Here is a 54,743-nt window from a genome sequence, read left to right on the forward strand (position 1 = left end):
GCCCCACCGCCTACGAAGCCACCCGATACCAACCAGTCGATCAGGTAGCGTGACAACACCTCATCGACCCTGTCCGTCAAAACGGGGCAACCCCATCAGGACACCGGACCGCACAACCTGCGTGACATTCTGCTGGGTCTTGACGAGCGCAACAGCCCTACCAACAAGGAGCCGAGCAACATCGATGTAAGAATCATCAAGGACGCCAACGGAAACGTTACCGGCTATGTCGTGGATGTCCCTGGTACCAAGGACTGGAATGCGCCGTGGGATCCCAAGAGCGCCAACGACTCAGGTGTCAACGTCGACGCGATGGCAGGCAACAACACGGTTCTGCAGCAGGGGATCGAGCAGGCATTGCGTGATGCCGGTGCGCAGGGATCCGGTGTGCCGGTGATGCTGGTCGGCCACAGCCAGGGCGGTATCGTCGCCGCCCAGTCGACCAACGGCCTCGTCGCGAGCGGTTACAACGTGACACACGTGGTCACCGCCGGCTCACCGGTCGGCCGCATCGGCATCCCCGGCAACGTGCAGATGCTGTCGCTGGAGAACAAGGGCGACATCGTTCCGCACCTCGACGCCAGCGACAACCCGAACACCGCGAACCGCACGACGGTCACCTTCGAGAACCAGACCGGCACCGTCGGCGAGAACCACAGCATCGGCGGCTACCGGGAGAACCCGGCCAACCGCAGAACCAGCGCGTCGACCGCAACTACGTCGCGGTCGCGGGACAACTCGACCAGAGTTCGGATCCTTCGGTCCGAAGGTTCCTCGACAGCACGGACGCCTTCACCCAGGGCGGCCCAGCGTCGCAAATGAGGACCTATCAGGTGACGCGCGAGGGAGTGAAGTGAGCACCGCACTGCGTTCGATCCTGCTGGGCAGCCTGCTCGCCATGGTGGGCTTGCTGGCCGGATGCAATGTCACCGACCAGTACTACGAGGGCGTGGACAGCTTCGGCAAGCAGACGGTCGCCGACTGGAAGGAGATGCCGGAGGTTGTCGAAGCGACGTACGAGTACCGCCATGGGCTGGATCAGGGACAGGTCATGTACCTCGACGTCACGATCCGCGGGGGTGTCGACAAGGACAAGGTGATCGGCGAGTTGCAGGAGGTCGCCCGACGGAACTTCTGGCAGAAGACCTCGTCGAGCGACGTCAAGGTGAACTTCGCGGTCCACTCCGAGGGCAGCGGGCTCGGCGGCGGCTCGGTGACGCCTGGTCCGGTGATCTACCAGGGCGGACTCGGCCAGGGTTCCGGATCTCCCGAAGAGAAGTACGGCCCGAGAGCGACGACGAGGTGAGTGGGTGATGACTCCCGACGAATGGCTGACCGACTTCGAGGCCAAGACCGCGGAACTGCAGCGCAACGCGGTCGCCTTCCGACGCAACCTGGAGATGGCGGGGCAGACGGTCACCTCCGAGGACAAGACGCTGACCGTGACGGTGGCGCCGAACGGTGCACTGCTAGACCTCAAGATCGCACAGAACCCGGAGCTCGCCGCGAAGCTCATGGAATTGGTGCGGCAGGCGAGGGAAGGCGCCGCGGCCAACGTGCTCGGCGAGTTCCGGAACGCGGTCGGCGGACAAGCAGGACAGCTCGACACCGATGTGTCGGTGCCAGCGGTCGCTACTGCCGAACCGCGGAAGCCTATGCCGAGGCCGGTCGAGGACGATGACTTCAGTGATAACTCGATCTACCGGCGACCGTAGTGGGTGCGTAGCGCCCTACCAGAGGCCAACCGGGTTGACGCCGAACTGTCACGGGAAGCGGGAGGGAGTGGAGTGAGCGCGGCAAGGCGTGTGGCCGGTGTGCTGGGTCTGGTTGTGCTGCTGGTCGGCCTCCTGTCCGGGTGCAATCTCTTCGTGCAGTACTACGAGGACGTGGACGAGCTCTGCAAGAAGATCGTGGCGGACTGGAAAGCGCAGGCAGAGGTAGTCGACGCGAGTTACGTCTACGTGCATGGCATCGACTCGGGGCAGCAGATCGATTTCGATGTCATCGTCCGTGCGGAGTCGGACACGGCCGAGGTCCTGGTAAGGCTGGAGGACATCGCGAACCGCGACTACTGGCTGAGCACGGCGTACGACCGGGAGGACCGCATGTCGTTTCAGTATGTCGTCTACTCCTCGGACAACCCGCCGGCAAAGGATGAAACGAGCCTGGCGAAGTCGATCGGCCACGGCGATATCGGCGTCTCGCCGAAAGTCGGCTTGGAGAAGTACGGGCCGAGACCGACGGCGAAGTAAGTGGACGATGACCCGGACGAATGGCCGACCGACTTCGAGGCCAGGACCGCGCACCTGCGGCGCAAAGGACCGCCTTTCGAAACACGCTTGGCGGACAGCCAGGGCACGTGGACGCACGACGCCTTGGTGTCCACGCTCAGGTACGCCTGAGCCCAGGACATCGACGGTATCTGCTGGGAGGTTGAGGTATCCCAGCGCATGTGAGCGATGCGATAATTAATGCGGAACCTGTCAATCCACTTGAGACAGTTCAGGCTGCTTGTTGTAGCTCGGCGATTCCTGTCTGCGGGGATGGTTTGTTGATCCAGGCGGCTTTGGGCAGGCGCGGAGGGGTTGGCCTGCGGTGGAACCGGCCAGGGTGCGCGGCGTAAGCCGAGTCCAAGGTCTGGGCGCGGTGGGCCCGGATCTCGGTGGCGGTGCCGTCGTGCACCGATGCCGGGGTGTGCAGGCCGATTCCCGCTTGGCGGTGCTCGGTGTTGTAGTAGCGGAAGAACTGGGCGCAGAACCGTCGGGCGTCGGCGATCGAGCCGAAGGTTCCGGGGAAGGCCGGACAGTACTTCAGCGTCTTGAACTGCGCCTCAGAGTACGGGTTGTCGTTGGACACCCGTGGTCGGGAATGCGATCGGGTGATGGATAGGCCGGCCAGCAGAGTGGCGACGTTCTCGGAGGTCGTCGACGTTCCGCGATCGGCGTGCACGGTGTGCGGCAGGATCCCGCCGTTGGCGGCGAAGGCATCCTGGATGAACGACTCGGCCAACTCGGCGGTCTCGGTGACCGCGACCATGTGGTGCACGGCTTTGCAGGAGTAGATGTCCAGCATCACGAACAGGTCGTAATACACGCCCCGGTCGGGGCCCTTGAGCTTGGTCACGTCCCAGCTCCACACCTGGCTGGGACCGTCGGCGATCAGTTCGGGCTTGACCTTGGCGGGATGGCGGGCCTGCGCGCGTCGCTCACGAACCTCGCCTTCCCGGCGCAGCAGCCGGTACATCGTGGAGATCGAGCACAGGTAGCGGCCTTCGTCCAGCAGGGTGGCCCACACCTGGGCGGGAGACTTGTCCACGAACCGTGGCGACCGCAGCACCGCCAGCACCTCGACACACTCGGCCACGGACAGGCCGGCCGGGTGCGGCCTGGGCAGACGACGCGGCCCGGCCGGCGGCGGCGCGGGAGCACGGCGCCGGTACAACGTCGCCCGGGACTTCCCGACCAGCTCGCATCCTGGTTTGGTGCCCACCAGCGGTTCGAGTTGGACGAACGCGGCATCGATGACCTCGTCGACCTGGGGTCGCTGTCCGCGCTCTCGGAGATCGTCTCCAAGAGCCCGTGCAGTTTTCCCATGATCTCCACCACCGCCTGCGACTTGGCCAGCTCGCGGGCGAGGCGCTCGTTGTCGGCGCGGAGTTTGTCGTTCTCCTTCTCCGCCGAGGACCTGCCCCTGGGGCCTGAGGGCTTGGCGGCCAAGGCGTTGAGGCCTCCAACGTCGCGGGCGCGGGTCCAGTCGATCAGGCGGGAGTGATACAGCCCTTCCCGCCGCAACAGTGCGCCCTTCGCGCCGGGCTCGGTCAACCGCTCGTATTCCTCCACCATCGCCAGCTTGTAGTCCGGGGTGAAGGTCCGTCGTTTCGGTTGCCCGGCCCGAGGTCCCCGCTTCTTCTTGCCCACGTCCCCATCACGACCATGCCGTCATGGAGGTCGGCAGCACTCAACGTCACGTCTGAAAAGATCCGTTCTTGCCCTGCAGATTCCACAGAGGACTCTACTGGCCTCGTGTCTCAGAGCAGTCTGACAGGGAGGGGTCGGGTGCGTTTGTGGAACCAGCGTGAGCGTGCTTGGTGTCGGCGTCGCCAGTTCACCCAATGGGTTGCGTGCTCGGGTGGTCGAGGTGTGGTGGTGTCGGCGATCAGACGTTTGATCTCGGGGACGGTGAGCGCGATCAGGCCGGGCTCGGCGGGTGGAGGCTGGTCCGGATGTCGGGTTCTGTCGCAGGTTGCGTGATCAACTAACACCTCGCCGGAGTGCCTCGCCGTTACTTGGTGAGTAGGATTCGCTTGCGTAACAAGGGAAAGCTGGCTGTTCACCATGTCTGTGCTGTTGATGGTGCTCGCCGTTGTCGCGGAAATCGGTGGGTGCTTGGCTGTGTGGCAAGGAGCCCAGGGTGCACCGCGGTCTGCTGTGGATAGCTGAGAAGTGCTCGTACTTGGCTCGTACGGGTCCGGTGCGACGTACCGGTCCAACCCGAACTTCGGTCGGATCCTTGTCACGTGTGGCGGCGGTGTTCGTCGCGGCTCGCTGGCACAGGAAGTGGGTCATCGATGAGTTCCAGCCTGACGGTTGGGCTACATCGGCGTGGCCATCAGGTTGGTGGGCGTCACTGTGATCTTTTAGCTGCACGCAGCTGACACACAGTGTGTGATCGATCACCGCTGGTCAAACCGGGTAGGCCGCCAGGCTGACGCCTCTACCGGTTTGTCGAACGGCGACGTAGGGTCCCGCCGCTGGGGGTCGCCGCCCGAACCCGGAGGCAAGAATGCGTAGCCGACGAAGTCAACGCATCCGGCGGTTGTCCCTGCTCACCGCCGCCATCCTGGTGGGGAGCGGGCTCGCCGGAGTCGCCAGCGCTCACCCCGACCACGGAGGAGGCCGAGAGGACTTCCCCGGTGAAGGGGTCGCTGACGGCGCACACCAGCAGCACGGTGGGAACCAAGGGCATCTGCCCGCAGTGAGCAAGAACATCCAGCTGGTTGGCAAGGCCGCGGTCACGAATCCGTCCGGCGCGGGCAACACGGGTCGCGTCGCTGACGTCACGGCGTTCGGGAACTACGCCTACCTGACCGCGTTCCGCGAGCCGACCTGTGAGCGGACCGGCGTGCACGTGATGGACCTGACCAACCCGGCCAAGCCCTTCGAGGTCACGAGCGCGTTCATTCCTACGAGCGATGGCTCCTACGCGGGCGAGGGCATCCAGGTCGAGCACATCGAGAACGCGTACTTCCACGGAGATCTGCTGGCGCACCAGAACGAGACCTGCCCCGGCGCGACACCGCCCGCGCCGAACGTCGGCGGCATCTCGCTGTGGGACGTCTCCGACCCGCGGCACCCCAAGCCGGTTTCGTTGCACACCGGTGACTTCACCGCGCCGGACGGCAGTGCCGAGGCGTCACCGAATCAGACACACAGCATGCGGATGTGGACGAACAACTTCGACAAGAAGACCTATGTCGCCCTCATCGACGATGAGGAGCTCACCGACGTCGACATCATGGACATCACCGACCCGTACCACCCGGTGATGGTCAACGACGAGCTCGACCTTGTTGCGCTGTTCGGGGTGGATCAGGCCACGCCCACCAACCTGACGTCGATCTTCAGCCACGACATGATGATCACGAAGATCGGCCAGCGGTACGTGATGAACGTGAACTACTGGGACGGCGGCTACGTCCTGCTCGACGTCACCGATCCCCGGCCGGGGAAGGTGTCGTTGATTGCCGAGAGCGATTACGCGGCACTGGATGAGGAACGGCTCGCTCGTGGCCAGCAGATCTCGCCCGAAGGCAACGCGCACCAGTCCGAGTTGTCGCCCAACCGGAAGTTCATGCTCGGCACCGACGAGGACTTCAACCCGTACCGGGTGACCGCGAAGATCGACTCCGGGCCGTACGCCGGCACCGAGTACGTGGCGACACAGGCCGACAGCGTCACGCAGATCGACGAGAACACCACGATCAGCGGGCCGGTCATCCCGGTCGGCGACGCGTGCGATCCGGCGACGATTCCCGCGGGCACCGGCACTGCCCTGGTCGAGCGCGGCACCTGCGCGTTCCAGGTCAAACTCGACAACATCGTGGCCAAGGGCTACACGGCAGGCATCGTGTTCCAGAACGTCAGGGCCGATTGCCTCGACCAGGTGACGATGCTCGCCACCGGAACGATCCCGTTCGTGTTCGTCAACCGCGTGACCGGGTTGAAGCTGCTCGGCGTTCCGGGTGTCACCGACGCCGACGCGTGCACGATGGCCACCCCGGCTGCGGTCTCTCCGGCGTCGACCACGATCAAGGCCGTCTTCGACGGCTGGGGCTACGTGCGGCTGTTCCGCACGAGCATCCCCAACCAGCTCGGCAAGACCGGCTCGATCACCCAGGTCGACACCTACTCGATCCCGGAGGCGCAGGACCCGGCCTACGCGCGTGGATTCGGTGACCTGTCGGTCCACGAGGTGGCGATGGACCCGGACAACAACAACATCGCCTACATCTCTTACTACGCGGGCGGTTTCCGGGTCGTGGACTACGGGACGGATGGCATCCACGAGGTCGGCGCCTTCATCGACCAGGGAGGCAACAACTTCTGGGGCGTCGAGGTGTGGAGGGACCGTCGCAACCACAAGTACGTGCTTGCGAGCGATCGGGACTTCGGTCTCTACGTGTTCCGCTACAACGGCTGATCTAGATGCAGTGGCAGAGCGGGAATCCATCGGGTTCCCGCTCTGTGCTGTCACCCATTCGGGGCTTCGTCGAGCGCCCTGATCACGTATTTCTCGCTGTGCTGGTGCCCTCTTCGAAGTATCAACCCGAAGGGGGCTCACCATGGCCAAACCGGTCAGACGCAACTTCGCCCACCTCACGCCCGCAGAACGGCAGGCTTACATCGACGCGGTTCTCCAGGCTGACCTGCTTACCTTTCCAGGTGGAGTGTCCTACTGGGACAAGCAGGACGAGATCCACCAGTCCACGCACAACCACGGCGGCAACTCGTTCCTGCCGTGGCACCGCGAACTGGTCAACCGCTACGAAGCACTGCTGCAGCAGGCGAATCCCGACGTGGCACTGCACTACTGGGACTGGACCGAGGACCCGCGCGCCGCGTCCGACGGGCAGGGCGGCACCGTGGACCTGTCGAGCAGCACTCTTCTCGGCACGATGAACGGAATGGTCGACGGTCCGCTAGCCGCACTGCACAACGGAGGGGCGCTTGCGGGCAGCCGGGAGCAGACCCGCAATCCCGCTGACCCACCGCAGTCGGTCGAACGCGGAGCGAGAGCGGGCGCACCCGGCATCGCTGCGGACGCAACGATAATCACCAGCGCCGACGGGCTTCCGCAGGCGCAGCAGTGGCAAGCCTTCCGCAATGAGCTGGAGGGCTGGCACGGCAGTGCGCACGGCTACATCGGTGGGGACATCGGGCAGCGGCACGCCGCGTTCGAGGACCCGTTCGTGTTCCTGTTGCACAGCAACGTCGATCGCCTCTTCGCCATGTGGCAGACCCAGCCCGGCAACGACTGGCGCCTTGACCCGGATCAGGTTTACGGCGACCAGTCCGGAACGACCGGGACCGGCAGCATCCTCGCCACCATGCAGCCGTGGAACGGCACGGTCGAGTTCGGTGCGCCGATCGATCCGTGGACCGGAATGTCGGCGTCGATCGAGCACAAGAACTGCCGCGACACCGCTGTGGTGCGCCCACCCTGCTACGACACACTGCCGCTGGCCATCGATCAGGTCTCGCCCGCACCGGGGGACCCGGTGCGGTTCCTCGACGTCGTGGAGCATCTGCCCACCGCGCGTGCCCTGCGACTGCGGGTGCGGGGGTGCGTCCAGGTGACGGCGACGGCGTCGGTCACCGGTCCGTTCACCATCCTGGGCACACCAGTGATCTCACCCGAGCCGGCCGGATTCGAGATTCATGACCTGCTCGTCTGGGTGCTCTACACGCCGGGTGACGCTGGCACGTCCGACAACGGCACCCTCACCGTCACCATCGCCGAGACCGGCGACGCGTTCACCGTACCTGTCACCGCGACCGTTGTGCCGAACCCGACCGTCGCCACCTCACTCGTCCTGGACCGGTCCGGCAGCATGGACCTCGACTCCGGCCTGCCGATGAAGACCCGCATGCAGGTGCTACACGCCTCCGCGCCTCTCCTCGTCTCCTTGCTCGACGACACCGACGGCGTGGGCGTCGTCCGCTTCGACACCGATGCGGCCGAAGCGGCACCGGTGAAGGACGCGGGCCCGATGATCGGCGGCGGCGGACGCCTCGCCGCATCGAACGCCATCAACAACACCACCACCAATCCGGCAGGCCTCACCGCCATCGGCGACGGCTTGGAGAGCGGAGCAGCCCAGCTCGCACTCGTGACCGCCGACTACGACCACACCGCCACGATCGTGTTCACCGACGGGCACGAAACCGCGGGCAAGACGATCGCGGCCGCCGCCTCGTCCGTGCACAGCCGCGTCTTCGCCATCGGCCTCGGCACCGCGGACCAGCTCAACCCCGGTGCCCTGTCCGACATCGCCAACGGCACTGGCGGTTACTTGTTGCTCACTGGCAACCCCGGAATCGACGACCAGCTCCTGCTGCAGAAGTACTTCGCCCAGGTCCTGGCCGGCGCTACGAACTCCGCGATCGTCGTCGATCCGGACGGTTTCGTGCCCGTGGGCGGCAAGGTCGTCGTCCCGTTCCGTCTCACCGCGGCCGACATCCGCGCCGACGTGCTGCTGCTCGGCGAGATGGCGCGTGCTCTGCATGTGGAGCTGATCGCCCCGGACGGCACCACTCTGACCGGCGGAGCCGGCGCCGTGGAGATCGCCGAAGACACCTATCGCGTGCTGCGCGTTGTGCCTGCGGACGTGCTCTCGCCAGGAGCAGGTGCGGGGGAGTGGAAAGCAGTGCTGTCGGTGGACGGCAAAGACCTCGACAGGTGCATCACGGACCTACGAAAGCGGTTCGCCCGATCCAACCGTGAACGCGGCGGACGGCTGTTCGAGCAGGTGGTCACCGCGATCAAGGTGCACGGTGTGCCGTTCACCCTGTCCGTCCAGGCCCGCAGTGCGTTGCGGCTCGACGTTGCGGTGACCCAGAGTTCACGTCTGCCTGGCTCGGTCGCTCACGTGCGCGCGGGGCTGACTGACAGCGGCATACCGCTCTCCTCGGCCAAAGTGGTCGCCACCGTCACCGCGCCGAACGGCGCGCATACGACCCTCGGGCTGTCCGAAGTGGAGCCAGGGATCTTCGCTGTCGATGTGCCCACCACGCTGGCTGGCGTGTACCGCGTGCTCGTGCGGGCGGTGGGAGCGGACCTGCGCGGCGCGGCGTTCACGCGCGAGGAACTGCGGACCGTCGCGGTGTGGGCGCGTGGTGACGAAGCACCCCCGCTCGTGATCGACCCCAAACCTGACACGCACCTCGATCCGTGCGAGCTTCTGCTGTGCCTGTTGCAGAACGACGGCGTACGGCGGCTGCTGGAACGCAACAAGATCGATCCCGATCGGGTCGCCGAGTGCGTCAAAGGTGCTTGCCGCTGAACGAAGGCGTCTCCCCGTCCGGTCAGCTGAAGGACGGGGAGACGCGGCTTCGATCTGGCCTACGGGGTAACCTACGGAGTTCGGGCGTACTATGACGGATAGTTGCTCGGCGGAGTTACTGTGATGGACGGTTTCGCCGCCGACCGCCCTGAGGTTTCACATGACCGCCGTCCGCCCAGCCGTCACGTCGCTCTCTGACCTGCTGAGCGAGGCGGCTCGTCGGCGGACGTCGCCGTCATCAGTCATCCGGACGCGGGAAAGTCCACGCTCACCGAGGCGATTGCATTGCATGCCAAAGCGATCTCGTCGGCGGGGGCAGTGCACGGCAAGCCCGGGCGGCGGGGTGCGGTGTCCGACTGGATGGAGATGGAACGCTCTCGGGGATCTCGATCACTTCGGCGGTGCTCCAGTTCTCCTACCGGGACACGGTGATCAACCTGGTGGACACGCCAGGACACGCGGACTTCTCCGAGGACACTTACCGCGTCCTGTCCGCTGTGGACTCCGTGGTGATGTTGCTGGACGCGGCCAAAGGCCTGGAACCGCAGACACTCAAGCTCTTCGACGTGTGCAGGCATCGGAACCTGCCGGTGATCACCTTCATCAACAAGTGGGATCGTGCTGGGCGTGACGCCTTGGCTCTGTGCGACGAGCTCGTGCACCGGATCGGTCTGCAACCCATGCCGTTGACCTGGCCGGTCGGCCCGGCGGGAGACTTCCGCGGCGAGCTGGACTGTCAGACCGGGCGTTTCGTCCGTTATCACCGGACGACAGGCGGAGCGGCCGCGGCCGCTGAAGAGCATCTTGATCAGACGGTTGCGGAGGTCGAGGAAGGGCAAGCCTGGTCGCGCGCACGCGACGAGGCCGATCTCCTGGCGGCGTCAGGCGGGAGGTTCGAACGTGCGAGGTTCCTCGCCGCGGAGGCGACTCCGGTGCTGTTCGGGGCGGCGGTGCTGAACCTGGGAGTGCGGAACCTGCTCGATGTCCTGACCGAGATCGCGCCAAGCCCGTTGCCCAGGACGGTCGTGCAGGGCGGCGAACGGTCGTTGGACGCTCCGTTCTCCGCGTTCGTCTTCAAGGTTCAGAGCGGGATGAACCCGGCGCACCGCGACCAGCTCGCATACGCCCGCGTGTGTTCCGGCGTGTTCGAACGCGGGATGGTGGTCACCAACGCCACTACGCAGAAACCGTTCGCCACCAAGTATGTTCAGCAGCTGTTCGGTCGCCAGCGGACCACTGTGGACACTGCTTTTCCCGGTGACGTGATCGGGCTGGTCAACGCCTCCTCCTTGCGGGCCGGCGACACGATCTGCGACGGCAGTCCGGCTGTGCGGTTTCCCGGCCTCGTCAGTTTGCTCCGGGTCACTTCGCGGCGGCGGCGCTCGTCGATCGCAGCCGCGCCAAGCAGTGCCAGCGTGCTGTGCGGCAGTTGCAGGCGGAGGGCGTGGTGCAGGTATTGCACTCCGGGCGGCGTGGTCCGGTGCTCGCCGCGGTCGGCCTGCTTCAGTTCGACGTCGCGGTGGCGCGGCTGGCTGCGGACAGCGGTTCGGAGGTACGGCTGGAACACCTCCCGTACACGGTGGTGCGGAGGCTTGCCGATCCTGCTCAGCGTTCGTTGCTCGACCGAACCTCCGAGTGCGAAGTGCTCATGCGGGCAGACGGGACCCAACTCGTGGTGTTCGTCCGTCAGTCCGCGCTGGAGCTGCTGCTGCGCCGGTACCCGGAGTTGACGTTGGAGAAGCTGGTCGCAGGGATCGACTGACCAGTGGTGCGTGATTCGTGTCTCAGCGAACGGGAGGATCTCCCATAGTAGGTTTTCCGTTCGTGGAGGCCAGGTGAACAAGCTGACGGTGTGTCGTGGGTGCTGTTGCGGTACGGCGAAGAAGCATCCGGACGTAAACCACGAGGGTCAGCTCGACCGGTTGCGCGAGGCTGTCGGTGTCGAACGCCTCCGTGTGGCCGACTGCCTCGACTCGTGTGATCACTCCAACGTCGTGGTGGTGCAGCCGACGCCGACCGCTCGGCAGGCAGGAGCCCGGCCGGTGTGGCTGGGTGGTGTGCTGTCCGACGAGACCGTCGAGCACGTCGTCGCCTGGGTGCAGGCCGGAGGCCCTGGTCGCGCCACGATGCCCGATGCGCTCGCCGGCAACGTGCTGGACCGGTCCTCAGAGGACGCCGCGTCAGCCTGAGCGCGTCTACTAAGAGTGATAGTAGGCTGCGGTCATGTGGGTCGATGATCATCCGGGCATGTCGCGGTCTCGCCCGTTGCGACGCCATCTCCGTGCGCACTCGTTGCTCGCGGTCGTACCGATCGGCTGCTGGTCGGTGAGCCTCGTGCTCGATCTCGCGTCGATGACACGCGCAGCGACGTCGTTGATCGGGATCGGCCTGCTCGGAGCCGGTGCGGCAGGCGTTGCGGGATTGGTCGACGGTATCGCGGTGCCTTCGCGGACCAGGTCTTTCCGGTTGGTGATGATGCACTTCGGGCTGATGGCGACCGTCGTGATCCTCTACCTCGCCGGATACGTCCTGCGTGTGGCCGAACCCGCAGACCGATCGGTGAGCCTGCCCCTCGTGATTCTGTCGGCGGTGTCCGCCGTCGTGACGGCCATCGCGGTGGTCATCGGAGTTGTGCTGGCACACCGCCGGATCTGACCAGGCCCGCACCTGCTGGTCGGCAGATGCGGGCCTTGGTTCCGGCTGTCAGGCCTGACCGTTCGCGCTGCGGAAGCCACGCAGGCGCAGGCTGTTGCTGACCACGAACACCGACGAGAACGCCATCGCCGCGCCCGCGATCATCGGGTTGAGCAGGCCGAGCGCTGCCAGCGGCAGCGCCGCGACGTTGTAGGCGAACGCCCAGAACAGGTTGCCCTTGATCGTGCTGAGCGTGCGCCTCGACAGCCGGATCGCGTCCACGGCGGCACGCAGGTCACCGCGCACCAGGGTGAGGTCGCTGGCCTCGATCGCGACATCCGTGCCGGTGCCCATGGCCAGACCTAGGTCAGCCTGGGCCAGCGCGGCGGCGTCGTTCACGCCGTCGCCGACCATCGCCACGATGCGGCCCTCGTCCTGCAGGCGCTTCACGACGTCGACCTTGTCCGCGGGCAGCACCTCGGCGATCACCTCGTCGATGCCCACCTCCGCCGCCACGGCCTTGGCGGCAGCCTCGTTGTCGCCGGTCAGCAGCACCGGGCGCAGCCCGAGCTTGCGCAGCCCTTCGATCGCCTCCTTGGATGTGGGCTTCACGGTGTCGGCGACGACCAGCACGCCGCGCGCCTTGCCGTCCCAGGCCACCAGTACGGCCGTGCGGCCCTTCTGCTCGGCTTCCTTCTTCGCCGTGGCCAGCTTCTCGTCCAGGTGCACGGTCCACTCATTGAGCAGGCGCTCCCGGCCGACCAGCACAGCGCGTCCGTCGATCACGCCCTGCACGCCCAGGCCCTCCAGGTTCTGGAAGTCCTCGATGGCGGGCAGTTCGCTACCGGCACCGGCGACGATCGCCCTCGCGATCGGGTGCTCGGAGGCGTGCTCCAGCGCCGCGGCCAGCCGCAGCACCTCGTCCCGCTCCTCGCCGTCCGCCGGGTGAACGTCGGTGAGGCTCATCTGGCCGGTCGTGACGGTGCCGGTCTTGTCCAGCACCACCGTGTCGACGCGGCGGGTGGATTCCAGCACCTCCGGCCCCTTGATCAGGATGCCGAGCTGGGCGCCACGGCCGGTGCCGACGAGCAATGCGGTCGGCGTGGCCAGACCGAGCGCGCACGGGCAGGCGATGATCAGCACCGCCACGGCCGCGGTGAACGCGGCGCTCGCACCCGTGCCCGCGCCGAGCCAGAACGCGAGCGTGCCCACGGCGAGTGCGATGACGATCGGCACGAAGATCGCCGACACGCGGTCCGCCAGGCGTTGAACCTCGGCCTTGCCGTTCTGGGCGTCCTCGACCAACCGGGCCATCTGCGCGAGCTGCGTGTCGGAGCCGACACGGGTGGCGCGCACGACGAGCCGGCCGCCCGCGTTGACGGTCGCGCCGACGACGGTGTCGCCCATGCCGACCTCTACCGGCACGGATTCGCCGGTGAGCATGCTCGCGTCGACCGCGGAGCTGCCCTCCTCGACGACGCCGTCGGTGGCGATCTTCTCGCCGGGCCGCACCACGAACAGGTCGTCGACGCGCAGGTCGTCGGTGGGGATGCGGACTTCACGGCCGTCGCGCAGCACCGCGACGTCCTTCGCGCCGAGTTCGAGCAACGCGCGGAGCGCGGCGCCCGCCTGGCGCTTGGAGCGGGCCTCGAAGTAGCGCCCGGCGAGGATGAACGTCGTCACGCCCGCCGCGACTTCGAGGTAGATGTTGCCGGCGCCGGACATCCGCTCGACGGTGAACGAGAAGCCGTGCGTCATGCCCGGCAGACCAGCGGTGCCGAGGAACAGCGCATACAGCGACCACAGGAACGCCGCACCGACGCCGATCGAGATCAGCGTGTCCATGGTGGCGGCGCCGTGGCGCAGGTTCGTCCACGCGGCCTTGTGGAAGGGCCACGCGCCCCACGCGACCACCGGGCCGGCCAGTGCGAGTGAGAGCCACTGCCAGTAGGTGAACTGCAGTGCGGGGATCATTGCCAGCGCGATGACCGGCACTGACAGCACCACGGAGGTGATGAGACGCTGCCGCAAGGACTGCGTCGGATCGACCTCCACGGCGGTGCCTTCAGTGGTGGGCGGAGCGGGCAGTTCAGCGGTGTAGCCGGTGTCTTCGACGACCTTCACCAGGTCAGCGGGGGACAGCTCGCCGGGGAAGTCGATGCGTGCCTTTTCGGTCGCGTAGTTGACCGAGGCGCTCACGCCTTCGAGTTTGTTGAGCTTGCGCTCGATGCGTGCGGCGCAGGAGGCACAGGTCATGCCACCGATCGACAGTTCGATCTGGCTGGTGCGCGCATCAGCCGCCGTGTCCGGCATGGCCGTCCTCCTCCTTGGTCGTGGGGGCGGGGGTGACGACGGGAGCGGTTGACGCGCCTGCGCCAAGGGTGAACTCGGCGGTGCGGACCTTGCCGTCGTGCTGGAAGTCGAAGAACAGCCGGTATCGGCCGTCGGTCGGTACCTCCACCGAGAACTTCACCTCAGGACCGCTGCCTGGCCCGTCCTGCGGATGCACATGCAGGTAGGCGAGGTCGGCGGCGCGCAGGGCGACGAGGTGCCCGTTCGCGCCGAGGTAGGGCTGCAGGTCGGTGACCGGCTTGCCGTCCTTGGTGACGGTCGCCGTCACGGTGGACTCGGCGCCTGCCTTGAGGTCTCCGTTGAGCGTGACCGTGTAACCGTCCACGGTGAACGTGCGGGTGTCCGTTGTGTACTGCTGCGGTTCGTACGCGCCTGGGACCTGGACGTCCACTCCGAGCGTGGACTTGGTGCCGCCCTGCGGCTTGAAGTCGGCGAACACGCGGTAGCTGCCCGCGGCGGGCAGGGTGAGCGGCGTGCTCCACGTGCCGTCGGCGGCCATCGTGGGGTGCAGGTGCTGGTAACCGGAGCCGTCCCGGCGCACCAGCACGAGATGCAGCTTCTTCTCGTGCTCCACGTCGAACGCGGTGACCGGCTTGCCGTCCGGTCCGCTGATGTGGAACTGGAGGGTCGGCGTGCTGGAGGCGAGCTGGAGCGTGTAACCGTTCTCGGACACCGAGAGTCCCGGCGGTAATGCGTGTGCTGGTTGCTGTTCCTGGGCGGTGTTCTCGCTGTGGTTCATGCCGTCGGCGCCGTTCGGCGTGGATGTCCCGCCGAACGGGCCGGCGGCGGCGCCGGCACCCCAGGCCCCGCCGAACACGACCACCAGTGCGAGTGCGTAGGCGGCGACCTTGTAGCCGGTCTTCATGATGTTTCCCCTCAGCTGGCGACGAGCTCGTAGCCCGCCTCGGTGACGGCCGCGCGGACCGCGTCCTCGGCGACCGGCGCGTCGCTGGTGACGGTGACCTTGCCGGTGGGCAGGTCGACGTCGACCTTCTGAACACCGTCGATCTGGCTGACCTCTTCGGTGACGGAGCTGACGCAGTGTCCGCAGGTCATGCCCTTGACGGTGTAGGTGGACTCAGCCATGTCGGTCTCTTTCCGTACGTGTCGGGATGGTCAGGAGCGGACCAGGCGGGCGATGGCGTTGCTGGCTTCGGCGATCTTCTCGTCCGCCGCCGTGCCGCCGTCGCTGATGGCCTGGCTCACACAGTGCTTGAGGTGCTCGTCGAGCAGCCCGAGCGAGACGGCCTGCAACGCCCTGGTCGCGGCGGAGATCTGGGTGAGGACGTCGATGCAGTAGTCGTCGTTCTCGATCATCCGCGCCAGTCCGCGGACCTGGCCTTCGATGCGCTTCAGGCGGCGCAGGTGGGCGTCCTTGTTGTCGGTGTAGCCGTGCACGTCTCGCTCCTGTCGATCGGTCCACCGCGCGGCCGGCCGGTACTGGCCGGGGGAACGGTGAGCGCTTGTGATGAACATACCCCAGGGGGGTAGGGGTTTGCCAAGAAGTTGGTGTGACCTGCTGCACGTTCAGCTTCAGCTACTATTCAGAATAGTAGGAAGCGGTAGGTCCGATGGGAGCGACATGGCCACTTCAGATATTTCCGGTCTGCTCGGGCGCCGGAGCTTCCTCCGGCTCGGAGTCGGTGTCGCCGCGACAGTCGGACTGACGGCCTGCTCGTCCGGTTCCGGGCCGGTTGCCGGGGCGCGTATCGGACCCGGTTCGCCAAAGGTGGCGGACGCGGAACGAGCGCGGCGCATCGCGGGTGCCCGCACCACCTCCACGACTCTCACCGCGGTGACGAGCGAGGTGGACCTGGGCGGCGTGCGGGTACAAACGTGGTCCTACGGACAGCTGCCGGGAAGGGAGATCCGGGTCCGGCGCGGTGACGTGCTGAAGGTCGAGCTGAAGAACCAGCTCCCGGAGCCGACGAGCGTCCACTGGCACGGGATCGCGCTGCGCAACGACATGGACGGAGTGCCTGGCCTCACCCAGGAGGACATCCGCCCTGGAGCCTCGTTCACGTACGAGTTCGCGGTGCCCGACGCCGGCACCTACTTCTTCCACCCGCACTCCGGCGTCCAGCTCGACCGGGGTCTCTACGCGCCGCTCATCGTCGAGGACCCCGCTGACGGGGCTGAATACGACACCGAGCTGGTGGTTGTGCTCGATGACTTGGTCGATGGCACGGAACGCACCCCGGACGAGGTTCTCGAGGAACTGAAGAAGAACGGCATGGGTGGTATGTCCGGCATGGACCACGGCAGCATGCCGGGGATGTCCATGCCCAAGTCGGAGCTGCTCGGCGGTGATGCGGGCGACGTGACCTACCCGCACGTGCTCGCGAACGGGCGGACGTTCCGTGACCCGCAGACGATCGAGGTGAAGGCCGGGCAGCGAGTGCGGCTGCGACTGATCAACGCGGCGTCCGACACTGCCTTCAGGGTCGGGCTTCCCGGTGCCCGCCTGCGGGTCACCCACACCGACGGTTTCCCGGTCGAGCCCAAGGAGGCAGACGTCGTGCTCCTCGCGATGGGGGAGAGGCTCGACGCCGTGGTGACGATGCCGGAGGGCGCCGCGCCGCTGCTGGCGCTGGCGGAGGGCCGCGACATGTACGCGCAGGTGGTGCTCCGCAACCCGGTCACGCAGATGGCACCTGCCGGGGAGGTCGCCGTCAAGCAGCTGGCCGCGTTGCCCGTGCTGATGGCAACCGAGCTGCGGGCCGCCGAACAGGTCGCCCTGCCGGTGAAGCAACCGGACGTCGTGCATGACCTCGTGCTCGAAGGCCCCGGCCAGAAGTACGACTGGACCATCAACGGCAAGGCCTACAACCCGGACGACGGGCTTCCGATCAAGGAAGGTCAGTACGTCCGGTTGAAGTTCAGCAACAAGTCGCAGATGTTCCACCCCATGCACCTGCACGGTCACACGTTCCAGGTCCGGGGCGATGGCGGCGCCGGTGCGCGCAAGGACACCGTGCTCGTGCTTCCCGGCCGGGCGGTGGAGGTGGACTTCACCGCGGACAACCCCGGCCAGTGGCTGACCCACTGCCACAACGTCTACCACGGCGAGGCAGGCATGATGAGCGTCGTGTCCTATGTGGAGTAACGGATCACAGGTCCAGCAAAGGACATGACACCAGGGTAGTGGCGGCGAGCAGACCGAATCCCAGCACGGCAGGCATGGCAGCCGCCACCACACCCGTGGCCAGCAGGCCACTGACCCGCAACACCGACCTGCGACGCGTTACCCGTTCCAGCTGATGCAACCGTGGTTCGACATCGTCGTCGGCGATTGCCAGAGCGCCCCTGGGCGAACCGTCTGTTCCCATCCGCAGGAGAGCCGACCGCACCACGTGCGACCCGTACTGTGCGGACGCCACCGAGTCGGCGGCCATCTCGACCAGGACGCGGATCGCGGCCGGAGCCTGGCGCATCAGCGGGAGGAACGGGAAGGCCCAGGCCGCCGCCTCGGCCAGCCCGGTCAGCACGTGGTGGCGGCCACGCAGGTGCGCGTGTTCGTGCGCCAGCACGGCGTCGACCTCGATGGGGGACAAGCACTTCGAGAGGCCTGTGGTCACCACCACGAAAGGAGGTCTGCCGGCGACGCTGTACGCGAGCGGCTTGTCGTGGTCGAGCCACAACAAAGGGACAGGCCCAGGCTCTCGCCGAGCGGCCAGTCGCAGCAGATCCAGTTGTCTCTTGTGGACGCTCATGGCGTTGGAGCGACACTGGATCGCACCGATGCCGAGCCGGACGACGAGGGTGAGCAGCGTCATCAGTCCCAGCGTGCCGAACAGGTCGTCCAGCTGCGGCACGCCACCGTGGGTCAGTGCGGACCAGCATCCGTGGAACCGGTCGAGCAACCATTGCGTGGGGCCGTGACCCGGTACGAAAAGGAGCGCTACACCGCCGAACGCGGTGAGGAGCACACCGACGCTGGTGAGAAACCAGCATGTCATCACGATCGCGGGCGGAATCCGGCTGGTGGTCAAGCGATGCAGGAAACGAGGTGCGACGACGCCCGCGAGCACGGCGCCCGCCAGCAGCGCCAAGGCGAGGATCATCGATCCGCCGGAGAATCGCCGAGCGCTCTGCGCAACACCGCGGAATCTTGCGGGGATACCGACCGTGCGAATTTCAACAGGACCGACTCGCGGTCGGTCGCCGAGTCAAGCAGTTCCCGCAGTGCGTGGGCGACGGCGTCCTCGCGGCTGGTCTTCGCCAGGTACCGGTAGGCCCGGCCATCCAGCTGGCGGGTGACCCATCCCTTGCGATGCAGGTTGTCCAGCACTGTCATGACCGTTGTGTAAGCGAGCTTGCGGCCGGTGTCGAGCGCGTCCAGAACGTCGCGAACCCGCAGCGGCCCGGTGCCACGCCACAACACCTCCATCACGGCCGTCTCCAGCTCGCCGAGTCCCTGCATCGTTTCCTCCTGATGTCAGGGTACGACGGATCTACTATTGAAGTAAGTAGATGCTGGGTGTGGTGCTCAGCCGATCTCCGCGACGCAGTCGGCGTCGGGCGGTGCCTTGACGACGATCTCCGTCACGGCCGCGTCGGCGACGTCGGCTTTCGTTCCACAGATGCGTTCCGGCACGCCCAGCTGATCGTCCTTCTTGCCTTCGCATGCTCCTCCGCATGGCCGGATCCAGGTGACCACCCGGTAGTTCCCGGCGCCCAGATGTTCGGACAGCCCGGCTGGCGCCGATCGGTAGGAACGCTCCAAGACGTTCTTCCCGCGCGCGTCCTCGATCCTGAGGTACCGGACGAACGCCGTGGCGCGATCAGCAGGCTCGTCGACCTTGACGTTGAGCGTGCCCGGTCCTCCTTCGACCACCTCCGGGGTGTGGGGCGGGACCGTCTCCGTCGAACTCCTCGCCGGCTGCCCCGTGGCGCCTGTACCGCAGCCCGCCAGCACGCTTCCGGAGCAGGCGAGGAGGAGTGCGATGACAACCGAACGCATGACTCACCTCCAGCAGGGTGGGGCCGGCGGGCGGGTCCGCCGGCCCCGGATCGATGGTCAGTCCGTCCAGAGGACGGAGGTCACCGTGTCACCGGTGACGATCGACGTGGTCGTCGGTCCTGACGCGGCCGGCGCGGCTGTTGCAGCGGCGTGCGAGTGGCCGTAGATGGAGGCGAGCTGGTTGTAGTCGTGGGTGTTGGGGGAGACGTAACCCGGGTCGTTGATGCCCGCGTAGTCCATGCAGGACCCCGCGTTGGTGAACTGGTGGTCGAGACCGAAGTCGTGGCCGACCTCCTGACACATCACGTGCCTGCGCGCCGCGCTGGTCCACGAGTACGAGTCGTTGACCTTGGTGGTGCCCCAGGCGATGTGGCCGCCCGCCAGGTTGATCTGGGCGAGCCCTCTCCAGCCGTTCTGGCCGTAGGTGTAGTTGCACGTGCGCACCCGGCCGGTCGAGGCGGGGCAGCTGCTCCGCGTGCCCGTGTCGCTCGCGCTGATCGTGTTCTCGAACGCCGCCGACCTGTTCCAGTCGGCGTTGGCCTGCTGGAGGCTCGAATCCCAAGCGGACCTTGGTGTGTTGCAGCCTGGCACGCTGCCGTTCGCGTGCGGCATGGGCATGTACACCGGCACCATCACCATCGTCTGACCGAGGAGCATTCCCCTTGTCCACGACGAAACACACGTTCCGCGTCGAGGGCATGCACTGCGGCAGCTGCGCGCTGCTGATCGACGACGCGCTGGAGGACCTGCCCGGTGTGCACAGCACGCAGACTTCGGTGAAACAGGGCGCCAGCACGGTCGAGCTGGACATCAGCGAGACGAGTCCCGAGGACGTGATCGGCGTGATCGAGGAGCTCGGCTACCGCGCCACGAGCTTCGTCTGACCTAGTGCCGTGACCGGCAGCCTTCGCCGCGTCTTCGGCGCTCAGCAGGGCGCCTCGCGGCACCGGCGCCACGCCCACAGCCAACCAGGATGAGGACGTGGCGCCGGCACCACGATGCACCCGTCTGAACACCGAATACGGGGCAAAGGCTGCCAGTCACGGCACTAGCGTGCACCGGTAGGGTAAGGCCAGGCGTTCGGACGGCACACCTTGCCGTCGGCCGTGACCCGATCGGTGCCCAGCGCGGCGAGGTAGTCGTTCGACACACCCCAGCTCTGCTGCATCATCACTGGGGCGAGCGCACCGGCCTCCTGGCACGGCCGGTGTTCGTATCCGATGCCGTGGCCAACCTCGTGGTTGACCACGTACTGCTTGTACTCCACGAGAGCGCCCTGGTACGACACCGCGCCACGCACCCACCGAGCGACGTTGATCGTCACCCTGTTGTCCTTGGAGCTGAAGCACGAGCCCTCGTACTTGATCTGGAACCCGCACACCTGGCGCGTGGTCATCTGCGACGTCAGGCTGATCCGCAGATCGGGTTTACCGGAGTCGACGCGCTGGAAGTTGTGCTTGCCGCTGCCGATCCACCCACGCGGATCACGCAGGATCGTGTCCACATCGGACGCGAAGCCGGCCGCGCCGCCGACGACCTGAACGCCCTCCTCGACCTCGACCGTGTACTTCACGACGCCCGAGCCGCCGGTCGGTGCACCAGTTCCTGGTACGACCGCCCACTTCTTGGCGCCCTCGACGGTGAAGTCACCGCCGGGAGGCAGTTCCGCCGATGCCAGTGCAGCGCTGTACAGCTGTGGATCCGGATTGGGCAACGAGTTCGAGGGGCCGGCGTGACCGGCCGCGTCGTGCGGACCTGTCTCCGTGGTGGCGGTCTGTGACTGGGGCGCGGTCGGCTCCTGTGCCTTTGTCGCCTCGCGCACGGCGAAGCCGGTGAGCCCCAGCAACGCCACGATCATGAGAACCGACATCGCGAGCATGTGGCGGCGCCTGCGTGGATGTGACGTGCGCCGATCACCCACCGGACGGCGACGGGCCACGAGAGGCTGGACGGCGTCCAACCGGTCTGCGGACGTCGGACGGCCTCGAAGGGACTGCTTCATGATGTCGTCAGGATCGCACACTTCATACTAAGGTCTATAGTAGGTGAAGGTCACCTGACCAGCGCCAGCAGGGGGCCGGTCAGGAGACCCAGCCCGAGCGACGCGGCGGCCGCGACGCACGCCGTAATGGCGGCCCGAGGCCGAACGACCGCTGCGCCGTCCATCTCTGCGTCACGCATGGCGGGCGCGATCCACCGCAGGTAGTAGTACAGGCTGGCCACGGTGTTGACGGCGGCGAGCACCACCAGCCAGCCGAGGCCGGCGTCGAGACCGGCGGTGAACACGGTCAACTTGCCCGCGAACACGACCGTGGGCGGTGTTCCGACCAGGCCGAGCAGGCACACGACCAGGCTGAGCGCGAGCCACCGGTGCCCCCGGCGCAGACCTCGGTAGTCGTCCAACGTCACGGCGTCGGGCAGAGCGCACACCACGGCGAAGGCACCGACGTTGGTGATCGCGTAGCCGAGCAGGTACAGCAGCACGCTCGGACGCGCGAGTTCGCTGCCCGTCGCTGCGGCCACGCCCACCAGCAGGTAGCCGACCTGGCTGATCGTCGAGTAGGCGAGGAGGCGCCGGACGTTGTCCTGGAAGAACGCCGCCAGGTTGCCGAGCGTCATGGTGACGGCCGCGACGACGGCGATCAGCAACATCGTGTCGACAGAGCCGCTGCTCAGCGGACCGGCCACGAGGCGGTAGATCGCCACCACGGCACCGATCTTCGGCACGGTCGTCACGAACGCCGCCACCACCGGCCGGGCGCCCTCGGCCACGTCCGGCACCCAGAAGTGCGCGGGTACCGCGCCGGCCTTGAACAGCAGGCCTGCCATCAGCGCGATCACGCCGACCGCGACGGCAGCGCCAGGAGCCTTTCCAATGCCTTCACCGAGGTCTGCGTACGTGGTGGCACCGCCGACTCCGAACAGGACGGTGACGCCACCCAGCATCGTCACCCCGAGAAGCGCCCCGAGCAGGTAGTACTTCAGGGCCGCCTCGGTCCCGAGCGCGTCCTTGCCGAACCCGGCCAGCGCGTACAGCGGGATGCTCGCCAGCAGAAAGGCCGCCGCGAGCAGCATGAGGTCGTTCGCGCCCGCCATGGCGATTGTGCCGACCGCTGCGAGCAGGACGAGCACGTACCACTCGCTCTCCCGCGCCGCGCCGGCCACTTCGCCAGGCGCGAGGCACAACACCAGCAGCACAGCCGCGGCCACGGCGATCCGGGTCGCATTCGTCGAGACGTCCACCACGTAGCTGTCGCCGAACACCGTCAGGTCCGGCCGGAACCACACCACGACGGTCGCGATGATCGTGCCGGCGCACGCCGCCGCTGCGACGAACCGCACGAGCCACTGTCGTTGGCGCGGCAGGTACGAACCGAGCAGCAACCCGAACACCGCCGCGACGATGAGCAAGATCTCCGGCAGCAGGGCCAAGGGGTTCTCGTCCATCATCTCCACGTCGTCACCTGCCGACGACCGCGCTGACGGCACGCGCCGCAGGTTCGATCACGTCCAGCAGGAACCGCGGGAACAGTCCGATGAGGACGGCCAGGACCAGGAGCGGCACTATCGAGGCGGCCTCCGGCGCCGTCACGTCGCGGAACGCACCGTTGGGGGAGCGGTGCTCGCCGAGGAACATCTGCTGCAGTGCGCGCAGGAACAGCGCGGCGGTGATCAGGATGCCGAGGAACGCGACGGCGGTGGACACCGGCGCTCCGCCCAGCGAGCCGGTGAAGATCTGGAACTCGGCGATGAACCCCGAGAAGCCGGGCAGGCCCAGCGACGCGAACGCGGCGATAGCGGTCAGACCGGCGAACCGGGGTGCTTGGGCGGCGAGGCCGCTGTAGCTGTCCATCTCGTAGGTGCCGCCGCGGTCGTACAACGCTCCGGCGAGCAGGAACAACGCGCCGGTGATCAGGCCGTGGCTCACCATCTGCGTGACGGCGCCGGTGATCGCGAGGTGTCGTGCCTGCTCGGCGGAGGAGGCGACCAGACCTGCCGCGCCGACGGCGAGGATCACGTATCCCATGTGGTTGACGGACGTGTACGCGATCATTCGTTTGAAATCCCGCTGTGCCAGCGCGACCAGGGCGCCGTAGATCACGCTGATCACACCGACCACGACGAACACCAACGCGTAGCGGCGCCACGTGTCGGGCAACGTGGGCATGACGATGCGCACGAAGCCGTACGTGCCCATCTTCAGCAGCACGCCGGCCAGAATCGCCGATCCTGCCGCGGGAGCCTCGGTGTGCGCAGGCGGTAGCCACGTGTGGAACGGCACGGTCGGTGTCTTGATCGCGAGCCCGACGCCGAGCGCGAGCAGGATGAGCGCACCGGCGAGTCCTTTGCCCGCCAAGGGGTTCTGCCGACTCAGCTCGACGATGTCGAAGGTGTGCGGAGTGGCGGCGAGGTACAGCCCGATGAACCCGAGCAGCAACGCCAATGAGCCCAGAAACGTGTAGAGGAAGAACTTCAGTGCCGCACGGGCCGCGTCCCGGTGTCCCCATCCGGCGATCACGAAGTACATGCCGACGATGGACAGGTCGAAGAAGACGAAGAAGAGGATCAGATCGAGCGACACGAACAGTCCTAGACAGACCGTTTCCAGGAAGAGGAACAGGGCCGCGAACGCCCGCACTCGCCGGGTCTCCCGCGCCGAGTAGATCGCACAGGCGAGGAACAGGCCGGACGTGAGCGCGACGAGCGGCAGACTCATCCCGTCCACTCCGATGTGGTAGCCGGAGCTGACACTCGGGATCCAACGCCGGTTCACCTCGTGGGAGAAGCCCGACTCGGATGGCGCGTAGCCGAGCCACAGCACCACCACGAGGATCAGGTCAGCGGCACAGGCCGCGATCCAGATCCAGCGCACCGCCGAGTCGCTCAGCCGCGGCAGCAGCACGAGCACGGCCGCGACCGCGAGGGGCAGGAAGACCACCATGCTGAGCACGTTCACCTCACCGGAGTCCCGTGACGATCAAGAGCGCCGTGAGCACCACGAGGATGACCACAGCTTGTGCGTAGTAGTGATGCAGTTGCCCGGTCTGCGGACGGCGGGCCAACCTGCCGAGCCTGCGGACGCCGTCAGTCACAGCTCGGACGAGACGTTCCAGCGAGAATTCCACACGGACCTCTGACATCCGCGCGACTGTGCTGCCGATCGCCGCGGTCGCTCGCACACCGCCGTCGACCACGCGGTCGTCGAAGCGGGCGAGCACACCGCTGAGGCCCACCGCAGCGGCCGCACCCCGGTCGACCCGACCGGCGATCATCCGGTCGTCGAACCGGGCGAGCAGCCGCGCCAGCCCGAACACCGGCCTGGCCACCCACCTTTGCGCGACGAACTCCAGGCCCAGCCACCGATTGAGCACACGGCCACGACCAGCCAGCGCGTCCTGGCGTCGCACCACGGCTGTGGTCACCGCAATTCCGGCCACGGCCACTGACCCGGAGAGCACGAGCTCCCACCACACGGCACCGCTGAGCCACTCGAATCCGAGCAGCGCAGCGCCGGCCGCGAGAAACGGAAGCGGTGCTTTGTGCTGCCACGACAGCGTTTTCCCATCCGGCGCGGCACCCGACCACGTGAGCATGAGCACCCGTCCCGCGTACCCGGCACTGACCAAGGCTGCGGCGAGCCCGGTCAGGTACAGCGGCACCGATTCGTGCAGGGCGGCGCTGAGCACGGCGTCCTTGGTGATCCAGATGGACAGCGGTGGCATGCCGGCGAGAGCGAGTGCGCCAACGGCGAAGCTCATGCCGACAACACGATCACCACGGGCCGCGCCGCGTAGTCGAGCGAGATCCTTGGTGCCTAGTGCCGCGAGCCACGCGCCCGCGCAGAGGAACAGCAGGCTCTTCGTTGCTGCATGGGCCACCAATTGCCCGGTTCCGGCGGTTGTCCCGCCCGTACCCGCGGCGAGCACCATGAAGCCGACCTGCGAACAGGTCGACGCGGCCAGCACCTGCTTGAGATCGCGCTGCACCAACGCGACCGCACCGAGCAGCAGCGCCGTGAGTGCACCTACCCAGGCCACGACCACACCAGCCCACCCCGTGGGCTGGATCCGCAGCAACAGGTAGGCGCCGGCGGCCACCATGGTCGCCGAGTGCAGCAACGCGGACACCGGACTCGGGCCGTCCATCGCCCGCGAGAGCCAGAAGCTGAACGGCAGCTGCGCCGACTTGCCCAGCGCGGCCACCACGATCCCGGCCGTGGCGGCATCCCGCCAGCCAGGGAGCAGCTGAGCCAGATCGGCGAGCGCGAGTCCGCCCGCACCGCCCGCCAGCATCGCCCCGGCCGCCAGGTACAGCCCGAGATCGGCCGTGCGGGTGGTCAGGAAGGCGATGTTGCCCGAGTTCACCCGATGCTCGTCGCGCCACCAGAACCCGATGAGGGCGTAGGACGTCGCCCCCATCACCTCCCAGGCCATCAACAGCACGAGCAGGTTCGTCGCGGTGACCGTCACGAGCATCGCACCCGCGAACACCAGCATCAGCCCGAAGAACCGGGCACGCGGTTCGTCCGCGCCGAACTCCCCGGCGGAGTAGATCAGCACGGCGAGCAGCACACCCGCGACCGTGACCACCATGACGGCCGACAGTTCGTCCACCGCGAGGCTGACCGGGATGCCCGTGAGCATCGGCGCGTTCACCGACGGCCGCCCGATCGCCGATGCCACCGCGAGCGCGGCAACCACGACGCCACACCCAATGCCCAAGAACGGTGCGATCCGGTTCGCCCGCCGTCCCGCGACCAGCAGCAGGGTGCCGACAAGCAGCGGCGCGGCGACGAGAGACCAGAGTTCCACAGCGTCAGCCCTCGAGGTCCGCGGCCATGTCGGTCATGTCGACGTCGCGCGCCCGGAAGATGGCCGTGGTCACCGCGAACCCCATGGCCATCTCGACCGCCATCGCGGTGATGGCGAGCAGGACGACGACCTGCCCGTCCGGCCGGTCCGCCGAGGTGTAGAACCAGAACGCCGCCGCGCTGACGATCACCGCGTTGACCATCAGCTCCAGCCCCATCATGATCATGACGATCGACTGCTGGGACAACGCGCCGTACAGGCCGACGCTGAACAACGCAGACGCCAGCAGCAGGAAGGCCTGGAGTGTCATCAGAGCCCTCCCGCGATCGGGTCGTCCGGGCGGTCGCGCTCGAGCTGGTCGCCGTAGCGGTCGTAGCGCCCGCGGTGGGTCGCCAGCACCACGGTGCTCACGATCGTGGCGAACAAGGCGAGCCCCAGCACGATCATCACGAGCATCTTGGAGCCCATCAGCGCCTCGCCCAGCTGCATGGTCGGATCGTCCGGACGGGCACGTTCCTGCTGGGGCCACGGGATCAGCAGCACGCCGGTCGCGAGCACGAGGAAGGTGCCCACTGCGATGACGAGCGAGCCCTTCTGGTTGTGCACCATCGTCATCGGCATGAGCCCGGCGGGATTCATCATGTACATGATCATGAAGATGGCCATCACGACCATCTCCATGATCATCATGAGCACGACCAGCACACCGAGGTAGGTCAGATCCAGCAGCAGGACCGGGACGGCGGCGAAGAGGAACGACAAGAGAAGCGCGAAGGTGGCACGTGCCATCGAGTCGACCCGGAACACTGCGATCCCGCTCGCCACCGAACCGACGGCGCACAGCCAGAACACGGCGGTGGTCATGGCATCACCACGATCGCGACGACCAGCGCCTGCACCAGCGTCAACGGAATCAGCACGATCCAGGCGATCTCCGTGAACCGTTCCATCCGGACGGTCGGCAGCCTGCGCCCGAACCACACCAGCGCCGCCAGCACGCCCGCCGTCTTCACCAGCGACCACATCCAGTCCGGCAGCACCGGACCGGCACCGCCGCCGAGGAACAGCGGCACGGCCATCGCCGCACCGGACACCAGCAGCAGCCACCGTCCGGTCAAGAAGACGAGGCGGTCCACACCGGACAGTTCCGCCAGCACACCGCCGGCGATCTCGCGTCCGACGGGCTGGTCGAACGGTCCGAAGAACGCCATCGCCAGCACCGAAAGCAGGTATACCGCGAACGCGACGGGCATCCACACCACGAACCACAAGTCACGTTGTGCGGCAACGATGTCCGCGACCCGCAACGAGCCCGCGGCGGTCGCGGCCGTGATCAACGCGAACATGTGCGGCAGCTCGTAAGCCAGGCCCTGCGCGACGAACCGGTATCCGCCGACCAGTCCGAACGCCGAGTTCGACCCCCACCCGGCGAGCCAGACCGCGGCCCACGCCACCACTTCCATGGCGTTGAACCACACCACTCCGATGGAGAGGTCGCTCACCGCCCAATGCCCCAACGGCGTCACCAGCGATGCCAGTACAGCGGCGAGAAGGAGGGTGATCCCCGCCGCCCGCCAGAGCAGCGAGTCGGCGGCGAGCGTCCGGCGGCGTTGCTGCACCAGCAGGCCCGCGAACTCCCGGACGGGGTGGGCAAGATCGGCGCGCGCACCTGCGGCTCGTGCCGACAGGACGGCGTTGAAGGACGACGCGGCGACCGCGAAGGAGAGCAGGAGCGCGGGCAGCACCAGTGCGCCCCACTGCGAGGTCTCAACCATGGACCTCAACCGTCCTCAGGCGCAGGTCGAGGCTTGCCACGACCAACCGTGCCGTTGCCAGCTCGGCACCTTCCAGCAGCGCGGGCAGAGCATTGACAGGCGTGGGCGTGATCTCCTCGTTCAACCAGCCGTACAGCCGAGTGAGTGCGTCGCCGTGATCGGTGGCGCCGACGCCGGACAGCAGCCACCGCAGCATCCGAGATCGGCGGATGCGAGCGGCCCACCGCACCAGCTCGACCGGCCTGCCGCCCGCCAGCACCTCGTCACGCAGTCGCTGGGCGCGAACGGCCATGTCCGGCCAACCGGCGACGGACAGCAGACGGGTGGCGTTGTCGAGACTGTGCGCGAGCATGGGAAGTGGGATGTCGGAGTGATCGTCGCCGAGCAGTTCCACGTGGGCGTGCTGGATCACGTCGCCCTGCAACGTGGTGTGCACGACCAGTCCCGGTGGCCAGTCGGGTAGCACCGGGCCGAGCGGGACGTGCAGCTGGTCGAGCTTCAGTCCGTCCCGGTCGCCACCACGGTCGGCCATGGGTACATCGCCGGGCATCGTCATGTCGGTCATGTGCCCGCCGTGATCGTGCATGCCGGACCCGCAGGACGACATCGACGGCGAGTGCTCGCCGGAACCCTGCGGGAGGCGGCCGGAGCGCACCGCCTGGCTGGCGTCTCCGCGTTGCAGGTCCGGATCACACAGCGCTGTCATGGCGGCAGTGAGCGCCTCGGCTGCGTCGCTCGGATCCTGTACGCGAGCTCGCGCGCGTGGTGCGGGCATGCTGTTCCACGTCAGGTCGAGATGAGCGCTGAGAGCCGAAGCGGCCGGGCCGGCGATCACCAGCAGGTTGGCCTCAGCGGGGGAGTGCGCCGCGCGCCAGCCGTGTTCACGTGACCAGCGCTCCACGGCGAGCCGCGCCCACGTGCCACCCGGCGCGGTGACAACGAGCGGACGTACCGGTGTGCGGCGCAGCAGCCACGCGGTCAGGTCCATCGCAGCGCGCCCTCCCGCCACGCGTACCAGACGCCGGCCACGAGGATCGCGAGGAACAGGAACATCTCCACGACCGCCGTGGTGCCCATGCGCGCGACCACGAGTGTCCACGGGTACATGAAGACCATCTCCATGTCGAAGGTCAGGAAGATCATCGTGACCGTGTACCAGCGCACGTGGTAGCGGGAGACGGCGTGCTCAGCTGGCCGATGGCCGGACAGGAACGGTGCGGCGTCGACGACCGCCGGTCCGAGCCGCACCAGCGTCACGAGGCCGAGCAGGGCGCCGATGACCGCGATCATCACCGCGAACAAGGTCAACGCGCCGGCCATCGATCCCCCTCGGCTGATCACTCACGCATGATCGGAGCGTATTGCGTGACGCTGGCGAGCGCGACCTCGCCGGGAGCCCCGGCGGTCTACTACTCGGTATCGTATGAGGTGAACGGCGCAGGCGATGAGTGACGAGGTGGCATGGGTTCGGTACGGCGTTACCTCGGTGTCGTGCTGCTCGCCGTGGTGGTAGGAGCTCTCGCTCTGCTCGCGCAGGTCGTCGATCTGCCGGACGGCGCGGAGCTGCGTACCTGGGTTGATGCAACGGGCACGTTGGCACCTGCCGTGTTCGTCGCCGTCTGCGCTGTGGGCACGTCGGCGTTCTTCCCCAAGCCCGTTCTCGCGACCGCGGCCGGACTGCTGTTCGGTGTGGCGATGGGCACCGCCCTCGCAGTCGTCGGATTCGCGATCGGTGCGCTCATCGCCTTCAGCGCAGGCCGGCGACTTGGTCGGAGCACAGTGGCGCCGTGGCTGGGTGAGCGGTTGCGCGTCCTCGAGACTGTCTTCGCCCGCCGGGGCGTCGAGGCCACGCTCGTGCTCCGGCTCCTGCCTGTCCTGCCGTTCACCCTCGCCAACTACGGCGCTGGCGTCACCGCGGTGCGCTGGCAGTCCTTCGGGCTCGGCACGGCGATCGGCCTCGTTCCCTCCACGGTGCTCGCGGCTCTCCTGGGGGACGCGCTCAGCGATCTGGGCTCGACGCGGTCCCTCGTCGCGATCGGCGTCTGGTCGGTGCTGAGCGCTGTCGGCTTGTGGTGGGGGAGGCGGCTGGTGGTCCAAGCTCGCGAGAACGACAGCAAGGTGCTCGCGACCACGTGAAGCTCCGGTTGGCCACCCCGTCAAGCTACTATTCTTGTTAGTAGAATTTCGTGGACGAATCGGTGGTGTCTGTGCGAGACGTGGTGATCAGCACCTGGACAGGGTCGTGGCGTTGGCAGCGCGGCTTGCTCGGAGCGGCGTTGAGTGCCGCCGCGGTCGGCCTGCCGACCGACGTCATCGACAATCCGCTGTTCGCCCGCATGACGCCGGTGCGCTGGTGGGAATACCCCGTCCTGATGGCCACGGTTGTCCTAACCGGACTGTGGGCGGGTATCCGGCAGTGCGGTGACAACGCGGCTGGATCCGGGCGTGCGATCGGCAGTTCTTTGCTGAGTGCTCTCGCTGTGGGCTGCCCGGTGTGCAACAAGATCGCGGTGTCACTGCTAGGTGTCTCCGGCGCGCTGGGCATCTGGGCTCCGGTGCAGCCGATTCTCGCGGTCTTGTCGGTGCTCTTGCTGGCAACCGCTGTGGTCGTGCGTTGGCGACGGCGCGACTGCACCACCGAAACCTGTTCAACCGTCGGGGCCTAGTCAGCAACCTCAGGACGGGCAGGCGAACAGCATCACGGCCGTCAACAGGCCGGACGCCGCGACGGCGGGCATGACCATTGCCGCAGCTCCCGCGAACCCGCAGGACAGCAGCCTGCGGGCCGGTCCAGGCACGGTGCCCTGCCGCAGCCGCTCCAGCCGCAACTCCACCGCGTCCCGGCTCATCGCGAGCGCCGCGCCGGGTGCGCCGTGTCCTGACACCCGCACCAGCGCTACCCGCACGGCCTCTGCACCGTGAGCGCGCACAGCGGCAGTGTCGGCTGCCATCTCGACGAACTCGCGAATCGCGACCGCCGCCAGCTTGAAGAGAGGGAGGAACGGCAGCGTCGCCGCGATGACGTCGCCGATGGTGACCAGCAGGTGGTGGCGTCCGTCGAGGTGCGCCCGCTCGTGGGCCAGCACGGCGCCGACCTGGGCCGGGGTGAGGTGGCGGTGCAGTCCTTCGGTGGCGACGACGACGCCAGGCTTCCCGGCGAGACTGAACGCCAGGGGATCGTCGTGCTCCAGCCACAGCGTCGGGTGCGCGCCCGGTTCCCTGCGTGCCGCGATCCGCAGGACGTCGAGGTGCCGCCGGCCCTCCTCTGTCCGCCGGCGCGCGGTCTTGCGGCCCACCACGCCGACGCGGGCGAGCAGGCAGCTCAGCAGCGCGATGCCCACAACGCCGCCCAGTTCCTCGACATCCGGGGCGGTGCCGTGCCGCAGCGACTGCCAGCAGTTGTGCACGGCGGACACGAGCTCGAGACCGTGGCCGGGGACGAACAGCAGGACCATGGCCACGGCGGTCGTACCGATCACCGCGACGACGGAGGTGAGCCACGCCACCAGCGCCACCACCGGGTCCTCGATGCGTACCAGGTGGCGTGGAGCCAGCCAGCCGACCAGGAGGGACCCGAGCAACAGCGCCAGTGCGACCGTCATTTCCGGGAGGCCTTCCTCCGCAGTGCCTTGCGCAGCAGCTCGGACTCCTCGTCGGTGGCCGTCTGGGCGAAGTGCATCAGCGCGGCCTGCGGGTCACCGGAGGCGCTGAGCACCTCGCGGAGCGCGTTGGCGGCGGCTTCGGCTCGGCTGACCTGCGGTTCGTACCAGTAGGCCTTGCCTTCCCGCTCACGCTCGACCCAGGCTTTGCGGTGCAGGTTGTCCAGCACTGTCATCACCGTGGTGTAGGCGAGCGCCTTGCCCGTGTCGAGCCGTTCCAGCACCTGACGCACCCTGAGTGGTTCCCCGGCGTGCCACAGCACGTCCATCACCGCGGCTTCCAGCTCACCAAGTCCACGCATCCGCCCACCCTTTCAGTGCGCCAAGGGTACGCGACATCCTGTTCTCGACTCTCTTACTAAGCGCTATAGTAGGTTTCGTCGGCTTGGTAACCCCCAGTACCAAGCCGACCGGCGTGCCGCACTCCCCTTCGGTGGCGCGCCCGCGTCGGGCGAGCGGTGACCTCGTACTTTCCGTCCCGCTCGCCCGGCGCTCACGAGGTCAGGCGCTCTTCAGCAGCCCCTGCATCTCGGTGATTTCCTTCTGCTGGGCGTCGATGATGTCCTGGGCGAGCTTCTTGGCATCGGCGCTGCCGCCCTTGCTCAGCTCGGTCTTCGCCATCTCGACCGCACCCTCGTGGTGCTTGATCATCATTTCGAGCCACATCTTGTCGAACGCGGCACCCTTGGCCTGATCGAGCATCTTCATGTCTTCGGCGGTCATCATGCCGGACATGCCGGGCATCGAGCCGTGGTCCATGCCGGGCATCGAGGTGGACGCGGGCGCGCCCCAGGCCTTGAGCCACTCGTTCATCTTCGTGATCTCGGGGTCCTGCGCGGCCTCGACCTTCTTGGCGAGGTCGAGAACCTTCGGGTTCTGGCTGCGCGTGGGCACGAGCTTCGCCATGTCGATCGCCTGCTGGTGGTGCGGCACCATGCCCTGGGCGAACGCGATGTCGTCGGCGTTGTTGCCGGCGGCCTGACCGCTGGTGGGCGTAGCGGCGGTGGAGCTGTGGTTCATGCCCGCCATGTCGCTGTTACCGCTGCACCCGGCGAGGAGGGCGGCGGTGGCGGCGGCAGCGGCGATCCCGATCAAGGACTTCTTCATTCCGGATTCCTTCTCAGTACTTTGTGGATGGTGTGACTGCGGGGGACCGGGCAGATCACAACCTCAGCACGCACAAGGAACTCAGAAGATCTCGACCACCGATGGGTGGCGGGTGCTCGGGCGCTCGCGGCCACGCGGACGCCGAGGCCGTCCGCCCGACGGCCGGGACGAAGAAGGACAACAGCAGCCAGGCCAGTAGAAGCAGGGAGCCGAACGCGCAAAGGACCGCGACGCACAGGTGCAGCATGTCGTGCGCAGGGGCCGGAGCGGGCTCCTCAGGAGCCTGCTCGTGATGCGAGATCGCCTGCGTCATGCCGTGACCGGCTGACGTGTCGTCGCCCATGGCGACGTGGTGCATCCCGACTACGCCGAGAAACAGCACGCACAGCAGCAGCCACTGAGTGACCGTCCTGCGCGTGCTGTCCTCCATGCAACTACCGTACCTAGTAGATCCCATCACCGCGTTCTACGGGTGGGACACCCCGACCGGTTCAATTTGATGTGCGGTGTTCAACGCGCGCAGCCCCCAGGCACAGAGCGCGCCGATCGCGGCCAGGCCCAGCCACGGCAGCGCGGACACGCCCGCTGACCGTGCGAGGTCGAGCACGGTGCCGGTGAGCAGGTTGCCGACCATGATCCCGACCCCGACGATGGTGTTGTAGAGGCCGTAGTGCGTGGCGACGAGCCTGTCACCGGACAGGGTGACGATGGTGTCCATCTCGAACGGGAACACCACGATCGTGCCCAGCGCCAGCACTGCGGCGGACAGGACGAGCGGGACGTAGGCGAGCAGGCCGGTGCCGCTTGACGTGCCGGAGGTGAGCGCGGGCGGTACGAAGGCCGCCCCCAGCAGCACGAGGCCTGCCACGAGTGAACGGTCGCGTCCCCATTTCTCGCGAAACCAGGCGGTGATGCGCAGCTGACCGGCGATGGCCAGCACGCCCGACACGGCGAACAGGCCTGCGACCAGCGCCGTGCCTTCGACGCCGGGGCCGGCCAACCTTCGTGCTTCCAGCGGAAGCGCGAGGTACACCTGGAACGACAGCACGTACGAGCCGGTCATCACCAGCGAGAACAGGACGAAGCGGCGGTTGGCGAGCACACCGCGCCAGTCCTGCAAGACCGATGACCGCGCGGCCTCACGGCTGGGCGTCCTGGTGGGCAGTGACCTGATCTGCAGCACGGTCAGCACCGCGAAGACCACCGCGGCGACCAGGCAGGTCAGGGTGAACGTCACCCCGGTCAGCACCAGCCCGATGATCGGCCCGACCAGGATGCCGGTCTGGTAGAAGACGTTGAACAGCGCGAACGCCTCTACCCGCCGCGGTCCGGCGTCGTGCGCGACGTAAGCCCGCACCGCCGGGTTGAACAGCGCTCCGGCGAAACCCGTAGCCGCTGACGCGATCACCAGCGCGGGCAGGTTGTCGACGAAACCGAGCAGCGCGAAGCCCGCGGTCCGCAACGCGCAGCCGGCGACGATCAGCGGCTTGTAACCCAGGCGGTCCGCGAGCGTGCCGCCGATGAGGAACATGCCCTGCTGGGAGAAGTTCCGCACGCCGAGGACCAGACCCACCGCCCAACCGGCAAGCGCCAGCTGACCGGAAAGATGCAACGCCAGGTACGGCATCAACATGTAGAAGCCCACGTTGATCGTGAACTGGTTGAGCAGAAGCAGCTGCACCGGCCGGTCGAACGACCGGAACTGCCGGAAGGTGTTCGTCACGGGCGGCGTCCGATCGGATCGGTGACGGTGCGGCACCGCGTCCACTCGGTGACCTCGCGCTCGGTGCTGGTGCCGATCTCCGCGGGCTCGGTGGCCGGTGGCACTGCGAGCAGGTTGTTCGCCGCGCAGTAGGTGTCGTTGTAGATCGTGTCGAAGTAGCGATGGGGCCCGTCCGGGAACACCGTCGCGATGCGGACGTCCGGGTCGTGCGTGCGGGCCAGCCAGCTGGAGACCACGGCCACCGCACCGACGCTCCAGCCACCGCTGGCGTGGTGCCGTGCGGCGAGCGTGCGGCACGCCCACACCGATTCGGCGGGGTTGACCCAGTGGACCTCGTCGAACGCCGGGTAGTCGACGTTGAGCGGGAAGATGCTCGACCCCAGCCCGCGCATCAGGCGTGGCCGCGCTGGCTGGCCGAAGATCGTCGAGCCGACCGTGTCGACGCCGACCAGCCGCAGGTCCGGGAAGTACTCCCGCAGCACGCGGGACACCCCGGCGGAGTGCCCACCGGTGCCCACGGAGCAGACGAGTACGTCGATGCGTCCGAGCTGGGCGACGAGTTCCAGCGCTAACGACTCGTAGCCGGCGACGTTGTCGGGGTTGTTGTACTGATCAGGGCAGTAGGAGCCGGGAATCTCGGCGAGGAGTTGCTCGACGCGCTCCCGGCGCGCCTGCTGCCAGCCGCCGGTGGGGTGCGGTGCCGTGACGAGGTCGACGCGGGCGCCGTGCGCCTGCAGCATCTGCTGGACGATCGGCTCCATGCCGGGATCGGTGACCAGGGTGACCGGGTGGCCGTACACGATGCCGGCGAGCGCGAGGCCGAGGCCGAGCGTGCCGCTGGTCGACTCGACGATCGTCCCGCCGGGAGCGAGCTCGCCGCGTTCGCGGGCCTTGGCGACCATGTGCAGGGCGGGACGGTCCTTCATCCCGCCGGGGTTGAAGCCTTCGAGCTTGGCCCAGAAGCCGTGCGGCGTCAGGCCGGACAGGTCGTCGATCCACTGCACCGGAGTGTTGCCGACGACCGCAGCCGGGGTGTGGCAGCGAGGAGCGGTCGTCGATCCACTGCACCGGAGTGTTGCCGACGACCGCAGCCGGGGTGTGGCAGCGAGGAGCGGTCGACGAGGTGAGCATGCGTGCGGGAGGAACGGCCAGCGCACGCGGGCCGCTGTCGGTGATGAGCATGATGGTCCTCGGGTGTGGTGTGCCGGAACAGGTCAGCGGGCAGCACGAACTGGCGAAATCCCTGCAACAGCAAGGGCTTCGCGAGTTCGGCGTAGTGCCGATCAGTTCCGGGCGACGCTGAGGACGATCAGGAGCGCGCGACCGGGTCTGGGAGGGCCACCGGTGGACCTCCCAGGACCTGTGTGATGTTCTTCGAGAACCGGTGCATCAGGAACGCCGACGGACGGGCTCTGAACAGGCGCTAGTTGCGCGGTGCGGTCGTGCGTGCGCTGCAGTGCCTGGTCGAGCACGTCGTTGTGCGGTACCGGCGCGTCGTGGTGATGGCAGTGGTCTGCCGGACCGTGCGGGCTGACCAGCGGCGCTGCGGCGTGCGAGTGCTCGTCACCGTGCGTCGCGTGCAAGTCGGGCCAGCAGGCCGTTCGCAGGAGCAGGAACGACAGCAGCGCTAGCGCGGTGGTGAACGCCACCACGGCGATGCCACGCTGAGTCGTTGATCCGATCCGCACGGTTACCAACGTAGCGCGATCGTTGATCCGTGCGCAGTCGCTCGATCGTGTGTCCACTGTGGACCGCTGATCAGGGTCGATGGGAAGTATTTGCTGGTAATTCGATTGTTTGGTCACACTCGATGTTCTTTGGATGTCAACGGTCAAGTGGCAGGTGAAAGCACCTGCCTGCTGTCGAGCATGACCTCGGTCACCCGGCTTCCTACTAGCCTGGCTAGTAGACAACCGCGTGATGTTCCCGTAATTTGCGCCAAGGCATTCGGGGGGAGGCCATGTTCCCTATGACGGAGGTAGTCGCGACGTGATGTCGCAACGAAGCAAGCGCGGTTTCCGAGGTGCGGTGGTGGCTGCCACCGTGCTCGCTGTGGCGGGCACGACGCCAGGGCCTGCCGGCGCTCAGCCGGCTGCAGATCCGGTCGAGCAGTACGAGCAGCTGAGCGGACAGGCCGAGAAGCTCAACGACGATGTGCTCAAGGCCCAGGAGAATCTGGACGCCAAGAAGGGCGAGCTGGATCGGGCCGGCGCTGATCTGAAGGCGGCGCAGGATGCCCAGGAGCAGTTGCGCGGCCGGGTTGACGTCCTGACCGAGGCGACGTTCCAGGGAGCGCGGTTCAACGGGGTGTCCGCGCTGCTCGTCAGCGATTCTCAGCAGGACTTCCTCAACCGCATGTCCGCGATCAACCTGTTGGCGAGCGACAACGCCGAGGCGCTCGACAATCTCGCCGCCGCCGTCGGCAAGGCGGACGAGGCACGGCAACGTGCACAGCAGGCGACCGACGAGGCCGCCAAGCACGCTGATGAGCTCAAGCAGCGCAAGTCCGAACTGGACGGCCGGGTCAACGAACTGCGCAAGGCGATGAACAACCTCAGCGCGTCGCAGAAGTCGTCTTTGGGGCTCGGTCAGGTCAAGGACACGGGCACTTATCTCGGGCCGCCCGGTGCGGCGAACACGGCGCTGCAGACCGCCCTGTCGAAGCGGGGCTCCCAGTACCAGTGGGGCGGGAACGGGCCGAACGCCTTCGACTGCTCCGGCCTGACCAAGTTCGCCTATGCCGCGGCCGGTGTCACCATCCCGCGTGTGGCGGTGGACCGGTACCGGGTCGGCAGGCCAGTGGCGCAGAACGAGCTCCAGCCAGGCGACCTCGTGTTCTACGACGACGGCACCGGCAACCCCGCCGCGATCCACCACGTGGCCATGTACGTCGGCGAAGGCAAGATGGTCGACGCTCCCACCGAAGGCCAGCTCGTGGACGTCCGGCCCATTCGCGGTGACGGCCACTACATCGGCGCGCGGCGGATCGTCGGCTGACCGATGCCAACGCATGCCAGAGCCGCACGTCCGCGGCTGTCAGCTCACCTCGTCATCGCCGGCGTCGCCGCGGGCGCCGCGGTCTCGGCTTTTCAGTTCGACGCCGGTGCACCGGTGGCGTCGCCACGTGTCGACGACGGTGTCCGGCTCGCTGCCAGCATGTCCGGAGCACAGGGTGGACAGGGCGGGGACACTGCCGCGCCGCGACTGCTGCTGGCACCCCGTCCCGGGCACGACGAGCTCGAACAGATGACCACGAGCATGCGCCTCACCGCGCAGCGGGAAGCCGATGCGGAGGCCCGGCGCAAGGCCGAGTACGAGGCCGAACAGGCGCGGAAGATCAAGGTGTTCGCCCCCACGGCCGGCACGATCACGTCGAACTTCGGCCCACGCTGGGGAACAACGCACTACGGCCTGGACATCGCCAACCGGATCGGCACGCCGATCCAGTCCGTCATGGACGGTGTCGTGCTGGAAGCCGGGCCCGCCAGCGGGTTCGGACTGTGGGTCCGGGTGCAGCACACCGATGGCACGATGGCGATCTACGGCCACATCAACAGCTATGCGGTCCGCGAAGGCCAGCGGGTGAGCGCCGGCCAGGTCATCGCGGCGATGGGCAACCGCGGCATCTCGACCGGCTCGCACCTGCACTTCGAGCTGTGGGACAAGACCGGCCGCAAGGTCGATCCGCTGGCATGGTTGCAGGGCAAAGGAGTGCAGATCTGATGGGCCCGGCAAAGGCGTTGGCGACCAGTCTGCCGCTGCTGCTCCTCGTGGCGTGTTCGGGCGCTCAGCCTTCTTCCTCGCCAACTCCTACAGGGATGCAGGGGGAGGCGCCGGCCACGCTGGCGCACGTGCACGGGCTCGGAGTCGATCCCGCGGACGGCACTCTCTATGCGGCGAGCCACTTCGGTGTGTTCAAGCTGGTCGCCGGTCGCGATCCTGAACGGGTCGGCGAGCGTGCGCAGGACACCATGGGATTCGCCGTCGTGGGGCCGAACCATTTCCTCGGCAGCGGACATCCTGATCGGCGTGAAGCGTCCTCACCGCCACATCTGGGTCTGATCGAGAGCACGGACGCGGGAGAGACCTGGCGCACGCTGTCGCTCGAAGGTGCGGCGGACTTCCACGCCCTGCAGACGAAGCACAGCCGGGTGTACGGCTACAACAGTCAGAACGGCCAGCTGATGGTCAGCGAGGATCTGCAGAACTGGGACATCCGCGCGCGGGTTCCCATTGTGGACTTCGCCGTCAGTCCGGACAGTCCGGACGTTCTTCTCGCGACCACAGAACAAGGTGTCGTTCGCAGCACGGACGGCGGCCGCACCTTCTCGTCGGTGGCCGGCAGTCCGCGACTACTCCTGCTCGACTGGCCCGCGGCGGGCACCGTCACGGGTGTGGCACCCGACGGAACCGTGCAGGTGAGCCGGGACTCCGCGGCGACCTGGACCGCGGGTGGCCGGGTGACGGGCTCGCCCGGCGCGCTCGCCACGAACGGCGAGGCGGAGGTGTTCGTCGCGACGGAGTCCGCGATCCACGCGTCCACCGACGGCGGCAAGACCTTCACGGTCCGCCAGCCACTGAGATGAACTATCGCAAGTAGTAGGCAACAGCACATTCTTGGCGAATACCGCTCGTCGCATTGGCGGTGTGGCGACTTGGCATGTTCGAGGAGTGCTGGGCACGCGGGCCGTAACGCTTCCTGTAGACGTCCTCGCAGCTTTCTCGACCTTCTCGCTTGATACGGGTACCCCCTAGGGGTATGGTTCGACGCGAGCTGAAGGAGGAAGAAAATGAACCACGGCGCCGCACCTGCGAGCCTCACCAAACTTGCTGTCTCCGCCACGCTGCACTGCCTCGCCGGCTGCGCGATCGGCGAGGTGCTCGGCATGGTGATCGGTACCGCGCTGGGCTGGTCCAACCTCTCCACGATCGTGCTGGCTGTCGCGCTCGCGTTCGTGTTCGGCTACGCGCTGACCATCCGTCCCGTGCTCAAGTCGGGTCTGCCGCTGAAGAAGGCGATCGGCGTGGCGCTGGCCGCGGACACCGTCTCGATCGCCGTGATGGAAATCGTCGACAACGGCGTCATGCTCGTGGTGCCCGGCGCGATGGAGGCAGGCCTGAACAGCTGGCTCTTCTGGACGGCACTGGCGTTCTCGCTGGCTATCGCCTTCGTGGTGACGGTGCCTGTCAACCGGTGGCTGATCTCGCGCGGCAGGGGGCACGCAGTCGTGCACCAGTACCACGGCGGTCACGAGGGTCACCACGACCACCACTGACGTTGTCGCTGGAGCCGGGTGAGTTCGGCTCCAGCATCATCTGAACCCACAAATGTTCTGACTGTGGCACACGTGTGCCGGTCAGATACCCCCTACCGGTATGGAGTATTGAAATGTCAGGTGTAGAGCAAGTGACTCGTCGGCGGTGGTGGTGGGCCTTGGCGCTCATTGCGGCCGCCCAGTTCATGGTCATCATGGACACGTCGATCATCGGGGTGGCCCTTCCGCGGATTCAGTCCGATCTCGGGTTCTCGCAGGAGAACCTCTCGTGGGTGTTCAACGCCTACGTCGTCGCTTTCGGTGGCTTGTTGTTGCTCGGCGGCAGGTTGTCCGACCTGCTCGGGGCCCGCCGGATGTTCGCCACCGGCTGGCTGGTCCTGCTGGTCGGCTCCGCGGTCGCCGGTGCAGCGGGGGAGGTGTGGGTCGAGCTCGCCGGCCGTGCGCTGCAGGGCGCTGGAGCGGCACTGATCGCGCCGTCCGCGCTGACGCTGCTGATGATGTTGTTCGGTGGGGAGCCGAAGGAGTTGGGCAAAGCTCTCGCTCTTTACGGTGCGGCAGCTCCCGCAGGCGGCACGGCCGGTGTCTTCCTCGGCGGCGTGATCACCGAGTACCTGAGCTGGCCATGGGTGTTCTACATCAACATCCCGATCGCCGTGATCGCCCTCGCCGCGATTCCGGCTCTGATGCCCGCGGGTGCCGCTCAGCGCGGCTCGACCGACCTCCTCGGTGCGGTCACCGTGACCGCAGGCTTGGCTGTTGCGGTGTACGCGATCGTGCGTGCTCCGGAAGCTGGTTGGGGTTCGGTCGAGACGATCGTGGCTCTGATCGTCGCCTTGGCACTGCTCGGGACGTTCCTGGTCGTGCAGGCCAAGCGTCGCGAACCGCTGGTGCGGCTCGGGATCTTCCGCACGCCGAACCTCGGCGCGGCAAACCTCGCGCAGCTTCTGCTCGGTGGCGCCTGGATTCCGATGTGGTTCTTCCTGAACCTCTACCTGCAGCAGGTGCTCGGCCTGGGCGCGTTCGCCAGCGGCTCGGCGTTGCTGCCGATGACGACGATCATCATGGTGCTGATGGTGGCCGTCGCGCCGCGGCTGACCGCGCGTTTCGGTGCCAAGCCGATGGTCGTGACCGGGCTCGCGGTCCTCGCCGCCGGGCTCGGCTGGCTGGCGCTGGTGCGGCCGGACGGCAACTACTGGGTCGACGTGCTGCCCGCGTCCCTGATGGCTGCGACCGGCATGGCGCTCGCGTTCATCCCGTCGCTCGGTACCGCGATCTCCAGCGCGCGTCCCGAGGAAGGCGGTCTCGCGTCGGGCATCGTCAACACCAGCTACCAGATCGGCTCCGCGCTCGGCTTGGCGGCGATGGCCGCGGTGGCGGCCTCGTTCGCCGACCTGACCGACGGCATCTCGGCCGCGTTCATCGGTGCCACCGGCATCGCTGTCCTCGGCGCGCTCCTCGCCGCGGCAACCTTGCGCGGCGCCCGCTCGGCCTCGGTCGACCGGGAGTCCGTCACCGTCTGATCCGCTCCGACGGCGCCCACCCACGACGGTGGGCGCCGTCGCCGTTCGCACGATTCGGAGAAACCCATGCGACGCCTTGAGCCACTTACCGCCGATGACGCGCCCGAGAAGTCCCGTGAGCTGCTCGCCGAGATCATCGGCCGCCGCGGGGCCGTCGGCGACATGATCAGCACGATGGCCCACTCGCCCGCGTTGCTGGAGGGCTACCTCGCGTTCTCGCGCGCGATGAAGCGCATCAAGCTGCCACGGGCGCTCAGCGAGAAGATCTCGCTGGCCGTGCAGGAATGGCTCGGCTGCGCCACCTGCCTGGCCGCGCACACCGACGCGGCCAGGGCGGCTGGCGTCAGCGAGGCCGACATCTCCTTGGCCCGCCAAGGAGTGTCCGTCGATCCACGCGAGATCGCCCTCATCGGATTCGCAGTGCGTGTGCTCGCCGAGCCGTCCGGACTGTCCGATGTGGACATCGAGGAACTCCGCTCACACGGATGGACCGACCGCGCGATCGCCGACGTCGTCGGGTTGGTCAGCCTGAACGCGCTGACGGGCTCGTTCAATCTGGTCGCGGGGGTCTGACGATAAGTCGAACACCGATGTTCGACTTATGCGCTCCGGCGACGTAGCCTTAAGTCAAACAGTGATGTTCGACTTAAGGGGTTGGCTGTGCGAACGAAGTGGTGGGCCTTGGTGCTGCTGTGCCTGGCCCAGTTCATGGTGATTCTCGACGTGACGGTCGTGAACGTGGCGCTGCCGGTCATCGCCACCGACCTTGGCCTGGACCGGGCCGCGCTGACGTGGGTGGTCACGGCCTACACGCTGTGCTTCGGCGGCCTGATGCTGCTCGGCGGCAGGCTCGCCGATGTCGTGGGCAGGCGGCGGGTGTTCCTCATCGGGCTGGTGGTGTTCACCGCCGCCTCACTCGCTTCCGGGCTCGCCGCAGACGGGTTCGCGCTGGTGGTGGCGCGAGGCGCTCAGGGTGTCGGCGCCGCGTTGCTGTCACCGGCCGCGTTGTCGATCGTGACGACGACGTTCCACGGTCCCGAGCGCAACCGCGCACTCGGAGTGTGGGCGGCGATCGGCGGCGCGGGCGCTGCGGTGGGCGTGCTGCTCGGCGGCCTGTTCACCGCCGGACCAGGCTGGAAGTGGGTGTTCTTCATCAACGTGCCGGTCGGCCTCTTCGTCGCCGTGGCACTGCCGAAGCTGGTTCCGTCCGGCCGCGGTGACCGGACGGGCACGGTCGATCTGCCGGGCGCGCTGACCGCGGTGGCGGCGATGGGAGCGTTGATCTATGGCCTGGTGCGAGCCGGTGACACCGGATGGGGCGGCGGCAGCACGCCGTTCTTCCTCGCTGCCGGGCTCGGCCTGCTCGTCGTGTTCGTCCTCGTCGAGCGCCGGACCGCCCAGCCGCTGGTGCGGCTGGAGCTGTTGACCCGGCGTCCCGTGGTGGCTGGCAACATCGTGATGCTGGCCGCGTCCGGCCTCCTGCTCGCGAACTTCTTCCTCAACTCCCAGTATCTCCAGCACGTGCTGCGCCTGGACGCCCTGCAGACCGGCTTGATTTTCCTGCCAGTGGCACTGGTGATCGGCCTGGGCACGCATCTCGGCGTGCGAGCCCTCGGCCGGTTCGGCGGGCGACCGGTCGTGGTGATCGGATTCGGTCTCGCGGCCGTGGGCGCGGTGCTGCTGTCGCAGGTGCCCGCCTCCGGCAATGCACTGGTCGCGGTGCTGCCAGGCTTCCTGATCTCAGGCCTGGGACTCGGTGCCACGTTCGTCACAGCGACCACGACGGCCATGGCCCACGTCGACCCGCACGACGCGGGCACGACTTCAGGCCTGATCAACACCGGCCACGAACTCGGCGCCACGCTCGGCATCGCGTTCGTGTCCACTGTCGCCGCGCAGAGCCTGGCTGGCGGCGCCGCCAGCGGCTTCAACGGCGCGTTCACCGCGACCGCGATCCTGGCAGCGGTCGTCGCGATCATCGTGCCGTGGCTGGTGCCCGCAGGCCGCGCGTCCCTTCCCGACGGCCCGGTCTTCGCACACTGATTAGGCTTGCGAAGGTGACCGGCACGGAGACCAAGCGGCGCGCCGACGCCGAACGCAGCATCGCCGCCATCCTCGACGCCGCCTCGACGTGCTTCATCGAGGAACCGCAAGCGAGCATGGCGGCGATCGCCCGCGCCGCCGGCGTCGGCCGGGTCACGCTCTACGCCCACTTCCCGTCACGCGACGTGCTGCTGGAAGCGGTGCTCGACCGCACGATCGCCAAAGCAGGCGAGGTCATGCGGCAGGCAGTGCCCGACGAAGGCCCCGCGGCCGAGGCGTTCCGCCGCTTGCTGCGCTCCGCGTGGCACGAGCTCGACCAGCATCGGCAGCTGTTCGACCTGGCCCAGCGCGAGCTGGGCTCGGTTCGGCTGCGCGAGCGGCACCGCGAGGTCGTGGACCACGTCGAGGGTCTCCTGGAGCGCGGTAGGCGGGAAGGTGTGTTCCGTACCGACCTGCCGTTGAGCTGGCTCGTTACGACCGTCTACAGCCTTCTGCACGCGGCCGCCGAAGACGTCAACGCCGGTCAGCTGCGCGCGGACGAAGCGCCGGGCGTCCTGGAAGCCACTCTGCTGCCCGCCTTGGCGCCGTAGGGCGTCACACCCCGCGGCTTGTAGACCGCCAGCACCATCGCGACCACCAGCACCACGAGCGCTCCACCCGAGTGCAACAAAAACGTTGGGGTCCGCAGCGGTCCGATGTCCGCGCCAGGATCCGCCGCGATGCCGGCGAACTGCTCGACCGTCCGCGTGTACATGAGCAGAACCGCCGTGGCGAAGACGTTCAGCACCAGCTTGAAGATCACCCAGTAGTGCCTGAACAGGCCCCACGTGCTGCCGAGCGACGACACCAGCCCGGTCAGCAGCGACGCGACCGCGAACGGCACCACGACGTACCAGACAACCGGCTCCGCCACGAGGTAAGCGGCGCGGACGAGCTGGTCGTCCCGTGCGGTCACGCCGACGACGCTCAGTGCGAGGAACGTGAGAACGGCGCCGAACCAGCCCACCGAAGCCGCGATGTGCGCGATCAGCGCGAGTTTGCGGACCCGTGGTCTCATCGATGCATTCCGGGGCCGTGCTCGATCGGAAGTGCGAGCACGATCAGGACAACGACGATCACGACGGCAATGACGATCCCCGTGATCTTCACCCAGCGCGGTGTATCAGACATGGGCTGAGTTTACGAGACACTGTGTCTTTTGCAAGACATGATGTCTCGATCCCGTAGGATGGGTTCGTGCCGAAGCTCTGGAACGAGACGATCGAGACGCACCGCCGCGAGGTGCGCCACGCGATCCTGAGCACCACTGCCGCTCTGGTGTCCGAACGCGGCCTGCTCAACGTGACGATGTCGCAGATCGCGGAGCAGGCCGGCATCGGCCGCGCCACCCTCTACAAGTACTTCCCGGACGTCGAAGCGATCCTCCTCGCCTGGCATGCGGAGCAGATCGCCCATCACCTGCACCATCTGGTGGCGGCTCGTGACCGCGAGACGGAGCCGGGCAAGCGCCTCGAGGTCGTTCTCGAAGCATTCGCCGAGATCTCGCACCGGTCACGGGGGCACTTCGACACGGATCTCGTGGCGTTCCTGCATCGGGATGAGCAGGTCGCCAGAGCGCAGGTGCAGGTACGCGACATGATCCGTGACCTGCTGGCTGAAACGGCGAAGGCCGGGGACATTCGCGCGGACGTCGAGCCGGCCGAGCTCGCGGCCTACTGCGTCCACGCGCTCACTGCAGCGGGAACGTTGTCCACCAAGGCCGCCGTGCGGAGACTCGTCGCGGTGACGCTCTCGGCCTTGCGCGTGGCGGTCTGACAGCGGGCACGACACCCAGCGAACGTCCAGTCACCTTCTCCTGTGCGGTGCGTTGGCGAGCAGGCCGGCATCGGTCAGCGCGAGTCCGAGCGTCTGCCGGATGCGCTCGTCGTTCTCCACGGGCAGCACACGATAGTTCATGTCCTTCGTGTCCATGCTCCCTCAGCGGGCCGGTGCCATCAGGCCCGGCACTATCGCCGCATTGGGGCGCAAACGCGCTGCGGCCACGACTCCGCCGCGAGGACCTGGCCGATGACCTGCATCGGTCGACACCACCGCCCGCAACGCTGTTCATCACTCAGCCCAATGCTGGGCGGCCAACATGGTCGCGCTGCGTCAATGCGACGGCCGCTCGTTGCCTTCCTCGGTCAGAAGCCGCAGCCCTCCGCTGACCACTCGTCCGCCTTCGGGTTGCTGCGGTCCGTGCGTATGACCTTCACCTGGATGCACAAGGTTCCGGGTGCGAACAGTTCGAGCGACGGTGTGTCTGTGGTGCCGGTCTTCAGGTCGTCGTTGGTGCGCCAGGCGAATGTGTCGGTGGCCAATGGGGCGTCATAGGTCCAGGCGAAGCGAAGTGTGTCCGGGCCGACACGGGTGACCGTGACGGCCGGGCGGCTGGGCAGCCCGGTCTCACCGCCGGCGTTGCGTGGCTGCACGGCCTTGTCAGGTTGCGTCGCGGGTGTCAAGGAGTTGTTGCGGGGCAACAGGATCACGCTGGTGACGACGATTGCCACCGCGACCGCGCCCACCGTCGCGTACGCCGGCCAGCGCGTCCGCTTGCGGGTGCCGTGTTCGACAGCGGCGACGTTCGTTGCTTGCGACGGTGTTTTCGTGGTGCCCTGTCCGAGTTGGATGGCCCGCAGCCGGGCTGCGAACTTTTTTGCGGACGCGGGACGCGCGGCTGGGTTCGTCGCCATTGCCTGGTGCAGCAACTCGTCCAGCGACCGTAGTGCTGTTGGGCGGTTGTTGCCGTGCGGTGCGACGAACGGCGACTGTCCAGTGAGGAGGTGCCGCAACGTCGCGCCGAGCGAGAAGATGTCGGTGGCGGGGCTGTGGTGGCCGTCGCGCAGCACTTCGGGCGCCGTCCAGGGGAACGAGTCCCTGCCGTGGACGCCGAACTCGGTCAGCACCGGGTCGCCGTGTTCGTCCAGCAGGATGTTGGCGGGCTTGATGTTGCGGTGCGTGACGCCCACCTCGTGTGCTGCCTGCAGCGCGTCCGCGACCTGGATGCCGATCTCCAGCACGCGGGCTGCGGGCAGCGGCGCGGCAGTGCTCAGGTCGCCGCTGGGATAGTGGTTCATCACCAGGTACACCAGACCGAAGCGCGTCCTGCCCGCGCGGTGCACGGTCACGATGCCGGGATGCCCGAGCGACACCACCGCTTTGAGCTCGGCGGTGCGCGGCGGGTCTTCGAGCACTTTCACCGCGACCTCGCGGTCGCCGCGGAGATCGCGGTACAGACGCATGTTCCTGCTGAGCGGCCGGATGTACCGGAAGCCGGGGATCTCCGGTAGGTCCTGTGTCATTCGTCCCCTCGTTTGCCGACGGACGGGCGGTGGGCTGACGGTGAGAGCACGTCCTGCGATGGGCGCTCGGTCAGGTCGATCACAGTCAGATCTTGAAGTGTGAAGGAGAGCAACCGGAAGAGGGCCAGACGAACTCCCCGGTGGTCTATGCCGAATATGCATACGCGGCCACGTAGCCCAGGGAGACGGCGTCGGCGCGTTGACGGCGGCGAGACTCCGGTCGGCATGACGCGCCCATTTGGAGTAGCGAGTTGATCTGCTCGGCGGGTTAGAGCTGAGGCGGTTTGCTGCCAAACTGCCAGCGGCCGAGCCCATCAAGATCGACGCGTCGCCGCCGGACCGTTGATCGACAGCTTGAGGAAATCAGAGTGTCCCAACTCAATTATCCGGGAGCGTTGCGGCGCTTCTGGTGGCGGAGCACCCCCGGCGGGCGTCTGGGCATCGCGTGTTCGAGCGTGGTGTTGAGCCTGATCGCGACGGGTTTCGCAGTGGCAGACACCCCGACGTCAACACCGGACCAAGGCGCCCGGTCCACACCGACCGCCACGCCGAGACCCGGCGATTCTCAAGTCGTGGTGCAAGCGGTGTCCGCTGTGGACCTCTTCAACGGTCTCGACGCGACGACCAGTGAACTCGTCCGGGTGCGCGTCACGGGTATCCGCTCGACCGGGCCCTGCTGGGCGCACGACGAGCTCGCCTTCGCGCGCACCACGCTCAACGGTAGGCAGGTGCGGCTCCTTGATGACGGCCGCGGTGCACGCGATCCCGAGGGACGGCTGCTGGTGAAGGTGCTGCTGCCGACCGGGCAGGACTACGCGGAGACCGCCGCGGCCGCCGGAGCGGCTGTGCCGGACACCGGATCGAACGCGCAGCTCACCTCGGCCGAGTCCGAGGCCCGGCAGCAGCGCCGCGGCGTGTGGGCGAGCACGTGCGTGCCCAGCGTTTCCGGGAGTAGCCAACCACCACCATCCTCCGCCACCGACAAGCCAACCGAGTCCAGCACGTCCATGGCGCGGCCGACCGCACCGGTGGTGGTGCCGCCGCAGCCGACGGTCACCACGACACCGCAGCCGCAGCCGCCGGACGACATCCAGCGGGGTGTGGAGATGGGAGCGCCGTGTTCGCCCGAAGGGGCACACGGAGTCACGGCCAAGGGACAGGACGTCACGTGCCAGCGCAAGGGGAAGGACGTGCGATGGACGAAGGCGTGAAGGTCGACCTGTTCGGCAACTCGACGCCGGCCGAGGTCTCGTCGCAGGGGCCGGCCGCGCGCGGTCTGCTCGACGACGGACTCGTGCGCACCACCGGGTGGCTCCAGCTCGGGACCCACGCGGTCAGCTCCGAGGTCTTTTGCGCGCTGGTCTTCCTGTTGCACGGCCTGGTGATCGCGATCGCGCTGGTGCCGGTGAACCCGGTGCTCGCCGGGCTGACGGTGCTGGCCGCGCCGCCGTGCGGCTGGGCGCTGTGGCGCCTGGTCACCACCCGTCTGCTGCCCGCGTCCAGAACGCGCGAGGCCGGCACGGTCGAGGCGCGGGATCTGGTTGCGGGTTCCTGCGTGCGCTTCCACGGGTCGGTCGGCCCCGTCGGCGAGGTCGCTGCGGTCACGTCCAGCGGTGATGAGGAGGTGGCCGTCCGGTTTGCGGGTGGGCTGAGGAGGGCCTGGCCCGCCGATCACCCGGTGCACGTCGTCGAGCTGCTGGACTGAGCCCACTGCCACAGGTTCGTCTGCGGGGAGAGGCTGAAGAGTGCGTTCGTCGTGGTGCGGTCGCGCGACGCTGGTCGGCCGGGAACAGGAGCTGACTGAGCTCTGCACGGGCCTGCGGGCCGTCGAGGCTGGTGGCGCCGACGCGGTGCTGCTGGACGGTCCAGCGGGAATCGGAAAGTCGCGGTTGCTCGTCGAGGTCGTCGATCTGGCGCGGCGCGACGGGTTCCGTGTTCTCGTGGCGCGTGCGTCCGCGGCGGAGCGGAGCTTCGCGTTCGGTGTGGCGGGCCAGCTCCTCGAACCGCTGCTGCTGTCCCTGCCGGCCGCCCAGCGCGACGAGGTGCTCGCCGGACCCGCCGCGCTCGCCTCTCAGGTGCTGAACCTGGCAGTGCCGGGCGAGGCGCGTGCGGAACGCTCATTGGACGCCTACGCCGCACTACACGCGCTGTACCGGCTCGTGGCTGCTCTCTCGACGCGTCAGCCGGTGCTCGTGGCTGTGGACGACGTCGAGCAGGCCGACGCGCCTTCACTGCGCTGGCTGGCGTATCTGGTGCGGCGGCTCGGTTCCGTCCGGGTCGCGGTGGTGATGACCCAGTGCACCGGAACCCGAGGTGGCCGATCCTCGGGTGGTCGCTGGTCCGCACGTTGGGGGTCCGGCAACAGCCAGGCGGCCTGCTGCTTGACTTGGGCGACGTTCCCGGCGAGAAGGCCGCTGGTGGTGGGGTCCACCATCCTGCCGGACTCGGCCGTCGGCAGCTTCCACCATCCTGAGCAGCCTTTGACACAGGGGTGACTCATCTGCGCCAACACCATTCCGCCGTCGGGGTGCGGGACGGGTTGCTGCGAGGTCATCTCACCGGTGCCCTCGCAGAGGTCGCATTGGCTGGCAGGATCAACGCGGGCCAACCTTGCCCCAAAGGTGCGCCCCCAGACAAGACGACCCGTCACCAGAAGGAGTGAGGTATGGGCCAGCTGCGGTGTGATCACCTCAGTGACGGGTCCTCGCGAACACGTCGTCCTCACCTTCCGCAAAGGTCACCCGGGAGGCTTCAAGGCGAGATGCGGGTGGTGGCGGTGCCGGTGAACGTGAGGCCATAGGCGGTCTCGACGATCAGCGGCCTGTCAGCGGCCGTCACGACAGACTTGAGCCGTGCCGAGGAAATCATTGATCGCCGGCCAAGAGCCGGGGTCGCACGCCTGAGGCTGTGGCGTGAGGATGGTACGGCGATCTGCCCAATCCATGGCACCTTCATGTTGTGCACCAGCGCTTCGAAGATCGGCGTGTTCACGCAGACACGTCTCTGGGGCAGGTGGCAACTTGAGCGATCCTCCATTGTGGACCACTCGACCTCGATGAGCTCGCCATCGAACACTGCGGGGCAATGCGCTACGTCGTGCTGGACATCTTCTCCCGCTACGTCACCGGCTGGCTGGTCGCGGCCGCGGAGGACGCCGTGGTGGCGAGGGACTTCCTCGCCGATGCCATCGCCCGCAACGGCGCCAAGCCACACACGATCCACGCCGACCGGGGCGGCGCGATGGTCTCCAAGCCGGTCTCTGAGCTCCTCGTGGACCTCGGCGTTCTGCGGTCCCACTCCCGGCCCCGCACCTCGAACGACAATCCCTACTCCGAAACCCAGTTCAAGACGATGAAGTACATGCCCGACTTTCCTGACCGGTTCGGGTCTCTGGAAGACGCCCGCGCGTTCTGCGCGGAATTCTTCCTCGCCTACAACCACGAACACCGCCACTCCGGCATCGGGATGCACACCCCCGCGTCCGTCCACTTCGGAACCGCCGAACAGATCCGCGCCCAACGACAGACCACCCTCGATCGCGCCCACGCCCTGCACCCGCAACGCTTCACGCGTCGGCCCCGGCCGCCACGGCTGACCGAGACAGCCTGGATCAACCAGCCCGTCGGCCAACCAGAACCGGCCCTCTAACCACAACCTGTCTCATTTGACTTGACAACTACCGCCGAAGGGGCAGGTTGACCTGATCGCGGGGAACGGCGACGGCTTGACGGCCTCTCAAGCTTCTGTTCCGCTGCGGCCAGGTGAGATGCACGTCCCGAACTTGCCGAAGGTTCACGCCGAACTTAACGGTCTCTTGTACGCGAAGGTGAACGGCTACAAGTACATTGCCGGTGGCACATCGAGGAACGTGTGTAACAACTGTGCGAAGTCGCTCCGCGAAGGAGGTGGCAGGATGATGGGCCTCGTGTATGCCGGAAATGGCAAAAAGACGACGCGGCAGAGGAGCTTCGAATGGCCATCGTGAGCACGGAAGTGGCCGAGCGACTGAGGAGCGGCACTTTCGCCGCGCTTGCTGTATTCACGGCGAGCTGCGCCGAGCGGATGGCTCAGCTCTTCACCGGGTTGCGCGGGGACGACGCAGAGCGTGCAGCCGACATCGCTACGTTCCTGGCGATCTTGGATGAGCTCTGGGACGCAGATCTGCCAGCTACCGGGTTCCTCTCGCGTGTGGGGGAACTCGAGGGGTTCGACGAGTTGGACAGGACGGCAGATGAGGAGCCGCTGTCCGAGATCGATGACATCTACTCCTTCAACTCGGTGCTCTGTATGCGCTACGCCGCTCTGTATCGCGCCACTCAAGACCCTGAGGAGGCGGTGTGCTCACGTGAGCCTGTCAGGGCTCTGGCAGTTGGACCGCAACATCTCACTGCCAGGGCACTTCGAATCAGAGCGCGAGTATCAGCAGCGTGTTGTACTCGGCGACTTCACATCACCGTCGGAGATGCGAGCGATTGATCGGGCAGTTGCCCACGAGCGTCTTCTCGTTGTGCGGTCGCGACTCTGAGATGGGCATTGCTGTCCGACTACATCCGGCGCAGCGTGCTGTCTTCCTTGGTTCTCACACTGAACGCGCTGGAGTGAACCCGGAGCAGCACCAACGGCGGAACGGCATCGAACTGCGTGCAACTAGCTGCACTAAACTGCAGCTAGTTGCGTTGGACTGTTGAGATTCTATTGTGTGTGCAGGTGGAGGTCCCTCATGGACCAAACTGGCGGTCTGTGGATCAGAGGCTCAAGCTCTCGGCGGCTCCGAGAAGGAGTGGATATTGGGTCTGCAAACAACTGCGGTTAACTTACTTGACCAGTCGCCAACTACGTCCAACTGCATCGAATGTCGTGTTTCTGCAGGTCAAGCGATCGTGAACCCGTATCTGGGGGTCAAGGGGTCGCAGGTTCAAATCCTGTCGGCCCGACGGTCTGTATCAGCCCGCTGGTTCTGGGTGAAAGCTCAGGTCGGCGGGCTTTTTCGTGTGCTCGGAACGATCTTGCGCTGATCATCAACTTCATGATCAACAGGCGGATGAAGGAGTGAATCCAGGCAGCCGGGGGTGAGGTGTTCGCGGTCCGCGCGCGGCTGGGCACACCCGATGGCGCGGACGCGCTGTTCGCCGAGCTGGCCGGCGGGCCGCTCGACATCGTCGTGAACAACGCGGGAGGCGGCGGCCACGGTGGCACGATCGAGCAGACCACGACCGAGCAGTTCGGCGACCTGTTCGCCGTCAACGTCGCCGCCCCGTTCTTCATCCTCCAGCGCGCCCTGCCGCTGCTGCGCGACCGCGGCCGGATCATCAACATCTCTTCTTGCGCGCCACGGGTGGCGGCGCCGCAGCAGGTCGCCTACGCCATGACCAAGGGGGCCATGGAGGTGCTGAGCAAGACCTTGGCCGTCCAGTTAGGACCACGCGGCATCACGGTGAACTCGGTCGCCCCCGGCGCGACCGACACCGCGTACCTGCGCGACCACCCCGAAATCAGGGCGGGGATCAGTGCCATCACCGCACTCGGCCGTGTCGGCCAGCCGTCCGACATCGCCGACGTGGTCGCCTTCCTCGCCTCCGACGACGCCCGCTGGATCACCGGCACCGTCATCGACGCCAGCGGTGGCACGTTCCTCAGCTCCGCCACCGGACGGTGACCGGCGCCGCGAGGTCCGGTCAACGGGTGTCCACATCGGACACCAGAGTGACCCGCGCGAGAAGTGACCGGCGTGCTCGAAGTCGCGGCCGTCAGTGGGGCGGTCGCTCGCCGGGGTCGACGTGGGCGAGCAGGGTTTGCAGCCTGTGGCGTTGGGCGGGGGTGAGGCGGCTGATGAGTTCGGCTTCCAGGCGAGGGATGTGTGCTTCGAGCCCGGCGCGCAGTGCCTGTTCGCCTGCCGCTGTCAGGGCGACTTGGAAGGCTCGGCCGTCTTCCGGATCGCGGGTCCGGTGGATCATGCCCTTGTCCTCCAGGCGGGCGACGAGCTTGGTGGTGCCGGCCGAGCTGTAGCCCATGCGGGCGGCGACCTTGCTGGCGTGCACGCGCGGGCCGGCGAAGCGAGCCAGGCGCAGCAGGAACTCGAACTCGGTGCCGTCCAGCCCGGTGGCCTCGCGGATGTCGGTGTGCAGCAGGGCGTTGAGGGCGCGGTGCAGGTTCACCACTCGCCCCCACAGCACCACTCCTTCGTCCTGCACCAGCGCGCGCAACCTCTCGTCCACGGTGAGGATGTTATCCGACAGCCTGGAATAAACCTCGCTGGTGAGCTACTTTAACTCGCTAGTGAGGTATTTAGGGGCAGGTGGCGACCCGGACCCCGCCCATGAGGAGGCTGTGCAGCGTGACCGATCTGCAGTACACGATCATCGACGGTGACTTCCCCGTCGGCAGCAGGAACAAGACCGCGACGCTCGTCACCGGGGAGAGCGAGGCGCTGCTGGTCGACGCCGGGTTCACCCGCGCCGACGGGCACCGGCTGGCCGCCGCCGTGCTGGACTCCGGCAAGGCGCTCACGACCGTGGTGATCAGCCACTCGGACCCGGACTTCTACTTCGGCGCCGAGGTGCTTGCTGACGCGTTCCCCGAGGCCCGGTTCCTGGCCACCCCCGCGGTGGCCGAGGCCATGGCCAAGAAGTACGAGGGAAAGCTCAAGGCCTGGGCGGGCCTCGCCGGCAACCTGCCGACCAGGTTGATCGAGACCGAGCCGCTGACCGGCGACCTCGAGTTCGAGGGGCACACCTTCGAGCTGCGCGGCGCTCCGGTGGCCCTGCCGGACCGCACCTACCTCTATCAGGCGGAGCGCAACGTGATCCTCGGCGGCGTGCTGGTCTTCGCCGACGAGCACGTCTGGATCGCCGACACCCCGCGCGACGAGCAACTGGACGCGTGGGACGCGCTGCTGGCCGAGATGCAGGCTCTGGAACCGGCTCTCGTCGTGCCCGGACATCGGCTGCCCAGCGCGGCGGCGGACGCGAGCGCGCTCGTGTACACGCGGGAATACATCGCCGCGTTCCGGCGCATCGTGGCGGCCGCCGCAGACGGCGCGTCGGCTACCGAGGAGCTGCTCAAGGCATACCCGGAGGCCGGGATGCAGATCGCCGCTCAGCTCGGCCCGAAGGTCGTGAAGGGTGAGATGACATGGGGCTGAGCCGGAACGCGCTGACCGCCGCGGACTTCGCCGACAGCCCCGCGCCCGCCGACGTGGTCCGGCGCCAGTACCTCGCCTCCGCCGCCGGAGACCTCGAGGCGCTGCGCGCCGTCCTCGCTCCCGACGTCGAGTGGACCGAGATGGCCGGCTTCCCGCTGGCCGGCACCTACCGCACGCCGGACGGGGTCACCACGAACGTCATGAAGCAGCTCGGCAAGGACTGGGACGACTGGATCGCCCACGACGACACCTACGTCGTCGATGGCGAGAACGTCGTGGTCCTCGCCCGCTACACCGCGCGCAACAAGGCCACCGGCAAGGACCTGGCCGCACGCGTCGCCCATCACTTCGTCGTCCGCGGCGGCCTGATCGTGCGCTTCGAGCAGTTCGTCGACACCGCCCTCGTCCGCGACGCGGCCACCCCGCACGCCTGAGACACCCCGCTTGCGAGAAGAGGAATCCAATCCCATGTCCGCCGCCGCGAACAAGGAACTCGTCGTCGCGTTCTACCAGCAGGCCTTCAACGACGGCCAGCCCGAGCAGGCCGCCGGCCACCTGGGCGCCACCTACACCCAGCACAACCCCGGTGCCTCCGACGGCGCCGAGGGCTTCGTCGGCTACGTGCACTGGCTGCGCGGCCAGTTCCCCGAACTGCACCTGGACATCAAGCGCGCCCTCGCCGAGGACGACCTGGTGTTCACCCACAGCAACCTGCACCTGAAGCCCGGCGACCGCGGCATGGCGGTGGCCGACATCTGGCGCGTCGCCGACGGCAAGATCGTCGAACACTGGGACGTCGTCCAGGAAGTCCCCGAATCGAGCGCCAACACCAACA

At 67.4% G+C, this 54,743-nt stretch carries 62 protein-coding genes and 1 pseudogene (1 of these 63 running past the window's edge); 34 read left to right on the forward strand and 29 right to left on the reverse strand.

Translation table 11 applies throughout. The features are described from left to right. Positions 1-231 precede the first annotated feature (231 nt). The 4 genes from ABZ345_RS17505 (at position 232) to ABZ345_RS17520 (ending at position 2,252) form a co-directional block, all read left to right on the forward strand. Positions 232-822: a hypothetical protein gene (locus ABZ345_RS17505; protein ID WP_359849109.1), complete on the forward strand. Its 591-nt coding sequence runs from the start codon at positions 232-234 to the stop codon at positions 820-822. 31 nt (positions 823-853) lie between these two features. Beyond that, complete coding sequence (locus ABZ345_RS17510) at positions 854-1,306, forward strand: hypothetical protein (protein WP_359849112.1); 453 nt, start codon at positions 854-856, stop codon at positions 1,304-1,306. Between the two features lie 7 nt (positions 1,307-1,313). Continuing rightward, entirely contained in the window at positions 1,314-1,715 is a 402-nt protein-coding gene (locus ABZ345_RS17515; protein ID WP_359849114.1) for a hypothetical protein, read from the forward strand. Between the two features lie 72 nt (positions 1,716-1,787). After that, a complete protein-coding gene (locus tag ABZ345_RS17520) occupies positions 1,788-2,252 on the forward strand; it encodes a hypothetical protein (protein ID WP_359849117.1) in 465 nt (154 codons plus the stop codon). Between the two features lie 250 nt (positions 2,253-2,502). On the opposite strand, the gene ABZ345_RS17525 is transcribed toward ABZ345_RS17520, so the two are convergent. Next, a complete protein-coding gene (locus ABZ345_RS17525; protein WP_359849631.1) occupies positions 2,503-3,492 on the reverse strand; it encodes a DDE-type integrase/transposase/recombinase in 990 nt (329 codons plus the stop codon). Between the two features lie 9 nt (positions 3,493-3,501). Between ABZ345_RS17525 and ABZ345_RS17530 the strand changes: the two genes are divergently transcribed. The 6 genes and pseudogenes from ABZ345_RS17530 (at position 3,502) to ABZ345_RS17555 (ending at position 12,217) form a co-directional block, all read left to right on the forward strand. Next, a complete protein-coding gene (locus ABZ345_RS17530) occupies positions 3,502-3,771 on the forward strand; it encodes a hypothetical protein (RefSeq protein WP_359849120.1) in 270 nt (89 codons plus the stop codon). A 1,203-nt stretch (positions 3,772-4,974) separates the two neighbouring features. Continuing rightward, positions 4,975-6,699, forward strand: a complete 1,725-nt coding sequence (locus tag ABZ345_RS17535) for a PA domain-containing protein (RefSeq protein ID WP_359849123.1) — start codon at positions 4,975-4,977, stop codon at positions 6,697-6,699. A 142-nt stretch (positions 6,700-6,841) separates the two neighbouring features. After that, positions 6,842-9,562 (forward strand): tyrosinase family protein, encoded by a 2,721-nt coding sequence (locus tag ABZ345_RS17540; RefSeq protein WP_359849125.1) that lies wholly within the window; start codon positions 6,842-6,844, stop codon positions 9,560-9,562. 160 nt (positions 9,563-9,722) lie between these two features. Then, positions 9,723-11,324: pseudogene (locus ABZ345_RS17545) on the forward strand (peptide chain release factor 3). A 73-nt stretch (positions 11,325-11,397) separates the two neighbouring features. After that, positions 11,398-11,751, forward strand: coding sequence for a hypothetical protein (locus tag ABZ345_RS17550; RefSeq protein WP_359849128.1), 354 nt, complete (start codon positions 11,398-11,400; stop codon positions 11,749-11,751). Positions 11,752-11,785: 34 nt separating this feature from the next. Further along, a complete protein-coding gene (locus ABZ345_RS17555) occupies positions 11,786-12,217 on the forward strand; it encodes a DUF2231 domain-containing protein (RefSeq protein ID WP_359849131.1) in 432 nt (143 codons plus the stop codon). A 48-nt stretch (positions 12,218-12,265) separates the two neighbouring features. Here ABZ345_RS17555 and ABZ345_RS17560 read toward each other — a convergent pair whose 3' ends face one another. Genes ABZ345_RS17560 through ABZ345_RS17575 form a run of 4 tightly spaced genes read right to left on the reverse strand, consistent with a single transcriptional unit; the run spans position 12,266 to position 15,946 of the window. Next, entirely contained in the window at positions 12,266-14,509 is a 2,244-nt protein-coding gene (locus ABZ345_RS17560) for a heavy metal translocating P-type ATPase (protein ID WP_359849134.1), read from the reverse strand. After that, positions 14,490-15,413, reverse strand: a complete 924-nt coding sequence (locus ABZ345_RS17565) for a hypothetical protein (protein ID WP_359849137.1) — start codon at positions 15,411-15,413, stop codon at positions 14,490-14,492. The genes ABZ345_RS17560 and ABZ345_RS17565 overlap by 20 nt, the downstream gene beginning before the upstream one ends. An 11-nt stretch (positions 15,414-15,424) precedes the next feature. Then, positions 15,425-15,634 carry a heavy-metal-associated domain-containing protein gene (locus tag ABZ345_RS17570; RefSeq protein WP_359849140.1) on the reverse strand — a complete coding sequence of 70 codons (210 nt, stop codon included), beginning with the start codon at positions 15,632-15,634 and terminating at the stop codon, positions 15,425-15,427. A 30-nt stretch (positions 15,635-15,664) separates the two neighbouring features. Then, entirely contained in the window at positions 15,665-15,946 is a 282-nt protein-coding gene (locus ABZ345_RS17575) for a metal-sensitive transcriptional regulator (protein ID WP_359849634.1), read from the reverse strand. 184 nt (positions 15,947-16,130) lie between these two features. Between ABZ345_RS17575 and ABZ345_RS17580 the strand changes: the two genes are divergently transcribed. After that, positions 16,131-17,654 (forward strand): multicopper oxidase family protein, encoded by a 1,524-nt coding sequence (locus ABZ345_RS17580; protein WP_359849142.1) that lies wholly within the window; start codon positions 16,131-16,133, stop codon positions 17,652-17,654. Positions 17,655-17,658: 4 nt separating this feature from the next. Here the strand turns inward: ABZ345_RS17580 and ABZ345_RS17585 are convergent, their stop codons facing one another. From ABZ345_RS17585 to ABZ345_RS17600, 4 genes are all read right to left on the reverse strand, one after another. Next, positions 17,659-18,612 (reverse strand): M56 family metallopeptidase, encoded by a 954-nt coding sequence (locus ABZ345_RS17585; RefSeq protein ID WP_359849145.1) that lies wholly within the window; start codon positions 18,610-18,612, stop codon positions 17,659-17,661. Then, positions 18,609-18,971 carry a BlaI/MecI/CopY family transcriptional regulator gene (locus ABZ345_RS17590; RefSeq protein WP_359849147.1) on the reverse strand — a complete coding sequence of 121 codons (363 nt, stop codon included), beginning with the start codon at positions 18,969-18,971 and terminating at the stop codon, positions 18,609-18,611. Before ABZ345_RS17590 ends, ABZ345_RS17585 begins: the two co-directional genes overlap by 4 nt. Before the next feature lie 66 nt (positions 18,972-19,037). Then, positions 19,038-19,511: a hypothetical protein gene (locus ABZ345_RS17595; RefSeq protein ID WP_359849150.1), complete on the reverse strand. Its 474-nt coding sequence runs from the start codon at positions 19,509-19,511 to the stop codon at positions 19,038-19,040. A 57-nt stretch (positions 19,512-19,568) separates the two neighbouring features. Beyond that, complete coding sequence (locus ABZ345_RS17600; protein WP_359849153.1) at positions 19,569-19,955, reverse strand: hypothetical protein; 387 nt, start codon at positions 19,953-19,955, stop codon at positions 19,569-19,571. Here ABZ345_RS17600 and ABZ345_RS17605 point away from each other — a divergent pair. Together ABZ345_RS17605 and ABZ345_RS17610 are read left to right on the forward strand one after the other, a co-directional pair. Then, complete coding sequence (locus ABZ345_RS17605; RefSeq protein ID WP_359849156.1) at positions 19,948-20,157, forward strand: hypothetical protein; 210 nt, start codon at positions 19,948-19,950, stop codon at positions 20,155-20,157. The genes ABZ345_RS17600 and ABZ345_RS17605 overlap by 8 nt on opposite strands. Before the next feature lie 16 nt (positions 20,158-20,173). Continuing rightward, positions 20,174-20,395, forward strand: coding sequence for a heavy metal-associated domain-containing protein (locus ABZ345_RS17610; protein ID WP_359849159.1), 222 nt, complete (start codon positions 20,174-20,176; stop codon positions 20,393-20,395). 164 nt (positions 20,396-20,559) lie between these two features. On the opposite strand, the gene ABZ345_RS17615 is transcribed toward ABZ345_RS17610, so the two are convergent. The 9 genes from ABZ345_RS17615 to ABZ345_RS17655 form a co-directional block, all read right to left on the reverse strand. After that, on the reverse strand, positions 20,560-21,381 hold the full coding sequence (locus ABZ345_RS17615) for a DUF3152 domain-containing protein (RefSeq protein ID WP_359849161.1): 822 nt from the start codon (positions 21,379-21,381) through the stop codon (positions 20,560-20,562). A gap of 182 nt (positions 21,382-21,563) precedes the next feature. Further along, the gene (locus tag ABZ345_RS17620; protein WP_359849164.1) at positions 21,564-23,000 is read right to left on the reverse strand and encodes an NADH-quinone oxidoreductase subunit N; all 1,437 of its coding nucleotides are present in this window, start codon (positions 22,998-23,000) and stop codon (positions 21,564-21,566) included. Continuing rightward, complete coding sequence (locus ABZ345_RS17625; RefSeq protein ID WP_359849637.1) at positions 22,972-24,453, reverse strand: NADH-quinone oxidoreductase subunit M; 1,482 nt, start codon at positions 24,451-24,453, stop codon at positions 22,972-22,974. Before ABZ345_RS17625 ends, ABZ345_RS17620 begins: the two co-directional genes overlap by 29 nt. A 16-nt stretch (positions 24,454-24,469) precedes the next feature. Next, positions 24,470-26,323 (reverse strand): proton-conducting transporter membrane subunit, encoded by a 1,854-nt coding sequence (locus ABZ345_RS17630; RefSeq protein ID WP_359849166.1) that lies wholly within the window; start codon positions 26,321-26,323, stop codon positions 24,470-24,472. A gap of 4 nt (positions 26,324-26,327) precedes the next feature. Then, complete coding sequence (gene nuoK / locus ABZ345_RS17635; RefSeq protein WP_359849169.1) at positions 26,328-26,633, reverse strand: NADH-quinone oxidoreductase subunit NuoK; 306 nt, start codon at positions 26,631-26,633, stop codon at positions 26,328-26,330. Further along, on the reverse strand, positions 26,633-27,187 hold the full coding sequence (locus ABZ345_RS17640; RefSeq protein ID WP_359849172.1) for an NADH-quinone oxidoreductase subunit J: 555 nt from the start codon (positions 27,185-27,187) through the stop codon (positions 26,633-26,635). The genes nuoK and ABZ345_RS17640 overlap by 1 nt, the downstream gene beginning before the upstream one ends. Then, positions 27,184-28,098: a complex I subunit 1 family protein gene (locus ABZ345_RS17645; RefSeq protein WP_359849175.1), complete on the reverse strand. Its 915-nt coding sequence runs from the start codon at positions 28,096-28,098 to the stop codon at positions 27,184-27,186. Before ABZ345_RS17645 ends, ABZ345_RS17640 begins: the two co-directional genes overlap by 4 nt. Next, a complete protein-coding gene (locus ABZ345_RS17650) occupies positions 28,091-29,086 on the reverse strand; it encodes a hypothetical protein (protein WP_359849178.1) in 996 nt (331 codons plus the stop codon). Before ABZ345_RS17650 ends, ABZ345_RS17645 begins: the two co-directional genes overlap by 8 nt. Further along, on the reverse strand, positions 29,077-29,418 hold the full coding sequence (locus ABZ345_RS17655) for an NADH-quinone oxidoreductase subunit A (RefSeq protein WP_359849180.1): 342 nt from the start codon (positions 29,416-29,418) through the stop codon (positions 29,077-29,079). The genes ABZ345_RS17650 and ABZ345_RS17655 overlap by 10 nt, the downstream gene beginning before the upstream one ends. Before the next feature lie 141 nt (positions 29,419-29,559). Here ABZ345_RS17655 and ABZ345_RS17660 point away from each other — a divergent pair, with 141 nt between their 5' ends. After that, positions 29,560-30,234, forward strand: coding sequence for a VTT domain-containing protein (locus ABZ345_RS17660; RefSeq protein WP_359849183.1), 675 nt, complete (start codon positions 29,560-29,562; stop codon positions 30,232-30,234). A 62-nt stretch (positions 30,235-30,296) separates the two neighbouring features. Beyond that, positions 30,297-30,764 carry a hypothetical protein gene (locus ABZ345_RS17665; protein WP_359849186.1) on the forward strand — a complete coding sequence of 156 codons (468 nt, stop codon included), beginning with the start codon at positions 30,297-30,299 and terminating at the stop codon, positions 30,762-30,764. A gap of 9 nt (positions 30,765-30,773) precedes the next feature. Here ABZ345_RS17665 and ABZ345_RS17670 read toward each other — a convergent pair whose 3' ends face one another. The 6 genes from ABZ345_RS17670 to ABZ345_RS17695 form a co-directional block, all read right to left on the reverse strand. Further along, positions 30,774-31,700, reverse strand: coding sequence for a M56 family metallopeptidase (locus ABZ345_RS17670; protein WP_359849189.1), 927 nt, complete (start codon positions 31,698-31,700; stop codon positions 30,774-30,776). Beyond that, positions 31,697-32,059, reverse strand: a complete 363-nt coding sequence (locus tag ABZ345_RS17675; protein ID WP_359849191.1) for a BlaI/MecI/CopY family transcriptional regulator — start codon at positions 32,057-32,059, stop codon at positions 31,697-31,699. The genes ABZ345_RS17670 and ABZ345_RS17675 overlap by 4 nt, the downstream gene beginning before the upstream one ends. 199 nt (positions 32,060-32,258) lie before the next feature. Beyond that, positions 32,259-32,864 carry a DUF305 domain-containing protein gene (locus tag ABZ345_RS17680; protein WP_359849193.1) on the reverse strand — a complete coding sequence of 202 codons (606 nt, stop codon included), beginning with the start codon at positions 32,862-32,864 and terminating at the stop codon, positions 32,259-32,261. A gap of 55 nt (positions 32,865-32,919) precedes the next feature. Continuing rightward, positions 32,920-33,294 (reverse strand): hypothetical protein, encoded by a 375-nt coding sequence (locus ABZ345_RS17685; protein WP_359849195.1) that lies wholly within the window; start codon positions 33,292-33,294, stop codon positions 32,920-32,922. A gap of 36 nt (positions 33,295-33,330) precedes the next feature. After that, positions 33,331-34,587 carry an MFS transporter gene (locus ABZ345_RS17690; RefSeq protein ID WP_359849198.1) on the reverse strand — a complete coding sequence of 419 codons (1,257 nt, stop codon included), beginning with the start codon at positions 34,585-34,587 and terminating at the stop codon, positions 33,331-33,333. Then, positions 34,584-35,678 carry a PLP-dependent cysteine synthase family protein gene (locus ABZ345_RS17695; protein ID WP_359849640.1) on the reverse strand — a complete coding sequence of 365 codons (1,095 nt, stop codon included), beginning with the start codon at positions 35,676-35,678 and terminating at the stop codon, positions 34,584-34,586. Before ABZ345_RS17695 ends, ABZ345_RS17690 begins: the two co-directional genes overlap by 4 nt. Positions 35,679-35,710: 32 nt before the next feature. Between ABZ345_RS17695 and ABZ345_RS17700 the strand changes: the two genes are divergently transcribed. Next, positions 35,711-35,890, forward strand: a complete 180-nt coding sequence (locus ABZ345_RS17700) for a hypothetical protein (RefSeq protein WP_359849648.1) — start codon at positions 35,711-35,713, stop codon at positions 35,888-35,890. Here ABZ345_RS17700 and ABZ345_RS17705 read toward each other — a convergent pair. Further along, complete coding sequence (locus ABZ345_RS17705; protein WP_359849201.1) at positions 35,871-36,275, reverse strand: hypothetical protein; 405 nt, start codon at positions 36,273-36,275, stop codon at positions 35,871-35,873. The two genes, ABZ345_RS17700 and ABZ345_RS17705, sit on opposite strands and share 20 nt — an antisense overlap. Positions 36,276-36,618: 343 nt before the next feature. Between ABZ345_RS17705 and ABZ345_RS17710 the strand changes: the two genes are divergently transcribed. The 8 genes from ABZ345_RS17710 (at position 36,619) to ABZ345_RS17745 (ending at position 44,016) form a co-directional block, all read left to right on the forward strand. After that, positions 36,619-37,584 (forward strand): NlpC/P60 family protein, encoded by a 966-nt coding sequence (locus ABZ345_RS17710; RefSeq protein WP_359849204.1) that lies wholly within the window; start codon positions 36,619-36,621, stop codon positions 37,582-37,584. Between the two features lie 3 nt (positions 37,585-37,587). Further along, complete coding sequence (locus tag ABZ345_RS17715; RefSeq protein WP_359849207.1) at positions 37,588-38,310, forward strand: M23 family metallopeptidase; 723 nt, start codon at positions 37,588-37,590, stop codon at positions 38,308-38,310. Then, positions 38,310-39,173 (forward strand): F510_1955 family glycosylhydrolase, encoded by an 864-nt coding sequence (locus ABZ345_RS17720; RefSeq protein WP_359849210.1) that lies wholly within the window; start codon positions 38,310-38,312, stop codon positions 39,171-39,173. The genes ABZ345_RS17715 and ABZ345_RS17720 overlap by 1 nt, the downstream gene beginning before the upstream one ends. A gap of 204 nt (positions 39,174-39,377) precedes the next feature. Next, on the forward strand, positions 39,378-39,863 hold the full coding sequence (locus ABZ345_RS17725) for a DUF4396 domain-containing protein (protein ID WP_359849213.1): 486 nt from the start codon (positions 39,378-39,380) through the stop codon (positions 39,861-39,863). Positions 39,864-39,976: 113 nt separating this feature from the next. After that, positions 39,977-41,383 (forward strand): MFS transporter, encoded by a 1,407-nt coding sequence (locus tag ABZ345_RS17730; protein WP_359849215.1) that lies wholly within the window; start codon positions 39,977-39,979, stop codon positions 41,381-41,383. Between the two features lie 66 nt (positions 41,384-41,449). Further along, positions 41,450-41,956 (forward strand): carboxymuconolactone decarboxylase family protein, encoded by a 507-nt coding sequence (locus tag ABZ345_RS17735; RefSeq protein ID WP_359849217.1) that lies wholly within the window; start codon positions 41,450-41,452, stop codon positions 41,954-41,956. An 87-nt stretch (positions 41,957-42,043) separates the two neighbouring features. After that, complete coding sequence (locus tag ABZ345_RS17740) at positions 42,044-43,426, forward strand: MFS transporter (protein WP_359849220.1); 1,383 nt, start codon at positions 42,044-42,046, stop codon at positions 43,424-43,426. A 14-nt stretch (positions 43,427-43,440) separates the two neighbouring features. After that, the gene (locus ABZ345_RS17745) at positions 43,441-44,016 is read left to right on the forward strand and encodes a TetR family transcriptional regulator (protein ID WP_359849223.1); all 576 of its coding nucleotides are present in this window, start codon (positions 43,441-43,443) and stop codon (positions 44,014-44,016) included. On the opposite strand, the gene ABZ345_RS17750 is transcribed toward ABZ345_RS17745, so the two are convergent. After that, entirely contained in the window at positions 43,950-44,483 is a 534-nt protein-coding gene (locus tag ABZ345_RS17750; protein ID WP_359849226.1) for a DUF2269 domain-containing protein, read from the reverse strand. The genes ABZ345_RS17745 and ABZ345_RS17750 overlap by 67 nt on opposite strands. Positions 44,484-44,662: 179 nt before the next feature. On the opposite strand from ABZ345_RS17750, the gene ABZ345_RS17755 reads away from it, so the two are divergent. Further along, positions 44,663-45,241, forward strand: a complete 579-nt coding sequence (locus ABZ345_RS17755; RefSeq protein ID WP_359849228.1) for a TetR/AcrR family transcriptional regulator — start codon at positions 44,663-44,665, stop codon at positions 45,239-45,241. A 368-nt stretch (positions 45,242-45,609) separates the two neighbouring features. Here ABZ345_RS17755 and ABZ345_RS17760 read toward each other — a convergent pair whose 3' ends face one another. Further along, positions 45,610-46,767: a serine/threonine-protein kinase gene (locus ABZ345_RS17760; RefSeq protein ID WP_359849231.1), complete on the reverse strand. Its 1,158-nt coding sequence runs from the start codon at positions 46,765-46,767 to the stop codon at positions 45,610-45,612. A 584-nt stretch (positions 46,768-47,351) separates the two neighbouring features. Here ABZ345_RS17760 and ABZ345_RS17765 point away from each other — a divergent pair. From ABZ345_RS17765 to ABZ345_RS17775, 3 genes are read left to right on the forward strand one after another with little or no spacing between them, the layout of a single operon-like run. Continuing rightward, positions 47,352-47,978 (forward strand): thermonuclease family protein, encoded by a 627-nt coding sequence (locus ABZ345_RS17765; protein ID WP_359849234.1) that lies wholly within the window; start codon positions 47,352-47,354, stop codon positions 47,976-47,978. Next, complete coding sequence (locus ABZ345_RS17770; RefSeq protein WP_359849237.1) at positions 47,963-48,472, forward strand: hypothetical protein; 510 nt, start codon at positions 47,963-47,965, stop codon at positions 48,470-48,472. The genes ABZ345_RS17765 and ABZ345_RS17770 overlap by 16 nt, the downstream gene beginning before the upstream one ends. A 40-nt stretch (positions 48,473-48,512) precedes the next feature. Next, the gene (locus tag ABZ345_RS17775; protein ID WP_359849240.1) at positions 48,513-49,262 is read left to right on the forward strand and encodes an ATP-binding protein; all 750 of its coding nucleotides are present in this window, start codon (positions 48,513-48,515) and stop codon (positions 49,260-49,262) included. A 256-nt stretch (positions 49,263-49,518) separates the two neighbouring features. On the opposite strand, the gene ABZ345_RS17780 is transcribed toward ABZ345_RS17775, so the two are convergent. Further along, complete coding sequence (locus ABZ345_RS17780; protein ID WP_359849243.1) at positions 49,519-49,758, reverse strand: hypothetical protein; 240 nt, start codon at positions 49,756-49,758, stop codon at positions 49,519-49,521. 93 nt (positions 49,759-49,851) lie between these two features. Between ABZ345_RS17780 and ABZ345_RS17785 the strand changes: the two genes are divergently transcribed. The 3 genes from ABZ345_RS17785 to ABZ345_RS17795 all read left to right on the forward strand — a co-directional run bounded on the left by ABZ345_RS17785 (position 49,852) and on the right by ABZ345_RS17795 (position 52,423). Next, the gene (locus ABZ345_RS17785) at positions 49,852-50,415 is read left to right on the forward strand and encodes a DDE-type integrase/transposase/recombinase (protein WP_359849246.1); all 564 of its coding nucleotides are present in this window, start codon (positions 49,852-49,854) and stop codon (positions 50,413-50,415) included. 324 nt (positions 50,416-50,739) lie between these two features. Continuing rightward, positions 50,740-51,243 carry a hypothetical protein gene (locus tag ABZ345_RS17790; protein WP_359849249.1) on the forward strand — a complete coding sequence of 168 codons (504 nt, stop codon included), beginning with the start codon at positions 50,740-50,742 and terminating at the stop codon, positions 51,241-51,243. A gap of 577 nt (positions 51,244-51,820) precedes the next feature. After that, the gene (locus tag ABZ345_RS17795; RefSeq protein WP_359849643.1) at positions 51,821-52,423 is read left to right on the forward strand and encodes an SDR family oxidoreductase; all 603 of its coding nucleotides are present in this window, start codon (positions 51,821-51,823) and stop codon (positions 52,421-52,423) included. Positions 52,424-52,514: 91 nt separating this feature from the next. Here ABZ345_RS17795 and ABZ345_RS17800 read toward each other — a convergent pair whose 3' ends face one another. Further along, entirely contained in the window at positions 52,515-52,982 is a 468-nt protein-coding gene (locus ABZ345_RS17800; protein ID WP_359849252.1) for a MarR family transcriptional regulator, read from the reverse strand. A gap of 119 nt (positions 52,983-53,101) precedes the next feature. Between ABZ345_RS17800 and ABZ345_RS17805 the strand changes: the two genes are divergently transcribed. The 3 genes in view from ABZ345_RS17805 to ABZ345_RS17815 are tightly spaced (at most 34 nt apart) and all read left to right on the forward strand, a layout consistent with a single transcriptional unit that may run on beyond the window. Next, positions 53,102-53,908 (forward strand): MBL fold metallo-hydrolase, encoded by an 807-nt coding sequence (locus ABZ345_RS17805; protein WP_359849255.1) that lies wholly within the window; start codon positions 53,102-53,104, stop codon positions 53,906-53,908. After that, positions 53,899-54,342, forward strand: coding sequence for a nuclear transport factor 2 family protein (locus tag ABZ345_RS17810; RefSeq protein WP_359849257.1), 444 nt, complete (start codon positions 53,899-53,901; stop codon positions 54,340-54,342). The genes ABZ345_RS17805 and ABZ345_RS17810 overlap by 10 nt, the downstream gene beginning before the upstream one ends. A gap of 34 nt (positions 54,343-54,376) precedes the next feature. Continuing rightward, a protein-coding gene (locus tag ABZ345_RS17815) for a nuclear transport factor 2 family protein (protein ID WP_359849259.1) crosses the window boundary here: on the forward strand, positions 54,377-54,743 show its 5' portion. Its footprint extends 11 nt past the window's final position; only the first 367 of its 378 coding nucleotides appear in the window; its start codon is at positions 54,377-54,379; its stop codon lies off the right edge, out of view.

It is taken from the genome of Lentzea sp. NPDC005914 (assembly GCF_040629405.1).
GTDB lineage: Bacteria > Actinomycetota > Actinomycetes > Mycobacteriales > Pseudonocardiaceae > Lentzea.

Excerpts from the sequence above, each read along its gene's own strand:
- ABZ345_RS17515 (WP_359849114.1), top strand. The coding sequence starts at position 1,314 with ATGACTCCCGACGAATGGCTGACCGACTTCGAGGCCAAGACCGCGGAA.
- ABZ345_RS17540 (WP_359849125.1), top strand. The coding sequence starts at position 6,842 with ATGGCCAAACCGGTCAGACGCAACTTCGCCCACCTCACGCCCGCAGAA.
- ABZ345_RS17555 (WP_359849131.1), top strand. The coding sequence starts at position 11,786 with ATGTGGGTCGATGATCATCCGGGCATGTCGCGGTCTCGCCCGTTGCGA.
- ABZ345_RS17560 (WP_359849134.1), bottom strand. The coding sequence starts at position 14,509 with ATGCCGGACACGGCGGCTGATGCGCGCACCAGCCAGATCGAACTGTCG.
- ABZ345_RS17565 (WP_359849137.1), bottom strand. The coding sequence starts at position 15,413 with ATGAAGACCGGCTACAAGGTCGCCGCCTACGCACTCGCACTGGTGGTC.
- ABZ345_RS17570 (WP_359849140.1), bottom strand. The coding sequence starts at position 15,634 with ATGGCTGAGTCCACCTACACCGTCAAGGGCATGACCTGCGGACACTGC.
- ABZ345_RS17580 (WP_359849142.1), top strand. The coding sequence starts at position 16,131 with ATGGCCACTTCAGATATTTCCGGTCTGCTCGGGCGCCGGAGCTTCCTC.
- ABZ345_RS17585 (WP_359849145.1), bottom strand. The coding sequence starts at position 18,612 with ATGATCCTCGCCTTGGCGCTGCTGGCGGGCGCCGTGCTCGCGGGCGTC.
- ABZ345_RS17590 (WP_359849147.1), bottom strand. The coding sequence starts at position 18,971 with ATGCAGGGACTCGGCGAGCTGGAGACGGCCGTGATGGAGGTGTTGTGG.
- ABZ345_RS17595 (WP_359849150.1), bottom strand. The coding sequence starts at position 19,511 with ATGCGTTCGGTTGTCATCGCACTCCTCCTCGCCTGCTCCGGAAGCGTG.
- ABZ345_RS17615 (WP_359849161.1), bottom strand. The coding sequence starts at position 21,381 with ATGTCGGTTCTCATGATCGTGGCGTTGCTGGGGCTCACCGGCTTCGCC.
- ABZ345_RS17625 (WP_359849637.1), bottom strand. The coding sequence starts at position 24,453 with ATGGTGGTCTTCCTGCCCCTCGCGGTCGCGGCCGTGCTCGTGCTGCTG.
- nuoK (WP_359849169.1), bottom strand. The coding sequence starts at position 26,633 with ATGACACTCCAGGCCTTCCTGCTGCTGGCGTCTGCGTTGTTCAGCGTC.
- ABZ345_RS17640 (WP_359849172.1), bottom strand. The coding sequence starts at position 27,187 with ATGACCACCGCCGTGTTCTGGCTGTGCGCCGTCGGTTCGGTGGCGAGC.
- ABZ345_RS17645 (WP_359849175.1), bottom strand. The coding sequence starts at position 28,098 with ATGGTTGAGACCTCGCAGTGGGGCGCACTGGTGCTGCCCGCGCTCCTG.
- ABZ345_RS17650 (WP_359849178.1), bottom strand. The coding sequence starts at position 29,086 with ATGGACCTGACCGCGTGGCTGCTGCGCCGCACACCGGTACGTCCGCTC.
- ABZ345_RS17655 (WP_359849180.1), bottom strand. The coding sequence starts at position 29,418 with ATGGCCGGCGCGTTGACCTTGTTCGCGGTGATGATCGCGGTCATCGGC.
- ABZ345_RS17660 (WP_359849183.1), top strand. The coding sequence starts at position 29,560 with ATGGGTTCGGTACGGCGTTACCTCGGTGTCGTGCTGCTCGCCGTGGTG.
- ABZ345_RS17670 (WP_359849189.1), bottom strand. The coding sequence starts at position 31,700 with ATGACGGTCGCACTGGCGCTGTTGCTCGGGTCCCTCCTGGTCGGCTGG.
- ABZ345_RS17675 (WP_359849191.1), bottom strand. The coding sequence starts at position 32,059 with ATGCGTGGACTTGGTGAGCTGGAAGCCGCGGTGATGGACGTGCTGTGG.
- ABZ345_RS17680 (WP_359849193.1), bottom strand. The coding sequence starts at position 32,864 with ATGAAGAAGTCCTTGATCGGGATCGCCGCTGCCGCCGCCACCGCCGCC.
- ABZ345_RS17685 (WP_359849195.1), bottom strand. The coding sequence starts at position 33,294 with ATGGAGGACAGCACGCGCAGGACGGTCACTCAGTGGCTGCTGCTGTGC.
- ABZ345_RS17715 (WP_359849207.1), top strand. The coding sequence starts at position 37,588 with ATGCCAACGCATGCCAGAGCCGCACGTCCGCGGCTGTCAGCTCACCTC.
- ABZ345_RS17720 (WP_359849210.1), top strand. The coding sequence starts at position 38,310 with ATGGGCCCGGCAAAGGCGTTGGCGACCAGTCTGCCGCTGCTGCTCCTC.
- ABZ345_RS17725 (WP_359849213.1), top strand. The coding sequence starts at position 39,378 with ATGAACCACGGCGCCGCACCTGCGAGCCTCACCAAACTTGCTGTCTCC.
- ABZ345_RS17730 (WP_359849215.1), top strand. The coding sequence starts at position 39,977 with ATGTCAGGTGTAGAGCAAGTGACTCGTCGGCGGTGGTGGTGGGCCTTG.
- ABZ345_RS17735 (WP_359849217.1), top strand. The coding sequence starts at position 41,450 with ATGCGACGCCTTGAGCCACTTACCGCCGATGACGCGCCCGAGAAGTCC.
- ABZ345_RS17750 (WP_359849226.1), bottom strand. The coding sequence starts at position 44,483 with ATGAGACCACGGGTCCGCAAACTCGCGCTGATCGCGCACATCGCGGCT.
- ABZ345_RS17760 (WP_359849231.1), bottom strand. The coding sequence starts at position 46,767 with ATGACACAGGACCTACCGGAGATCCCCGGCTTCCGGTACATCCGGCCG.
- ABZ345_RS17770 (WP_359849237.1), top strand. The coding sequence starts at position 47,963 with ATGGACGAAGGCGTGAAGGTCGACCTGTTCGGCAACTCGACGCCGGCC.
- ABZ345_RS17785 (WP_359849246.1), top strand. The coding sequence starts at position 49,852 with ATGCGCTACGTCGTGCTGGACATCTTCTCCCGCTACGTCACCGGCTGG.
- ABZ345_RS17790 (WP_359849249.1), top strand. The coding sequence starts at position 50,740 with ATGGCCATCGTGAGCACGGAAGTGGCCGAGCGACTGAGGAGCGGCACT.
- ABZ345_RS17810 (WP_359849257.1), top strand. The coding sequence starts at position 53,899 with ATGGGGCTGAGCCGGAACGCGCTGACCGCCGCGGACTTCGCCGACAGC.